Annotated in this window: 40 protein-coding genes (1 of these 40 cut by a window edge); 23 read left to right on the top strand and 17 right to left on the bottom strand. The window is 36.5% G+C overall.

All coding sequences use genetic code 11. The features are described from left to right. Positions 1-42, bottom strand: the 5' portion of a protein-coding gene (locus tag F6K27_RS07330) for a hypothetical protein (RefSeq protein WP_124146993.1). 249 nt of this gene lie to the left of the window's left edge; 42 of the gene's 291 nt are visible here — the first part of the coding sequence; it begins with the start codon at positions 40-42; the stop codon falls past the left edge of the window. Positions 43-461: 419 nt separating this feature from the next. Continuing rightward, positions 462-1,808, bottom strand: a complete 1,347-nt coding sequence (locus F6K27_RS07325) for a hypothetical protein (RefSeq protein ID WP_287273021.1) — start codon at positions 1,806-1,808, stop codon at positions 462-464. Between the two features lie 808 nt (positions 1,809-2,616). Here F6K27_RS07325 and F6K27_RS07320 point away from each other — a divergent pair. Then, positions 2,617-3,216, top strand: a complete 600-nt coding sequence (locus F6K27_RS07320; protein ID WP_124146991.1) for an ACP phosphodiesterase — start codon at positions 2,617-2,619, stop codon at positions 3,214-3,216. Positions 3,217-4,054: 838 nt separating this feature from the next. Here F6K27_RS07320 and F6K27_RS07315 read toward each other — a convergent pair. Further along, positions 4,055-5,059, bottom strand: coding sequence for a LysR family transcriptional regulator (locus F6K27_RS07315; protein WP_124146990.1), 1,005 nt, complete (start codon positions 5,057-5,059; stop codon positions 4,055-4,057). Positions 5,060-5,663: 604 nt separating this feature from the next. On the opposite strand from F6K27_RS07315, the gene F6K27_RS07310 reads away from it, so the two are divergent. The 7 genes from F6K27_RS07310 (at position 5,664) to F6K27_RS07280 (ending at position 10,643) form a co-directional block, all read left to right on the top strand. Then, entirely contained in the window at positions 5,664-6,377 is a 714-nt protein-coding gene (locus F6K27_RS07310) for an NnrU family protein (protein WP_287273019.1), read from the top strand. 47 nt (positions 6,378-6,424) lie between these two features. Continuing rightward, positions 6,425-6,796: a co-chaperone YbbN gene (locus F6K27_RS07305; RefSeq protein ID WP_124146988.1), complete on the top strand. Its 372-nt coding sequence runs from the start codon at positions 6,425-6,427 to the stop codon at positions 6,794-6,796. A 154-nt stretch (positions 6,797-6,950) separates the two neighbouring features. After that, positions 6,951-7,304, top strand: a complete 354-nt coding sequence (locus F6K27_RS07300) for a macro domain-containing protein (protein WP_161564682.1) — start codon at positions 6,951-6,953, stop codon at positions 7,302-7,304. 51 nt (positions 7,305-7,355) lie between these two features. Continuing rightward, complete coding sequence (gene mddA, locus F6K27_RS07295) at positions 7,356-8,087, top strand: methanethiol S-methyltransferase (protein WP_287273016.1); 732 nt, start codon at positions 7,356-7,358, stop codon at positions 8,085-8,087. A 104-nt stretch (positions 8,088-8,191) separates the two neighbouring features. After that, on the top strand, positions 8,192-8,437 hold the full coding sequence (locus F6K27_RS07290) for a hypothetical protein (protein WP_287273014.1): 246 nt from the start codon (positions 8,192-8,194) through the stop codon (positions 8,435-8,437). 30 nt (positions 8,438-8,467) lie between these two features. Then, positions 8,468-9,484 (top strand): hypothetical protein, encoded by a 1,017-nt coding sequence (locus F6K27_RS07285; RefSeq protein ID WP_287273012.1) that lies wholly within the window; start codon positions 8,468-8,470, stop codon positions 9,482-9,484. After that, positions 9,450-10,643 carry a class I SAM-dependent methyltransferase gene (locus F6K27_RS07280; protein ID WP_287273011.1) on the top strand — a complete coding sequence of 398 codons (1,194 nt, stop codon included), beginning with the start codon at positions 9,450-9,452 and terminating at the stop codon, positions 10,641-10,643. Before F6K27_RS07285 ends, F6K27_RS07280 begins: the two co-directional genes overlap by 35 nt. Before the next feature lie 517 nt (positions 10,644-11,160). Here the strand turns inward: F6K27_RS07280 and F6K27_RS07275 are convergent. Beyond that, on the bottom strand, positions 11,161-12,231 hold the full coding sequence (locus F6K27_RS07275; protein ID WP_287273009.1) for a restriction endonuclease PLD domain-containing protein: 1,071 nt from the start codon (positions 12,229-12,231) through the stop codon (positions 11,161-11,163). A 17-nt stretch (positions 12,232-12,248) separates the two neighbouring features. Next, positions 12,249-13,388: a DNA cytosine methyltransferase gene (locus F6K27_RS07270; protein WP_287273006.1), complete on the bottom strand. Its 1,140-nt coding sequence runs from the start codon at positions 13,386-13,388 to the stop codon at positions 12,249-12,251. A gap of 235 nt (positions 13,389-13,623) precedes the next feature. Between F6K27_RS07270 and F6K27_RS07265 the strand changes: the two genes are divergently transcribed. The 7 genes from F6K27_RS07265 to F6K27_RS07235 all read left to right on the top strand — a co-directional run bounded on the left by F6K27_RS07265 (position 13,624) and on the right by F6K27_RS07235 (position 28,883). Next, positions 13,624-16,548, top strand: coding sequence for a calcium-translocating P-type ATPase, PMCA-type (locus F6K27_RS07265; RefSeq protein WP_287273004.1), 2,925 nt, complete (start codon positions 13,624-13,626; stop codon positions 16,546-16,548). Positions 16,549-17,130: 582 nt separating this feature from the next. Continuing rightward, positions 17,131-21,117: a magnesium chelatase subunit H gene (gene bchH / locus F6K27_RS07260; RefSeq protein ID WP_287273003.1), complete on the top strand. Its 3,987-nt coding sequence runs from the start codon at positions 17,131-17,133 to the stop codon at positions 21,115-21,117. A 91-nt stretch (positions 21,118-21,208) separates the two neighbouring features. Next, a complete protein-coding gene (locus F6K27_RS07255) occupies positions 21,209-21,847 on the top strand; it encodes a transposase (RefSeq protein ID WP_338043236.1) in 639 nt (212 codons plus the stop codon). Positions 21,848-22,334: 487 nt separating this feature from the next. Next, on the top strand, positions 22,335-22,571 hold the full coding sequence (locus F6K27_RS07250) for a hypothetical protein (protein ID WP_124146625.1): 237 nt from the start codon (positions 22,335-22,337) through the stop codon (positions 22,569-22,571). Between the two features lie 431 nt (positions 22,572-23,002). Further along, positions 23,003-25,213, top strand: a complete 2,211-nt coding sequence (locus F6K27_RS07245; RefSeq protein WP_287273002.1) for a peptidase domain-containing ABC transporter — start codon at positions 23,003-23,005, stop codon at positions 25,211-25,213. A gap of 286 nt (positions 25,214-25,499) precedes the next feature. Beyond that, positions 25,500-25,823 (top strand): tetratricopeptide repeat protein, encoded by a 324-nt coding sequence (locus tag F6K27_RS07240; protein WP_353735949.1) that lies wholly within the window; start codon positions 25,500-25,502, stop codon positions 25,821-25,823. Between the two features lie 582 nt (positions 25,824-26,405). After that, a complete protein-coding gene (locus tag F6K27_RS07235; protein WP_124146628.1) occupies positions 26,406-28,883 on the top strand; it encodes an ATP-dependent Clp protease ATP-binding subunit in 2,478 nt (825 codons plus the stop codon). A 139-nt stretch (positions 28,884-29,022) separates the two neighbouring features. Here the strand turns inward: F6K27_RS07235 and F6K27_RS07230 are convergent, their stop codons facing one another. Then, the gene (locus tag F6K27_RS07230) at positions 29,023-30,810 is read right to left on the bottom strand and encodes an EF-hand domain-containing protein (RefSeq protein WP_287300856.1); all 1,788 of its coding nucleotides are present in this window, start codon (positions 30,808-30,810) and stop codon (positions 29,023-29,025) included. Positions 30,811-32,193: 1,383 nt separating this feature from the next. Then, complete coding sequence (locus tag F6K27_RS07225; protein WP_124146630.1) at positions 32,194-33,018, bottom strand: squalene/phytoene synthase family protein; 825 nt, start codon at positions 33,016-33,018, stop codon at positions 32,194-32,196. Positions 33,019-33,207: 189 nt separating this feature from the next. On the opposite strand from F6K27_RS07225, the gene F6K27_RS07220 reads away from it, so the two are divergent. Then, positions 33,208-33,435 carry a hypothetical protein gene (locus tag F6K27_RS07220; protein WP_287300855.1) on the top strand — a complete coding sequence of 76 codons (228 nt, stop codon included), beginning with the start codon at positions 33,208-33,210 and terminating at the stop codon, positions 33,433-33,435. A gap of 334 nt (positions 33,436-33,769) precedes the next feature. On the opposite strand, the gene F6K27_RS07215 is transcribed toward F6K27_RS07220, so the two are convergent. Beyond that, positions 33,770-34,732 (bottom strand): hypothetical protein, encoded by a 963-nt coding sequence (locus tag F6K27_RS07215; RefSeq protein WP_205127490.1) that lies wholly within the window; start codon positions 34,730-34,732, stop codon positions 33,770-33,772. 462 nt (positions 34,733-35,194) lie between these two features. Between F6K27_RS07215 and pstS the strand changes: the two genes are divergently transcribed. Both pstS and F6K27_RS07205 read left to right on the top strand, forming a co-directional pair. Then, positions 35,195-36,232: a phosphate ABC transporter substrate-binding protein PstS gene (gene pstS / locus F6K27_RS07210; protein ID WP_287272999.1), complete on the top strand. Its 1,038-nt coding sequence runs from the start codon at positions 35,195-35,197 to the stop codon at positions 36,230-36,232. A gap of 635 nt (positions 36,233-36,867) precedes the next feature. Next, complete coding sequence (locus F6K27_RS07205) at positions 36,868-37,233, top strand: DUF2237 family protein (RefSeq protein WP_124146633.1); 366 nt, start codon at positions 36,868-36,870, stop codon at positions 37,231-37,233. Positions 37,234-37,365: 132 nt separating this feature from the next. Here the strand turns inward: F6K27_RS07205 and cimA are convergent, their stop codons facing one another. Then, positions 37,366-38,964 carry a citramalate synthase gene (cimA, locus tag F6K27_RS07200; RefSeq protein ID WP_287272997.1) on the bottom strand — a complete coding sequence of 533 codons (1,599 nt, stop codon included), beginning with the start codon at positions 38,962-38,964 and terminating at the stop codon, positions 37,366-37,368. Positions 38,965-39,118: 154 nt separating this feature from the next. On the opposite strand from cimA, the gene F6K27_RS07195 reads away from it, so the two are divergent. Further along, on the top strand, positions 39,119-39,457 hold the full coding sequence (locus tag F6K27_RS07195) for a 2Fe-2S iron-sulfur cluster-binding protein (RefSeq protein ID WP_124144870.1): 339 nt from the start codon (positions 39,119-39,121) through the stop codon (positions 39,455-39,457). Positions 39,458-40,116: 659 nt separating this feature from the next. Beyond that, positions 40,117-41,220: a glycine oxidase ThiO gene (gene thiO, locus F6K27_RS07190; protein WP_287272995.1), complete on the top strand. Its 1,104-nt coding sequence runs from the start codon at positions 40,117-40,119 to the stop codon at positions 41,218-41,220. An 866-nt stretch (positions 41,221-42,086) separates the two neighbouring features. Here the strand turns inward: thiO and F6K27_RS07185 are convergent. Both F6K27_RS07185 and F6K27_RS07180 read right to left on the bottom strand, forming a co-directional pair. After that, positions 42,087-42,311: a hypothetical protein gene (locus tag F6K27_RS07185; protein WP_287272993.1), complete on the bottom strand. Its 225-nt coding sequence runs from the start codon at positions 42,309-42,311 to the stop codon at positions 42,087-42,089. A gap of 25 nt (positions 42,312-42,336) precedes the next feature. Then, positions 42,337-42,507, bottom strand: coding sequence for a hypothetical protein (locus F6K27_RS07180; RefSeq protein ID WP_161564509.1), 171 nt, complete (start codon positions 42,505-42,507; stop codon positions 42,337-42,339). Between the two features lie 956 nt (positions 42,508-43,463). On the opposite strand from F6K27_RS07180, the gene F6K27_RS07175 reads away from it, so the two are divergent. Then, complete coding sequence (locus tag F6K27_RS07175; RefSeq protein WP_124144873.1) at positions 43,464-43,982, top strand: ferric reductase-like transmembrane domain-containing protein; 519 nt, start codon at positions 43,464-43,466, stop codon at positions 43,980-43,982. A 210-nt stretch (positions 43,983-44,192) separates the two neighbouring features. Then, positions 44,193-45,623: a WD40 repeat domain-containing protein gene (locus F6K27_RS07170; protein ID WP_287272991.1), complete on the top strand. Its 1,431-nt coding sequence runs from the start codon at positions 44,193-44,195 to the stop codon at positions 45,621-45,623. 379 nt (positions 45,624-46,002) lie between these two features. Here the strand turns inward: F6K27_RS07170 and yidD are convergent, their stop codons facing one another. From yidD to psaA, 6 genes are all read right to left on the bottom strand, one after another. Continuing rightward, entirely contained in the window at positions 46,003-46,239 is a 237-nt protein-coding gene (gene yidD / locus F6K27_RS07165; RefSeq protein ID WP_124144875.1) for a membrane protein insertion efficiency factor YidD, read from the bottom strand. A 57-nt stretch (positions 46,240-46,296) separates the two neighbouring features. After that, positions 46,297-47,178 carry an aspartoacylase gene (locus F6K27_RS07160; RefSeq protein WP_287272990.1) on the bottom strand — a complete coding sequence of 294 codons (882 nt, stop codon included), beginning with the start codon at positions 47,176-47,178 and terminating at the stop codon, positions 46,297-46,299. A gap of 255 nt (positions 47,179-47,433) precedes the next feature. Continuing rightward, positions 47,434-48,345 (bottom strand): D-alanyl-D-alanine carboxypeptidase family protein, encoded by a 912-nt coding sequence (locus F6K27_RS07155; protein ID WP_287272988.1) that lies wholly within the window; start codon positions 48,343-48,345, stop codon positions 47,434-47,436. Positions 48,346-48,764: 419 nt separating this feature from the next. After that, complete coding sequence (locus tag F6K27_RS07150) at positions 48,765-49,745, bottom strand: glutathione S-transferase family protein (protein ID WP_287272986.1); 981 nt, start codon at positions 49,743-49,745, stop codon at positions 48,765-48,767. A 342-nt stretch (positions 49,746-50,087) separates the two neighbouring features. Beyond that, a complete protein-coding gene (psaB, locus tag F6K27_RS07145; RefSeq protein ID WP_124144879.1) occupies positions 50,088-52,316 on the bottom strand; it encodes a photosystem I core protein PsaB in 2,229 nt (742 codons plus the stop codon). A 106-nt stretch (positions 52,317-52,422) separates the two neighbouring features. Continuing rightward, complete coding sequence (gene psaA, locus F6K27_RS07140; protein WP_287272984.1) at positions 52,423-54,678, bottom strand: photosystem I core protein PsaA; 2,256 nt, start codon at positions 54,676-54,678, stop codon at positions 52,423-52,425. 1,108 nt (positions 54,679-55,786) lie between these two features. On the opposite strand from psaA, the gene F6K27_RS07135 reads away from it, so the two are divergent. Then, positions 55,787-57,671, top strand: a 1,885-nt coding sequence (locus F6K27_RS07135) for a hypothetical protein (RefSeq protein WP_287300854.1), incomplete at its 3' end; no start/stop codon positions are given.

Raw genomic sequence — 57,671 nt, 5'->3', positions numbered from 1 at the left:
AAGAAAGTGATTTGGAGTAACAATAATTTGCATCTTGTTCATTAACTATAGAAGTTATACTTTAGTTATTCTAGAAAATTTCAAATAAATAAACAGGGGTAGAATTTGAGATTTTTTTACCGAATAATTAAGGTTGAAAACCTTTTCATATTAAATCCGGTTAAACAGTTATAGATTAGTTAAGTCTTTAGGAGTCAGAAGGAGAGAGAATCACAAAGATTTATTAGTTATGACGATTCGATAATTTTTTTATATCCAATCAAACGTATTTGATATCATTGAAAAAGAAATAAAGAAAAAAATACTTTTCACCAATGCTATTATTTTCAGGAGAAGTAATTATTAATTATTAATTGTTGAAGATTCACTTAAACTGGCTACATCTTCTATCAAGTTAGTTATTTTTTTGTCAACTCAATCTAACTAAATATCAATTTTTTTTTATTTAAAGTAGAACGAATTTATTGTATCAATTTTTCTTGATCTTTTTGATTATTCAATATTTGCATTTGCAATTCAGAAAGATCTGTATTTTTTTCCTCAAACTTTTCTTGATGGTTATTGACTATATTTTTATCTTGATACAGATTTTCTTGAGAAATATCAGTAATTTTGCTACCTTGTGTAACAGCAGAGGAATTTACTGCTGCTCGATCCAAGTTTGGTTGTTGAATTAATTTTTCTAACTCATCTAATGTTATCTCAGAACGTTGATTATTTTCTACTAGAGACTGAGCGGTTTGCTTACCAGTTTCAGCTAAATTGTTAAGTTCAGAAATTTTCCTCATTAAGTTATTAGCTACTAAATTCATTTGACGACCTGCTTGTGAAGTTTCATTCACCAATTTTCCAATCTCGTTAGTAATATGACTGAAACCACTAAGTTGAGAATTTGAATGACCAGCAACAATAGCAGCTTGTATTGCCAAATGTTTTGCTTGCTTACTAATTGTTTCAATTTGATGGGATGCAGAGTTAATTAGTTTAAGTTCATTGGTGAACAAGTGACCAATATTGACAATTTCATTCATATTTTTGTTAATTTTTTGTACTCCTTCAAATGTTGCATAAAATGCTTTTTTTCCTTCCTGAGAAATAAAACCAGTAATTTCTTTCAGTCTGCGGTTAAGGTTATGAATTTGTTGTGATTGACTAATTAAGTCATTTTGCTGTATTTCTAATAACTTGTGTCTAGCTAAAATTTCTTGTTTTTGCGTTTGTAATTCTGCCGTATGTTGTTGGAGTTTTTGCTGTTTATGTTTGAGCTGAATCAAATAATTTTTAGCAGAACTTTTCTGGCGAGATAACTCATTATTGACTTCTCTAAGTAGATGAGATTGAGCCAGGATTAAAGTTTGAAAATTAAGTAAAAAATAAATATAACAATTAGGATTTTTTTTGTTTACGAATTGAATTACTAGTGGTTCATATACAGTTTCTTCAGAACGGTTTAGTGCTATTTGTACAGCTAAATTAATTTTTTCTTCAGAAAGTAATACCAAACAGTTATCTAAATATTTAGTTGGAGTAGCTTTTAAAAAATATTGAATAGGACGTTTGATAAATAGTTCTCTTCCATAACGAGAACTCATTTGTTCATGAAAGTAGCGTCGAGAAATCATGCCAAAAAACTTTTCATCGGAAGCAACTATAACTCCAGATAAGTCAGGTTGTTGATTAAACTGATATTCAACTAATTCTAGGGAAGTCATCGGACTTACTTGAAAATCAGTCAGTGGTAATTCTCTGAGGGTAGATTCAGAATTTAGCTTCGGTAGATTAATAATAGATTCTAGAGTGTTTGCCATGCTACAAAATCCACTTAATTTATGAAAGAGCTTCGGAAAAATCTAGGGTAGTTTAATCATCATAATTTTGATTTATTGTATAAGCTGTTAGCTAATAACGTCAATCGTCATTTCTAACTTATTTCAATAGATATTGGTTTTTGTATAAATTATCCTGAGCAGTTTAACTTTGCTTTAACATAGATATGATTGGAAGTATTTCAAAATTTAATCATAAAATCTAGGCAATAGACTTCTCCAAAAATCAAAAATCAAAGCAATTCTTATTTATAAATTGTCAATTATTTATTCCTGTTATCTGTTTCCTCTTTCTTAGTTGATAGAGATTTCTAATATTAATTAATATTGATATTTATACACTCTTGATGTACAGGATTTGTCAAAAACAAAAAATAGAGAATAAAGTCTGAAACTCCTATTACTGTGATCTATTCTTGAATTCCAATAGAGATTTTATATAAAATCAAAATATATAGTAGTTGAAGGAAAGGTTATATGAAAGATAAAAAAGAATGCTACGAATAATTTAGCTAGTTAAAAAACTTTACCCAGAAATATTGATTTGACTAAAAACAGAGTTTGAGTCTAATAAATGATATGTAGGCTATTCCTACTTAGGACTGAGGACTGACTCCTTGAAACAGCCGTGCGTATTTGTAGCAAAAATTTTGGTATTTCATATTAGGACATATCAAAAGCTTAAAACTTAGACAACGCCAGATTTTTTCTTCTTCCTTATTACTTTTTCTTTCTTCCTTCTGCTATAACTGCTATGTACTTTACTTGAAAATGATATAACTATCTACTTATGAACTATCTAGCTCATTTATTTTTAGCGAAAAATACTCCCGAATCACAAATAGGAAATTTATTAGGTGATTTTGTCAAAGGGTATCTAGAACAATATGAAACTATTTATAGCCATGAAATTATTCAAGGAATCAAAACTCATCGTCAAGTTGATTGCTTTACTGATACTCATCCAATATATTTGAGAAGTAAAAATCGTATTAGTAATAGTCATAGACGTTTAGCAGGAATAATTATTGATATTTGTTATGACCATTTTTTAGCCAATCACTGGAACTTATTTGCATATGAAAACTTAGATGTATTTGTGCAAAAAATATATATTATTTTGCAAAAAAATCAGGAAATTTTACCTGATAGATTACAAAAAATATTACCTAAAATTATATCTGAAAATTGGCTTAGTTCCTACAAAAACTTATCAGGGATTAACTTAAGTTTTGTCCGTTTATCTAAACGTTTGAAGAGAGAAAATAATCTTGCTACTGCTGGAAATGAACTGATTAAAAATTATACTGAAATTGAGTCGGATTTTTTGACTTTTTTTCCAGAAGTTATTAATTATGTCAAAAATTTGTCTAATATCAAATCCGGTTGAACAGCTTCACTATCAATTTATAGAATCCATGTTTGTATCTTGACCTTGATTATCATTTTTATTTAGGCATTTTCTCGTCTCCGATCTTAGAGCTTATTTGTAAACTGAGCTGAATTCCATTTCTAGCATGGGTTTTTCAAAAGTTATGCCATTGGGGCTTAGATAGTGTCAAACCCTTACAATGTAAAGTATTTATCCTCTTAATATTTACTTTATAAATCAGCTCTAAGAATGTGAAAAAATTGTTATTCTAGCAAACATCAAATATACTCGAGCCAATTAATCTTTATTGCGAGCAAAATTTGCTGAATCTTCTTCTATATTTATTGAGTTTTTCAAATAATAAACTTGGTGAATTTATATTCATTATTAAATTATAAATCTATGAGTATAAACTGAACTTGTTATCTATATTTTTAACCCTGGGTTTAAGATGCCAATTATTCAATTATCAGTTAATTGTTTGTAACTCCAGTTGATAGGAAAATTTGAACTGGAACTCAACTAATACCCATTGAGATTCTATATTCCCTCAGACAGTTTTCTCATCTCTGGTGTTCCCTTAACCGCCCATTGAGAGATAAAGTTTAAATGCCGAAACACTTATACCAGTTTGATAAATATTTGTTACAAATTAGGTAGACTATTTCTTAGGAGTTATGAGGACTAAGTCAGAATAAATAGCTTCGATATCATTTTTTAGGTCGGAACTTATCTTTTGAGTCAAAGGGACATCTCCTGCACCTATCTTTTAATCACCCAAATTATTCATAATATTATTTTTGGAAAATTGTATTACTGATAATTGATTCAAAAATTCTCCATTAATAGTCGATATTCAAGTTTCACTAACATTATTTGTTACTATCTCTATAGGCTGTATTTCTTTAGATAAAGGTTTAATCTTATCTGGATTAAAATTGAGACTAGAAAACAAAGGTAAAATTTCCTTACTAAAAGCCTCGGCAGCTTTAGAGCGGTAACGATTAGGATTATAAATAACCGATAATATTCTATTGACAACTATCTGCTCTATTTTAGCCGTAGTCAAAACCCCAATTTGTAAGTCTTTCTCAATAGCTGAAACAGAAACAAAAGCTACCCCCAAACCAGATTGAACAGCATTCTTAATTGCCTCAATTGAATTTAATTCCATCTCCACTTTCAGACGGCGAGTATCAATACCACTACGGGATAATACCTGATCAATTACCTTACGAATAGTAGATTGAGAATCTAGAGTAATAAAATTTAAATGATACAAATCATCCTTTTGAATAGTCTCCTTTTCTGCCAAAGAATGAGAAACAGGCAAAATTAAAGCCAACTCATCTTCAGCATAAGGTATAACTTCCAAAGACTCTTGTAACTCTGGAGGAACTTCACCCCCAACAATAGCTAAATCTATTTGTCCATTAGCAACACTCCAAGCAGTACGACGAGTAGAATGAACGTGTAACTGCACAGCTACATCAGGATATTTTTGCCTAAACATCCCAATCATTCGGGGTAGTAAATAAGTACCAGTAGTTTGAGAAGCACCAACAATTAAAGTACCACCCTGAAGGTTTTGTAAATCCTCAATAGCTCGGCAAGTTTCTTGACACAAAGATAATATTTTCTCACCATAAGTAAGTAGCAAATGACCAGCTTCAGTTAATTGTGCCCGGCGGCCACCCCGGTCGAATAAAGGTACATTCAACTGTCGCTCTAAATTTTGTACCTGTAAACTAACCGCTGGTTGAGAAACAAACAAACTATCGGCAGCTCGTTTAAAACTACCTTCAGCAGCGATCGCCTTGAGAATGCGTAATTGGTCTAGGGTGAAAGGAAGCTCAGACATATTGTTAAAGGAAAAAGAAATTGAGGAAGTTAACGCCCAAAGAGTTAGCAAATGGGCAAATTGCTTAATGGTATTTGATTTGACTCGGTAGGTCTTTCCAGAGCAAGTAGAGAGTGGAAAAGTGTTAACAAGTTTGAATTTACAGTGTTTTTCTGTCTTAAATTGGTTTGCATTTAAGTTACTTATTTTATTAAATCAGGAAGAAATTAAAATTATCAAAATAATTGGGTCGCGTAAACCCGCCTTTTAAGGCGAAATATTTTTGGAGCGAAGCTCAAATCTCCGTTACAAAAATATACTTCTGACTTCTGACTTCGTTAACTCCATGCTCCATATCTTCAATCTTGTTAGTTAATCAAGCTCTGATTGTCCTGTTTAGATTAAACTGAATCAGGGACAAAAGTCCTTAAGACAGAGGTTAAGAGTTGAAGACCTTTGATTTCCAAATTCCTGAGCTAGGGAATCAATAATTTATTGGGAAAATCAAACTCTACACTCACCGCATTTCCTTCCCCACTCAAGGGGTTGGCATTACGTCCCTTCAGCATACTGCTGGAGGATTCCTCCAAAAGTTAACTTTTATTATCAATGTCCCATAATACCCATGTCTAATGATTGGTTAACCCCTAGCCATTTAATTATGTTGGGGTTACTGCTAAGTTTTGCCACCGCTCATAGTGGTTTGGCAGCCCTCCGACCGTGGGCCGAAACCAAAATTGGTCCTAGACCCTATCGCATCTTATTTGCTCTGGTCAGTCTACCACTAGCAGTAATTCTGATTATTTACTTTTTCAACCACCGTTACGATGGGTTGCAGTTATGGCAACTGCAAGGTGTCCCAATAGTTAAGCCTATAGTCTGGATACTATCAGCAATTTCATTTATCTTTCTCTATCCCTCTACATTCAATCTTTTAGAAATTGCTGCAATTCAAAAACCCCAAGTCCATCTCTATGAAACAGGTATTATTCGGATTACCCGCCATCCTCAAATGGTCGGCCAAGTAATTTGGTGTATTGCCCATACTCTTTGGTTAGGGACAAGTTTTACCTTAGTAACATCTTTTGGCCTCATACTCCATCATTTGTTTGGTGTATGGCATGGGGATCGACGACTTCAACAGCGTTTTGGTGAATCTTTTGAAAAGTTAAAGTTTCGCACATCGGTTATACCTTTTGTCGCTATTATCCAAGGACGTCAAACTCTACAGTTACAGGAGTTTTTCCGATGGGCCTATGTCGGAATAGCTGTTTTTATCTTATTACTTTGGCAAGCTCATCCACTACTAATCCGTGCAACTGGGAGCGTAGACTGGTAGCATGATCCCAGGATATAAAAAATTTAATTAACTCAGATCGAGAAGCCATGCTTTTGTCAATTAACGAAAAAACTTTTAAAAAAGAGGTGTTAGATGCCTCTAACCCGGTTTTAGTAAATTTTTGGGCACCGTGGTGTGGCCTATGTAAAATGATTGTCCCCCAATTAATTCAATTTCAGTCTGAATGGAATGGCCACTTAAAGCTGGTGGGGGTGAATGCTGACGAAAGTTTAAAGCTTGCTAGTAAATATCAACTCAGAACTTTGCCTACCCTGATTTTATTTGAAAATGGCCAAGTAGTGAATCGAGTGGATCATTTCCAGGTACGGGAAGATTTTTTACGGACATTAGATACTTTTATGACCAGTTACCAAAAAACTTGTCTAACTCGACTTTTGGAACCTCAGTTAATGGGATGAAGAAGGTGTTAGGTAATTAATAATTAATAATTAATAATTAATAATTAATAATTGCTTGCACCAGTTTCTTATACCTAGCATTTTTGGAGTTTAGGGAATATCAAACGCTAATTGTACTATTGCTGAGTCTTAAATAAAGAGGTTAAAACTAGAATTGAAGGGAATAATAATAATAATTTCCTTTGGAGCTAGTTTTAGCCTCTTTCAGTTTTTACAACCAGTTGCAGCTAGATGGCGAGCTGGAGTTTTCGGAGAGAAGAATACACTGATGAGATGTTATGAAAATAGTTTAGCTTTAGCAGAAAAATATGCTATAAAAACAATTGCTTTTCCTGCTATTGCTACTGGTGGTTTATTTTTTCCGGTGGAAGTAGCAGCAAGAATAGCTATAACTGAAGTTATGCAATTTTTATTGGAAAGTAAATCTATTGAAAAGGTTGTTCTTGTTTGTTTTAAGACTAAAGTATATGAAAAATACTTAGAAGTTTTTCGTGAAATACTAGAGTAAAAAATAATTTCATTTATTTCTATAAAGTAATGGATATTTTATCAGAGAAATATGAGTAGAATACTAGCATTTATCTATGGTGTAGTTTGTTATTTAATCTCAATGATAACTATTCTGTACAGCATTGGTTTTGTCGGCAACTTAATAGTACCAAAAACACTAGATTCCGATTTTGATGGTTCTCTGATTAACGGGATATTAATTGATATTTTATTACTCGGTTTGTTTGCTATTCAACATAGTCTTATGGCACGTCAAAGTTTCAAGAAATGGTGGACGAAAATTATTCCACATCCGATTGAACGTAGCACTTATGTTTTAATGGCAAGTCTGGCATTATTACTGTTATTTTGGCAATGGCATTCTCTTGGTGGAATTATTTGGAATATACAAAGTCCGATTGCTTCTAATATTATTTATGGCATTTTTGCTTTGGGGTGGTTAATTGTTTTCCTCAGCACTTTTATGATTAACCATTTTGATTTATTTGGGTTGCGACAAGTCTATTTATATTTGCGCAGTCAGGAATATGAATATTTAGGATTTAGAACTCCAGGGTTTTACAAATATATTCGCCACCCGATTATTTTGGGTTTTGTTATTGCTTTTTGGGCAGCTCCAACTATGACATTTTCTCATTTGATTTTTGCCCTGGGTACAACTATTTATATGTTAGTAGGTATTAAATTAGAAGAGATGGATATGATTTCTATTTATGGAAATTTATATCAGGAATATCGGCAGCAAGTTTCCATGTTAATTCCTGTACCAAGAATAAAATAGAATTCTGAATTTAGAATTCTGAATTTAGAATTGGTAAATTTACCTTTAATTATCAATTCTACATTTTTTTATTCTAAATTAAATGCAATATATTGATATTTACTATGAACAAAAAGAAGAATCAACCTTGGGATGAAAACTGGGAAATTATTAAACGAATTGGTAGTGGTGGGCAGGGTCAAACTTTTTCAGTAAAACGTAGAAAAGATGTGTTTCCATCCAATCAATATGTTCTGAAAAAACTTAATAATCAAAAAGACAATGAAAGACGTGGAAGGATGTACAGAGAAGTTGCTGCTTTAAAGACACTAAATCATTCAGGGATACCAAAAATATTTGATTCAAATTAGCATCTTTTTGATTCAGATACTCCTCTTTATATGGTAACTGAATTTGTGCCTGGTACAACTTTGTTTGAAGCCATAAAAGAGAAAACAATGAGCATACAAGACAATATTATGGTTAAAAATAATGATATAAACAATCCAGTGTTAATAGATTTTGGGATTTCATTCAATAAAGTTGATGATTATGACACTAGCTTAACACTCACAGGGCAACAACTAGGAAATAGATTTATCTCACTTCCAGAACTTTTAGAAAAAAGTAGTTGGCAACGAGACTTTAGGTCAGATATAACGCAAATTTGTGGAATTTTGTTTTTTATTATTACGGGAAAAAACCCTACTACCTTTTTAGACTCTGACGGAAAAAAACCACATCAAAGAGAAGAAATTAAACAGATTTTATCGGTTTTATCTGAATCTATACTAACCAAGAAAAATAGAATTTTTGATATAGCTTTTGATGTAATAATTGACTATCACTGGCAGTCTATTCCTGCACTTAAAGAAGCTTTGATAGATATTCTAGAATCAGAAAATCAGAAAGATAATAAAATTGAAACTATTTTAGAGAGCATCAGAAAAAAGCAATTAGCTGTGAACTCTCATTCTGAACAGAGAGAGTTATTTCACACATTAATAAAACAAACTGTAGAACAAATTTCTTATGTAGTGCAAGATGTAGTTAAAGAACTAGGTTCTGACTTTAAAATAAGATCGGGAGGAGGAGTAGGACCTTATGGTGACAATTATTATGAGCTAATAAATTGGGAAAATTTCAAATTCTCTGCACCACTTCTTATAAGTGTAGAATATAATAAGCTTGTAACGAAATGTTTTATGCCTAACTTTGAAGCTTATATAACAGGAAACGAGTTTATATTTGTGTCAAAATTCAAAGAAAAAGAAATTGAGTTACTAAGAACTTCTTTCAGTGATGAACCAGATTTTACTGGTTTTACCGCTGAACGCCTCAAAGAGTTTTATTATGAAGGTATAGAGAGTATAATTCCTTATTATGAATCAACCACAATTAACTATCAACAACAGTAACGAAAATTTGTGCAAAATTATCCATCAAAGCATTTATGAATCTCCAAAAAAACAGATTACTTTTGCTGAATATATGGATTTAGTTTTGTACCATCCCCAATATGGTTATTATGCAAGTCATCCTGTGAATATTGGCAAACAAGGAGACTTTTTAACATCTTCTCATTGGAGTGCAGATTTTGGAGAATTATTGGCAGAACAATTTGTGCAAATGTGGAATATTTTCCAAAGACCTAATAATTTGACTCTAGTAGAAATGGGTGCTGGTCAGGGAATTTTAGCAGAGCAAATTTTAGGATATTTAAAACAAAAATATTTAGATTTTTTCCAAACAATAGAATATCTGATTATCGAAAAGTCAGAAGTTTTAAAAGAAGAACAAAAACAAAGGTTACACTCGTATCAAGTGAGGTGGTGTGATTGGGATGAAATTTCTCAGAGTTCAATTATGGGGTGTTTATTTTCTAATGAATTAGTGGATGCTTTTCCAGTACATAAAATTATTATAGAAAATCGGGAAATTCGAGAAGTTTATGTAAGCTCTGACTCTGATGGAAAGTTTATAGAAATAAGTGGTGAAACTTCTACTCCTAGAATTGCTGAATATTTTAATTTAGTGGGTATAGATTTACTATCATTTCCAGATGTAGAAGGTTATCAAACTGAGGTGAATTTACAAGCTTTGGATTGGATAAATACTGTTGCCTCTAAACTACAAAAGGGATATTTGTTAACTATTGATTATGGTTATCAAGCACCACGTTATTATAACCCGACTCGCAGACAAGGAACTCTACAATGTTATTATCAACATCATCGAAATAATGACTTATATTGGAATATTGGGCAACAAGATATTACGGCTCATGTGGATTTTACTGCATTGGAAAAACAGGGAATTTTGTCAGGATTGGAAAATATTGGTTTTACTCAACAGGCTTTATTTTTAATGGCGTTAGGTTTAGGAGATAGATTAAATGAATTATCAAATAATCAAGGGTTTTCTATTCAGGAAGTTTTGCGACGTAGGGAAGTATTACATTCATTAATAGACCCAATGGGGTTGGGAAATTTTGGAGTTTTAGTGCAGGGTAAAGGTTTGAGTGAGGAAGAAAAAAAACAGACTTTGAAGGGTTTAAGTATGCCAGTGATAAAATAAGTTTAGGCCTAAAATGAATTGGGTTTTATTATTAGTGTGTCAAATAAATATTAAACCGTAGGGTGCAAATTTGTTACATAAGGCAGTATCCCATAACAGGTGGTGCGTGAGAGTAAAACCGACCATTATTCCAGAAGTGGTATAGCGCTGTGCGCAGGCAACAGCTCATCTGGCAACAGGCAACAGGGGGAATAAAAAACCTATAATATAAGACTTTTAGCTATTGGGCAGTTCTTGTAATTTGTAAATATGCCAGCGCACATTGCTATAATACCAATTACTATGCATTAATGCTTAATTTAGGTAGCACTTCAATTATTAAGTAATTAACACAAGTCCAATTACCTTTTTGATAATTAGCACCCTAGTTAGGATTAATTATTATTATACTTACTTCTCTCTATCGGACGTTGTATACTCCCCTGCTCCCCTGCTCTATAAAATATTATTTAAAACTCTAAGTAGTAATCATAATTAGATAATTTATCATTTTCTTTGTGGGTTTAATACCCCACCGTCAACTGGAGTGTTCAAAATTACTTGGGGGAGCGAATCCCCATGTAATTTTCCTCCTGTCTCCTGTCTCCTGTCTCCTGTCTCCTTCTTCAAACATCCGAATGTAGTTTTTTCCATACTCTTCTAATGTCTGACTTGTGACTGGTTCAAATAGCTCTAAAACTCCTTTTTGTTGTAGTTTACCTTTTATCCAATGACCTAAAACTTTTAAGTCATCTCTTGACCTCAGATTTTTATGATAATCACCTTGGGTACGACAAGGAAATACTAAACCATCATCAGTGTAAGCAATAAAATCACCTTTGGGATAAATAGGATTTTTAGTTGTAGCTATATCGACAATAATTTCTACTTCAAACCAGTCTCTAGGAATCACAATACCTGTTTTTCTATTCCATCTTCCTTTGCCAAAAAAAGCATTTAAGTTTGACCGTTGTTGCCGATCGACTCTAGCCAAAGATATATCCAAATAAGGAACTTTAGAATTAATAATTGGTTTAGTTTCTACTTTCTGAAAGTTAATCTTTTTTCGGTTAGCTTTGACAGACTCAACAATCGGAAATGATTCACACTTGTCAAAATTTACCGATATATTATCAGTAAGTAGCCAATTAATATAGGCTTCTGTTTGATTGATAGTAGGGAGGTCTGTAATTTTACAAGTAAATTCTAAATTCTCAAATAATCCTCTTTTAGAAAAATTTGAAGACCCTGCAAAGTAAAGCAATTCATTTTGATATTTTATTCTATAAATCTTGCCGTGAAATGGTGGTGGATTCCAGACAAATCTAACACCTCCACATTCAGGATTTGCAGATAATATAAAACTATTTAATTCACCTAATTTATTATAGGTATGCCGACTTAATCCTTCAAAAATTCCCATGCCAACTAACAATGTAAAATTACCACCATCGTTAACAATTTTAGCGATATATTCTTGATATTGCTGTAAGATAACTGCTGAGGTATAGCCAGATGCAATAGTAACAGAATTAGCTTCTTTTAAAAGAGTACTAAGTCTATCGCCAAAAGCACCTCCAAATTCTGAATTATTAGTATAAATAGCCATAAAATTAATCTCAAAAATTAGAGTAAACTTAACTGTATTGGTTGTTCATCTGATTCTAATTCTGCGAATTTTAATCTATCTTTGATTGACATACCTTGTAAATGTTTACTGAAACTATATAAATCGATTTTCTGATAATCATCTTTAAATAATGGAATCAAAGATTCAACAATAGAAACAATTCCATCTGGAGGTACAGCATTACCAATTTGTCGCCTAATTTCAGTAAAAGAACCTGCAAAAATAAAATCATCAGGAAATGTTTGCAACCTTGCTCTTTCTCTATTTGTTAAAGACCTTGGTTCGGGATAATGATAACCCCATGTTCCACCACCCCCACCCGCAATAATTGTGGCAGAAGGTTTATCTGGATGAATTCGTCGATAAACATGACTAATCATCCCTTTTACATAATAGGGACTATCTTTAGGAATATCTCTAAAATTACCTCCTGCTTTTATCCTTTTCAATATTTCAATTGTTCGAGGTTGAATTTTTTGATGTTCATTATTATGGGGAATGTTTTCTACATTTTTAAGTGCTTCACCAGCAGTTTTATAAGGATATTTACGACCAAGACCATATTCTGGTTGAGGATGAATAAAATTAAAACCTGTATCCATTCTAATCCCTACTAAAATTACTCTTTCCCGAAACTGAGGTACTCCGTAATCAGCAAATTTGTATAGTTTAGGCTTTACTAAATAACCTGGAGATATACTTTCAAAATCTGATATTATCCGTTGAATTGCTTGATATTTATTCGCACTTAATAAACCTTTGACATTTTCTGCTATAAATGCCTTTGGTTGTTTCTGTTTAACAAATTCTAAGAAGTAGGTATATAAATTGCCTCTTGTACCCTTTAAACCAGGACGTTTCCAAATCATTGAAAAATCTTGACAAGGAAACCCTCCCGTAATTAAATCTGCCTCTGGAACTGCATTAATATCTATATTTTCAATTTGATTATGCTCAACAACATCAGCAATATTTCTTTTAAAAGTTTGACAAGCATAAAAATTAGAATCAATTGCCCAAACAACCTCAAATCCTGCGTAATGAAATGGTAAATCCATTCCTCCACAACCTGAAAATAAAGAAATAAGTTTTGGTGGTGTTTTCCAATTTGTTTTATTGAGGCGTTCAATCAACATTTTATCAAACAAAATGAGCGGTATTTTTTACATATAAAATGTAGCATAATTTGACGATAAATTAAATATTTTGATGAAAAAAAACATAAAAAAAACAAGTAGTTTTCCTAATTATAAACACTTCTAGACAAAATTACGAATTTAAGATATATTAATAAAGTTAAGACATAAAACAATAAAATACTAAAATTATAACGAGACTCACCAAAGTAAACTTTGGCAAGGAGATTAATTAATGAAAACCACTCAAGAACCACGCCAAAAACAAAGTCGCTATAGAGGACTCACACAGGCTGAAGTAGAGACAAATAGGCAAAAATACGGGTCGAACTTATTAACGCCACCCAAGCGATCGCCTTGGTGGAAATTATGGTTAGAAAAGTTCGACGACCCAGTAATTAGGATTCTAATAATCGCTGCCGTTATTGCCATTACTGTTGGAATTTTTGAAGGTAATTATGTAGAAGGTTTAGGCATTATTGCTGCCATAATTCTGGCTACCTCTGTGGCTTTTTTAAATGAGTATAAAGCAAGTAAAGAATTCGATATTCTCAATCAAGTAAATGATGAAATTCCTATTGCAGTAATTAGAGATAATAAAGTTACAACCGTTCCAAAAAAAGACTTAGTAGTAGGCGATATTGTACTGATAGAAACAGGAGATGAAATAGCAGCAGATGGTCAAGTATTAGAAGCAGTTTCTCTACAAGTTAATGAAGCTAGTTTGACGGGAGAAGCGATACCTGTTGCCAAAGTAGCAGATGTAAACTTATCTTCTAACGGTAATAGTGGTTGCGCTTATCCGCCAAACAAAGTATTGCGAGATACTGTAGTCAATGATGGACATGGAGTAATCGAAATCATAGCGGTTGGCGATGAGACAGAAATTGGTAAAACTGCTAGATGCGTTCTAGATATTACGGATGTAGAAACGCCTCTAAATCTACAACTCGAACGTCTTAGTAATCTCATTGGGATTCTCGGTTTAGTCATAGCAGTGTTAATTGATATCGCCTTAGTAGCACGGGGTATCTTTACAGGAGAACTCAATCTCACCTCCGGACAATGGTACATTATCAGTATCCTGACCGTTAGCTTAACTGTTGCCCTGACTAGAGTCTGGTTGCCAATAATCGTAGATGGATTGGAATCAATAGGCAAAGAAATTGAACTACCAGAGTGGCTGGAAAATGATAGCGGGATAGCATGGGTAAAAAATATTTTGCTTGCCCTAGCAATATCTGGCATCGGTATCGGGGTCGGTTACTATTTAGAATGGGTTCCCACTTCTCCCACTGACTGGATATCTGCAGATGTCGCTGTTAAATTTCTCACCTACTTTATGATTGCAGTTGCAGTTATAGTTGTGGCAGTACCGGAAGGACTAGCACTAAGCGTTACTCTCAGTCTAGCTTACAGTATGCAGAAAATGACTCAACAAAATAATCTGGTCCGCAGGATGCACGCTTGTGAAACCATTGGCGCTACAACGGTCATTTGTTCTGATAAAACAGGTACTTTGACCGAAAACAAAATGCAGGTCAGTGATGTGAATTTTCCTAGCTTCGACGACAAGACTCTCAATGCTGACAACATTATAGTAGAAGCAATTTGTAGCAATAGTACGGCCAACTTAGAATACAAAAAAGGTGAAGAATCTATTCCTCTGGGAGACCATACAGAAGGTGCTTTGCTATTGTGGTTGGAGGAAAATAATATTGACTACATTGATAAACGAGATGATTTTGATATTGTTAGTCAGTTAACTTTTTCAGCAGACAGAAAGTACATGGCAACTATGGGAAATTCCTCCATAACAGGGGACAAAATACTCCATATTAAAGGTGCGCCAGAATTGCTGCTAGCGAGTTGTCATCAAATTATGACTGCGGAGGGAGTCAAACCTTTTGCAGATTCTACAAGAGTATCCATTGCAGCAGAATTAAATCAGTATGAAACTATTGGTAGACGTACTTTGGGATTTGCCTATATTCGAGACCCTCAAGACTATCAACAAGGAAAAGAACTCGAACAATATCACGATTTGATTTGGTTGGGTTTTGTGGCGATCGCCGATCCAGTGCGGGAAGAGGTGCCAAATGCAGTAAAAATCTGTCAAAAAGCTGGGGTAAAAGTCAAGATGATTACTGGGGATAGTCGTCTGACTGCTGTTGAAATAGCTCGCGAAATCGGCATTATAAGTCAGGACGATCCTAATGATTATTGTATTACTGGTGGTAAACTACGTTCTCTGGATGATGAAGCAGTTTTGGAAGTGCTGAAAAAAGTTAAAGTGATTGCTAGAGCGCGTCCCCAGGATAAGCAACGTATTGTCCAGTTATTACAAACTAGCGGGGAAGTTGTGGCAGTTACGGGTGATGGTACTAATGATGCACCTGCTTTGAATCAAGCGCAGGTAGGTTTGTCCATGGGTAGCGGTACTTCTGTTGCAAAAGAAGCAAGCGATATCATTATTTTGAACGACTCTTTTGCCAGTATCGAAAATGCCGTGATGTGGGGGCGGTCGCTTTACCAAAATATTCAAAAGTTTATCCTCTTCCAGTTAACAATAAATGTTGCTGCTTGTGGGATAGCTTTGTTGGGTCCGTTTATTGGGATTAATTTACCGTTTACGGTAATTCAACTATTGTGGGTGAATTTAATTATGGATACTTTTGCTGCTTTAGCTTTAGCAACGGAACCCCCCAATCCAAAAGTGATGGAAAATACACCTAGAAATTCCCAAGATTTTATTATTTCCAAACCAATGATGGTGAGTATTTTTTCGGTAGCTGCAGTATTCCTAGTATTTTTCGTCGCATTCTTACTTTATATCCAGAAAGATAGAGTAGTAACTCCTTATGAATTATCTCTATTTTTCACCACATTTGTGATGTTGCAGTTTTGGAATATGTTTAATGCCAAATGTTTTGGTTTAAAAGAATCTGCATTTTCTAATATTAGTAAAAATGGCAGTTTTATCGCGATCGCAGCATTTATTTTTTTGGGACAAATTTTGATGGTTCAATTTGGTGGAGCTGTATTTAGAACAGTTCCTTTATCTTTAAGAGATTGGTTGGTAATTATTGGAGGTACTTCTATTGTATTGTGGATTGGAGAAATTTGGAGGATGATTCAGATGCGGTTTAAGGTTTCTTAAAAAGTTGTAGGGTGGGTAAATATTTGCTCGCCCTAGAGACTTAGGTGGTAGGTTTCAACAATTAATAATTAATAATTAATAATTAATAATTACCTCTCCTTGAAAAGAAGAGGATTGACTAATTATGAAAATTTTTTCTTCTCTTGGTCGATTGGAGGCCAGCGAGGAGACCCGAAGAGTGACAGAGCCGCTCCGAAGTACGCCATCCCACCCTACGGGAAGCTGCGAAGAGAGAACTCCGTTCCGCTGTCGCGAACGACCGCTTGTTTCTCCTTTAAAGGAGAGGATTTTTACCTTAATTATTCGGTAAATTCAGGATCGCTTCAATAGAACATTTTTATTAGACTTGTCGCTTAATAGAGGAAAAAAGCCGTCAGGCCATATGGCCATTCGCCCCTACAATTCTTTAATACTGAATAACATCGATGCTACAGGATTTGATATTACTATTAGCTAGGATTTAGTTAATATTTTAGGGATCGCTTCTACTAACTCTATACTTTACCTTATAAAGTGACAAGTCTAATAATTAGTCTTTTTTCGTTACCTTAATAGTATAGTAACTTTTATTAAAATTAGGCCATGAAACGCATTGTCTTAATCGCTGGTTTTGAATCTTTTAACGCAGGTTTATACCGTCAAGCAGCTCAACTGGCAACTTCCCAATGTCCAGATTTAGATATCCAAGTATTTAGCGATCGCGCTCTTTCCTCGGAACCGGAAACTGTCGCGACTGCTCTCGAAAATGCTGATGTGTTTTTCGGCAGTCTCCTTTTTGACTACGACCAAGTTTTATGGTTGCGCGAAAGAGTAGAACATATTCCTATTCGTCTCGTTTTTGAGTCAGCACTAGAATTGATGGCATTAACAAAATTGGGAAAATTTGTTATCGGTGACCAACCGAAAGGAATGCCAAAACCAGTCAAATTTATTCTCAGCAAATTTTCCAGTGGGAGAGAGGAAGATAAACTTGCCGGTTATATCAGTTTCCTGAAAACAGGTCCGAAGTTACTCAAGTTTGTACCAGTCAAAAAAGTGCAAGACCTCCGGAACTGGTTGATAATTTATGGTTATTGGAATGCGGGGGGTACAGAAAACGTTGCTGCTATGTGTTGGGTGTTGGCAGAAAAATATTTAGATTTAAAAGTCGGAGAAATCCCCCCACCATTGGAAACTCCCAATATGGGTTTACTGCATCCAGACTACCAGGGTTATTTTGAGTCTCCGCGAAAATATCTGGAATGGTATCGCCAACAAAAACAAACTTCTCCGACTCCAGTTGTTGGAATTTTGCTCTACCGCAAGCACGTCATTACTAAACAACCATACATTCCCCAACTTATCCGCAAATTTGAAGAAGCAGGTTTAACACCTCTACCCGTATTTATCAACGGTGTCGAAGGTCATGTTGCTGTCAGAGATTGGATGACAAGCGCTTTTGAAAGTCAGAAGTTAGAAGTCAGAAGTCAGAAGTTTGATAAAATTCAAAAGTCAAAAGTCAAAAGTCAAAAGTATGATGAAATTCAAAAGTATGATTCTCCTGAAACAGGACTTACGCAAATTAACCTTGAAAACCACAGATGTAGGGGCGAATGCCATTCGCCCTCACTAGATTTAAAGTCAAAAGGCAAAAATCAAAAGTATGATTCGGTTAAACCAATACTTTCCCTGTCTCCCGAAGCAGTGAAAGTTGATGCAGTCGTTTCAACTATTGGGTTTCCTTTGGTGGGGGGACCTGCGGGTTCCATGGAAGCAGGACGACAGGTAGAAGTTTCCCAACGCATCCTCACCGCCAAAAATGTACCCTATTTTGTTGCAGCACCCTTACTCATTCAAGATATCTATTCTTGGACGCGCCAAGGTGTGGGCGGTTTGCAAAGTGTGGTTTTATATGCGCTGCCAGAATTAGATGGAGCGATCGATCCTGTTCCCCTCGGTGGTTTAGTGGGAGAAGATATTTATTTGATTCCCGAACGAGTCAAACGCCTCACGAGTAGAGTCAAAAATTGGATAAAACTGCGTCAGACACCACCCGCAGAAAGAAAAATTGCTGTTATTCTTTATGGTTTTCCTCCCGGTTATGGCGCCACAGGTACAGCAGCATTATTGAATGTGCCGCGATCGCTCCTCAAATTCCTCCACGCTCTGAAAGAGGAAGGTTACAACGTTGGAGAAATTCCCGAAGATGGGGAAGAACTTATTCGTCAAATTAAAGAAGCAGACGAAATTTATTCTTCCTCGTCTTCTTCCTCCCCCCTTTCAAAGGGGGAAACGAGGGGGGAACGCAACCAAGTTAATCTTAAAAGTCTCGAAAAATGGTTAGGTTATCTATCAATAACTCGCATGGAAAAACAATGGGGAAATCTCACCCGGACAGGCATAAAAACCGATGGTGAAAATTTTCATATTGGCGGAATTCAATTAGGAAATATTTGGCTCGGCGTACAACCACCTCTAGGAATTTCCGGCGACCCAATGCGCCTAATGTTTGAAAGAAATTTAACCCCTCATCCCCAATATGCTGCTTTTTATAAATGGCTGCAAAATGAATTTCAAGCTGATGCAATTGTTCACTTTGGAATGCACGGAACTGTAGAATGGTTGCCCGGTTCGCCCTTGGGAAACACCGGCTATTCTTGGTCAGATATTCTGTTAGGAAATATGCCACATCTATATATATATGCTGCTAATAATCCTTCAGAATCTATGTTGGCAAAACGCCGTGGTTATGGAGTTTTAATTTCTCATAATATTCCGCCTTATAGTCGGGCAGGTTTGTATAAAGAATTGGTGAGTTTGCGAGAGTTAATTTATGAATATCGGGAAGACCCCCAGAAAAATTCGGGGTTGCGGGAATCGATTTTTAAGAAAATTTTTGATACTGGTTTAAATTCAGATTGTCCGTTTGAGTATGGCAAAAAATTAGGCATTGAATTTACTGCGGAAAATGTACGGATGTTTAGTGCAGATGTGGTTAATCCCTATTTTATCGAAATTTACGAATATTTGCAGGTTTTAGAACAAAGGTTATTTTCTTCTGGTTTGCATACTTTGGGAGAAGTGCCGAATGAGGAGGAATTAAAATCTTATTTAGAGGCTTATTTTGGAGAGAAAGACACGGATTTTGGGCACGGATATACCGATGATGGTGTTAAGAAAGATGCTAAAAATATGCGAGATTTGTTAATGCGAAATGCTGATAAACTAGACACGGATTTTGGGCACGGATATACCGATGATGGTGTTAAGAAAGATGCTGCAAATATTCGGGATTTGTTGATGCAAAATACTGATGAACTGACTAATCTTTTGCGTGGATTAAACGGAGAATATATTCCCGCTGCTCCAGGAGGAGATTTATTACGAGATGGCGTCGGAGTTTTGCCAACCGGGCGGAATATTCATGCTTTAGATCCCTATCGAATGCCTTCTCCTGCTGCTTATGAAAGAGGGCGAGAAATTGCTCGGAAAATTATTACTCAACATCTGGAAGAAAATAATAATTATCCCGAAACTGTAGCAGTAATGTTATGGGGTTTAGATGCCATTAAAACTCGCGGCGAATCAATCGGATTTTTATTAGAATTAGTAGGTGCTGAACCAGTAAAAGAAGGTACGGGTCGTATCGTTCGTTATGAATTAAAAAATTTAGCTGAAGTCGGTCATCCCCGCATCGATATCTTAGGAAATTTATCAGGAATTTTCCGGGATAGTTTTGTCAATATCATTGAATTATTAGACGATCTATTCCAACGAGCAGCAACCGCAGACGAACCCGTAGAACAAAATTTTATCCGCAAACACGCTTTAGCATTGCAAGCGCAGGGAGTAGAAAATATTTCAGCGCGGTTATTTTCTAATCCTGCTGGTGATTTTGGTTCCTTGGTAAATGACCGAGTTGTGGATAGTAACTGGGAGTCAGCGGATGAGTTAGGCGATACTTGGCAAGGGCGAAATGTCTTCAGTTACGGACGCAAAGATAAAGGAGAGGCACGCCCAGAAATTTTGCAGGAATTGTTGAAAGGTTGCGATCGCATCGTACAAGAAATTGATTCGGTGGAGTATGGTTTGACAGATATTCAGGAATATTATGCTAATACTGGTGGATTAAAATTAGCAGCAGAAAAACAACGGGGTAAAAAAGTAAGTGCGAGTTTCGTCGAAAGTTTCTCCAAAGATACCACCCCCCGAAAATTAGAAGACTTGTTGCGGATGGAATATCGCACAAAATTATTGAATCCAAAGTGGGCAGAAGCAATGGCAAATCAAGGTAGTGGAGGAGCTTACGAGATTTCCCAACGGATGACCGCCTTGATAGGTTGGGGCGGTACAGCTAATTTTGCTGATAATTGGGTTTATGACGGTGCTGCCGAGACTTATGCTTTGGATGCAGAGATGGCGCGTAAATTACGGGAGGCAAACCCGGAAGCATTTCGGAATATTATTGGGCGGATGTTGGAAGCGAACGGACGCGGTTTTTGGCAAACAGATGAAGAGAAGTTGCAGAAATTGCGGGAATTGTATGAAGTAGCGGATGAGGAAATTGAAGGTGTGAGTAGTAACAAGTAGGTTGGGTAGAACGGAGTGTTAGCGGAGCTTATCCGCAGTATCAACCCAACATAATAGGTTATAAAATAAGAAGTAGGTTGGGTAGAATGAAATGTTAACGGAGCTTATCCGTAAGATAAACCCAACACAAACCAAGATAATGTTGGGTTTCGTGACCTCAACCCAACCTACAAAACTACAAAACTTTATGGAATATCGTCGGGCAAAAACACCAGGGGCAACTTATTTTTTCACAGTAGTGACATACAACCGCCAGAAAATTTTGTGCGAACCTGAAAATATAGATTTACTACGAAAAGCTTTTCGATATGTTATGCAAAAACATCCATTTAAAATAGATGCTATTGTCATCTTGCCAGACCATATTCATTCTCTTTGGACATTACCTAAAAATGATGCAAATTTTTCGATTCGTTGGCGGTTAATTAAAAGTTATTTTAGTCGTCAATACCATTCTCAATATCAGGGAAAAATTTCAACATCTCGACAATATAAAGGAGAAAAAGCTGTTTGGCAACGCAGGTTTTGGGAGCATCAAATTCAAGGATATTTAGATTTTGCTAATCATATAGAATATATTCATTATAATCCAGTACATCATGGATTAGTAACTGCTCCGAAAAATTGGGAATATTCTAGTTTTCATCGTTATGTAAAAGCGGGAATTTATGACAAAATGTGGGGTTCTTCAGAAAGACTTACTTTTGACAGCAATATTGGTAGAGAATAAATTGTAGGTTGGGTTAAGCGGCAGCGCAACCCAACAAAAACCAAGATAATAAGATAACAAGCAAGTAGGTTAGGTAGAACGGAGTGAAATCCTACAAAAATCAAGATAATAAGATAACAAGTAGGTTGAGTACAAAAAAGTGAAATCCTACAAAAACACATTATGTTGGGTTTATCCTAACGGATAAGCTCCGCTAACGTTCCTCAACCCAACCTACTTCTATGGCTTAGTAATTGAATTTATTGATTCCAACATTGTTATCCAGAAAATTTACAAAATTTTATTTATTTTAATTTTAGGATTATTTTCTCACCTACAATAGCAAACAAACTGTAGTCCAACAAAAACTAATATACAGAAATTAAAAAAGTATCCTGAAGCTGCATTTCACTTCAAGAAGAATAGACTATACATCACAAGATAGTTAAATAAATGAACATAAATTTATACTAGCTTGTCGATCTAATTAACTCTGAGAAAAAAAATCATGCAAGACACTCAAAACAACGAACTATTTTCCGATATTTCCACTGAAGAATCTGCTACTATTAATGGTGGTTGTGGTTGTGATGGTTACGGTCGCGGTCGCTCTGTATATTATGGCTACGGTCGCCCTCGCTACTACAATGATGGATATGGATACAGTCGCTCTGTAAGCTATGGTTACCGTCGTAGTAGCTATGGCTATGGTTATGGTGGATATCGTGGTCGTGGCTGCTACTAAAAGCTATTTCATTAATTGATAATGGATAATTGATAATTGATAATTACCAACCAGAATTATTTAATTATTAATTATTCAGTAATGGTGAAATTATAACTTTAGATTGATATTTAATTAAATGAGGCATCCATAATTTTATGGGTGTTTTTTTCTGATTTACTCCCTAGTCAACAGAAGTAGTTATTTGGGGTGAAATAAATCATCAGTATAGTTATTTTGTAAGCATTTCCTGCGGAATGCTACGCAAACAGCTTTTTAATGAACTATGTGGTTTGATAGACTATTAAGGTTGACTAATGGACTTTTACCCATACTTTTAATTATTTGAAGTCTCTCAATTACTTTTTGCTCCCTTAAAACTAATAAAGCTGATAGCTAATAGCTGACCGCTGAATGCTTACGTTATTTTTAATTTAAAAATTCAAATTATTATGTTAGATATAGTACCAGTACCAATATTACCAAAAGCATCTAGCGATCGCGAAATAAATAATGTTAATAAATATCCGTTAATTCTACAGCAAAGTGAAGAAGATTGTGGGGCAGCTTGTTTGGCTTCTATTGCTAAATATCATGGTCGTAATTTAACAATAAATCGTATTAGAGAAACTATCGGTACTAATCAACAAGGAACTACATTATTAGGTTTAAAACAAGGTGCAGATAGTATTGGTTTTAATGCTAGGTCTGTCAAAGCAAATCCAGGAATTTTAGACCAAATTGAAAGTGCCCCTTTACCCGCAATTATTCATTGGCAAGGCTATCATTGGGTGGTTTTGTATGGCAAACAAGGAGATAAATATATTATTGCTGACCCCGCTCTTGGAGTTCGTTTTTTATCAAAAAAAGAATTAGCTGAAGCCTGGGGAGATTGGGTTTGTTTATTAGTAGAACCAGATGCAAAACGCTTCTTTTCTGAAGCTGATGAAAAAGTCAGTAATATTAGCAGATTGCTCAGACGAGTTTGGTATTATCGGCAAATTATTATTCAAGTTTTTCTGCTGAATATTGTCTTGGGTTTGCTTTCTATTGCTTCTCCTTTTTTGGTACAAATTCTGACTGATGATGTGCTAGTTAGGGGAGATTTTCAGTTACTTACCAGTGTGGTAATTGCTGTGATTGTGATGAATGTTTTTAGCAGTTGTTTGGAATTAGTTCAATCTAATATGATTGCTCATTTTGCCCAACGTTTGGAATTGGGGTTGGTGATGGAATTTGGGCGAAAAATTTTGAGTTTACCATTGAAGTATTATGAGACGAGACGCAGTGGTGAAATTGTTAGTAGGTTGACGGATATTAAAGAAATTAATCAGTTGGTTTCTCAAGTAATTGTCAGTTTGCCCAGTCAATTTTTTATTGCTTTGGTTTCTTTGACTGTGATGTGTATTTACAGTTTTTCCCTGAGTATAGTTGCTGTTTTTATGGCGGTAATTATGACTTTATCAACTATTGCTTTATTGCCGATATTGCAGCAAAAAACTAGAAGTTTATTTGCTTTGGAGGCAGAAAATCAGGGTGTCTTAGTAGAGACTTTCAAGGGAGCAATGACTCTGAAAACTACCTCCAGCTCTCCTCAATTTTGGGAGGAATTTCAAGGCAGGTTTGGTAAGTTGGCTAACTTGAGTTTTAGAACTACTCAAATTGGGATTGTGAATGATACTTTTTCAGGTTTAGTTAGTAATATTGCTAATATTTTTATATTATGGTTTGGCAGTAATTTAGTCATCGCCGAACAATTAAGTATTGGTCAATTATTGGCTTTTATTACTATGAATCAATATGTGTCAACTTTGGTTACTACTTTGGTAGGATTGATGGATGAATTGACCAGAGTTCAGACTGCTACGAAACGACTTTCTGAAGTAATTGATTATCCACCAGAAGTAGATAAAAATTATCAAAAACCCGATGCAAAAATTAGTCCGAAAGCCGATATTATTTGTTCCAATATTAGTTTTCACTACGCTGGTAGAATTGATTTATTAGAAAATTTTTCCGTGAAATTCCCTGGTGGTAAATCTATCGCTTTAATTGGTGAATCTGGTTGTGGTAAAAGTACCTTGGCAAAATTAATTGCTGGTTTGTATCCGGTGCAGTCTGGTAATATTCAGGTTGGGATTTATAATCTGCAAGATTTAGATATAGATTCTTTTAGAAAACAGGTAGTATTAGTTCCTCAAGATGCTCATTTTTGGAGTCGTTCGATTATTGAAAATTTTCAACTAGCAGTGCCTGGAGTAACTTTTGAACAAATCGTTAAAGCGTGTCAAATTTCTGGAGCAAATGAATTTATTAGTCGTTTACCTGATAAGTATCAAACAGTTTTAGGAGAATTTGGAGCAAATATTTCTGGCGGACAAAGGCAACGTTTGGCAATAGCAAGAGCTATGGTTAATGACCCTGCTGTATTAATTTTGGATGAATCAACTTCTGGTTTAGACCCTGTGAGTGAGGCGGAAGTTTTGGAGAATTTATTGTTGCATCGACGGGGTAAAACAACAATTTTTATTAGTCATAGACCAAAGGTAATTAGTCGGGCTGAATGGATTGTTTTATTGAATAATGGTAAGTTAGAGTTGCAAGGTTCTACCGCTTCTTTACGGGCAAAACATGGGAATCATTTAGATTTTTTTAATCCTTAAATTATCGAGTGGGAATAAGTTTGCTAATTCTATTTATTTGTTAAGTTTCAGTTGAGTATCTCGAATTTTATTGACAATTGCGTAAGGAGAAATAGTAATTTGATTTATTAACTATTAACCCCCAACAACCGATGCCTATTTATCGTACTTGTGGCAATAATTTAATTACTTTAAGTAAATTTGAGGAAGCATAAAGGGTATTTCAACAACTAAAAAAAATTATCCATAGTTACCAAAAGGTTATGAGGATTATGCCAGAGTTGCTCATAGTTGGGGAAATTGGAATTTGGCTTTGGTGCGTGGGCAAAATGCTATAGAAAAGTTTCCTGAAAATATCGTTTTCCAAGTTCAAAAAGGTAATATGTTGATAAATTTATCTCGGTTTGATGAGGCTGAGGCAGTTTTTAAAAGGTTAATAGAAAAGTTTCCAAATCAACCTCAAGGTTATGAGGGTTATGCGAGATTAACTCATAGTTTGGCAGATTGGAATTTGGCTTTGGTGCGTTGGCAAAATGCTATAGAAAAGTTTCCTGAAAATATTGGTTTTCAAGTTAAGCAAGGTAATGTGTTGATAGGAAATGCTGTCTGTTTTCAGGGATTTTTTGGTTAGTCTAATTATAAATTAACATAACTTTAAATTGCTAAAAATTTTCAGTATTTGTGCAAATTAAATATTTTAATTTTTCCAGTAAATAATCAATGATTATTATGTAGTTAAATTAATATTAAAAAATCAAAAATTCGTCTTTTGCGTAAGTCCTGTAGATAAAAATTTAGGGATGTTCCATGGAATGTCCCTATAACGGCTTGAGAAAAGGATAATATTATACGAGACTTCAAAGGATACAATTTTTCTGTGAACCAAGAATCCTAGTTTCAGGAGAATCTCTATACCTGCATACCTGAACGCCAGATATTATGTCAATGTGTGTCAACTTTTTTCCCAAGTGGTACTATTAAGAAAATATTTCAAAAAAAGACTAGCTACTTTTGGCCTCTTGATCCTCAGTTAATTTTCGGTTACGGCTCTCCTCACTAGGCACCCCTACTTTTACGACGCTAAATTAGTTACAGTAAACAAAAATTTACATTAGTTTCTATTTATGGCCTAATTGTGGTTTAAAACTAGGTAACAATTAAACTACAGGAGGGACATATCCCCTGTAACTATAATATGTAAGGAAAAGTAACCATGTTTGAACGCTTTACAGAACAATCAATCAAAGTGATCATGTTGGCCCAGGAAGAAGCCCGTCGCCTTGGACATAACTTTGTGGGCACAGAACAAATCCTCCTGGGTTTGATTAGTGAAGGTACAGGTATTGCGGCTAAAGTTCTCAAAGAATATGATGTAAATCTCAAAGATGCTCGGAACGAAGTCGAACAAATAATTGGCCGTGGGTCTGGGTTTACTCCGGCAGAAATTCCTTTTACTCCCAGGGTAAAACGGATGTTGGAAGTATCCTTAGAAGAAGCAAGAAAACTAGACCATAACTATATCGGTACAGAACATTTGCTACTGGCATTGCTCCAAGATTCTGAAGGAGTCGCGGCTAAAGTATTGGACAATTTGGGAGTTGATAGAAGCAAAATTCGGACTCAGATAATTCGCTCCCTTGGAGAAGTTGCTGCAGTTTCTCCTGGAAGCTCTAATTCTGGAAATAAGAAAGCTGTAACTCTAGAAGAATTTGGTACAGACCTGACGAAATTAGCAGCAGAGGGTAAAATCGACCCAGTCGTGGGCCGGGAAAAAGAAATTGAACGGATGATTCAAATTTTGGGCCGGAGGACAAAAAATAATCCTGTCCTTCTTGGCGAACCAGGGGTCGGAAAAACAGCGATCGCTGAGGGATTAGCTCAACGTATCGTTAACCAAGATGTTCCGGATCTTCTACAAAATAAACAGGTGGTGAGTCTAAATATCGGTTCCTTAATTGCTGGTACCAGGTTCCGAGGAGAATTTGAGGAACGACTGAAAAAGATTATGGATGAAGTCCGCTCTAATGGCAATATTATCCTAGTAATTGATGAAATTCATACTGTTGTGGGTGCTGGTGCCATAGAAGGTAGTATGGATGCTGCTAATATTCTCAAACCTGCTTTGGCCAGAGGCGAGGTACAATGTATTGGGGCAACTACTCTGGATGAATATCGCAAGCATATTGAACGGGATGCTGCTCTCGAACGTCGTTTCCAACCTGTGAAAGTGGGCGAACCTACTGTGGAGGAAACAATTGAAATTCTTTATGGGGTACGTTCTGCTTACGAACAACACCACAAGTTGATAATTTCTGATGAAGCTTTGACCGCAGCAGCTAAACTATCAGACCAATATATTAGCGATCGCTTCTTACCAGACAAAGCAATTGATTTGATAGACGAAGCAGGGTCTCGTGTTAGGGTCAAAAACTCTATGCTTTCACCAGAGTTGAAAGATATGAGGCGAGAAATCTCAAAAGTGACAAAAGATAAAGAAGAAGCTATTCGCGCACAAGACTTTGAGCAAGCTAGTCAATTGCGCGATCGCGAACTAGAAATTCAAGCACAAATTGAACAGAGCGATACCGATAAACAAGAAGAAACAGCCAAAGTTACTCCTGTGGTGACAGAAGACGATATTGCTCATATTGTGGCATCTTGGACTGGAGTACCTGTGAGTAAGTTGACAGAATCTGAATCTGAGAAACTACTACACATGGAAGACACTCTGCACCAACGTCTCATTGGTCAAGAAGATGCTGTTAAAGCAGTATCTCGTGCTTTGCGTCGTGCTCGTGTTGGTCTGAAGAACCCCAACCGACCCATTGCTAGTTTCATCTTCTCCGGTCCAACTGGTGTTGGTAAGACAGAACTAACAAAAGCCTTAGCTGCTTATTTCTTTGGTTCTGAGGAAGCCATGATTCGACTAGATATGTCAGAATACATGGAACGTCATACAGTTTCTAAATTAATTGGTTCACCTCCAGGATTTGTTGGTTATGACGAAGGTGGCCAACTTACAGAAGCAGTTCGTCGTCGCCCTTATACCGTGGTACTATTTGATGAGATTGAAAAAGCTCATCCAGATGTATTTAATCTCTTGTTGCAAGTCTTGGAGGATGGTCGTCTCACTGATGCTAAAGGACGGGTAGTCAGCTTTAAAAATACCTTAATCATTATGACTTCTAATATTGGTTCTAAGGTCATCGAGAAAGGTGGCGGTGGTTTAGGTTTTGAGTTTGCTGAGGATAAAGAAGAAGCTCAATATAACCGTATCCGCAATTTAGTCAATGAGGAACTCAAGCAGTATTTCCGCCCAGAATTTCTCAACCGACTGGATGAAATTATTGTCTTCCGTCAGTTGAATAAGGATGAGGTGAAAGAAATTGCAGAAATTATGCTGCGAGAAGTATTCAGTCGTTTGGGCGAACGAAATATGACTCTGACACTCAGTGACAGCTTTAAGGAGCGCTTGATTAAGGATGGATTTGATCCTAGTTATGGTGCCAGACCGCTGCGTCGCGCAATTATGCATTTGTTAGAGGATGCTTTGGCAGAAGCATTATTAGCTGGTCAAATTCAGAATGGTGAAAATGTTTATGTAGATTTAGATGAAAATGGAGAGGTAAAAGTTACATCTGCTGGAGCTGCTAAAGAGCAACTTCCAGAATTTGCTTACAGCAATAATTAATCTCAAGATAAGGTTCCGATCAACGTATAATTTCTGAGAACAAGGAGTTGGGTTATGCTAATGCTTAACCCAACATTTTTATTGACATAATTTTACAGCAGTTTCGGAAATTGATTTACACAATTAGATACTATTTGTCTCAGATTGTCTGAGATCTCAAGGATTTAAAGACTGCTTGAAACTCCTCGTAACTGATTAGATCATCACCACTTGTGTCTGCAGTTTTCATCATATTCTCAATTTGAACATCATTAATATGGGTATCGATACTACGAATATAAGTTTGTAACTCATCTAAACTTATATATCCTGACCTATCTGTATCAATATATTGGAAAACTCTGTAGAGTTGCTCTTCTTCTACAGAAATAATGTGTTCTACGAAACCAAGACTTTCAGCGATCGTCTTCCACAACTGATAGGAGTCAGTGTGTTTAAGAGCATCTGCTTCGTCATCTTTAGTAATGCTATATTCTTGGCGAAGTTCTTGAACTAGCTTGCGATCTTCTGGGGATAAACTTTTCAAAAGGTCTTCTAACACTTCATTGGATGTTTGCTCAGAGAATGCTTTCATCAAATCAGAAACCCAGTTTCGATCTGGGTGAGTTTTCCCAGAATGTAAGATAATTTCCAGAAGAGTTTCTCGATAGCTCTCCAACCGCAGAGAGTTTTCTCTATTGTGTGGCTTACGAGGATCGAATAGCTCGGGATATTCTTGGCCTATTTCCACTAAGATGGTATCGTGATCTTTATCAGAAATACCCAGTTCTTGCCGCATTTGCTTGAAGTTTTCCAGAGTATTAGCAGGGTCTACATAACCCTCATCAATGGCATCTCGCAGCATCGCTTTATAAGTTTGCAGACGTTTTTCTTGGGAAAAATCAGGCAGAACTTTAGCAAGAACATAGACTTCATCCGCATTAAGATCGTCAATAGATCGTCCATCCAAAAACTTCGCAGTATCTAAATTCAGCTTTTTGAGCTGCTTTTGCAATCGAGTGGCAAGACTTTCCCGTTGATAACGACTTGGAGTGCGCCGCCAAGTTCTATAAAGCCACAAACTACTAGATACCATTATAAAAACCGGGAAAAGACTAGGCAGAGGTGATGGTAACATCTTAACATAACCGCGCGCTGAAAAAATAAAGAAAAAATTAAAAATGAAAAACGTACACAACGTAAACATTTGATGTCGAATGACTCGGGAGTCAGTATGTTTGTGATGGCGCTTATGATAGGCTTTATAAAGATCTTCCAAGGCACAACCAATACCTATAGCACCAAAGATAAATAGACCAATAGTGACGGGTACTGCTAGTAATTTAGGAAAGTCTATAGGCTCACCTAATAAATAATACCCAGGTTTGAGTATATCTGCCAGTTGACTTTCTTCATGAGACCAGACTCCCGATATAAGATAATCCCAGTTCCCAGCATAAAGATAGTAATAAACAAAATACCCAACTGTAAGGCCAATATAGCCATAGTAGAGCCATTGCTGCTTATAGCTCTCGATCTCATCCCAATAGGCAGATTCAGCATCTATATCAATACACTTGGTTGTACAGGCAACACAAGCACTCAATTCTTTACCCTCTTGAGTTACTGTACGACACATAGATTGGGTAACGGGTTTGCGGTCGCCTTTGTGAGCCGTACTGTTGAATATTCCTCTTGGTTGTCCATAAATCTTTTGTACGGGAGCCATTGGGCAAATATACTGACACCAACTCTTACCTCCATAGAGAAAACCAACCGTTAGTGCTGCGATAATGGTAAAGGTTAGAAACAAGCCTAATGCCAAACGATTAGAGTTGACAAACACAATACGGGCACAGACTCCTACATATAAAAGACCAAATTGTAGGCAAAGATGATTCTGAGCTAGCCATGAATTTCTGGCAACTTTGACCAATTCCTTACGCACTTTCCCTGTTCCACTGACGCGCTTGCGTTTACGTTCCAATCCTAATGCACGAGGAATTTGCGAAATAAAGGAGAGAGGACAAATTCGGCGCCAAAATTCGTGTCCGAACACAAATAAAATCAGGACACCACAGGGCACGATCAGACCCCAAAAAAGAGGAGCTCCCATCGCATAGGGTATCTCTTCAATACATTTTCCTTGTAGCAGGACGCAGTTTTCTGGATTGATTTTGAACGGACTTAATGCATTGGAAGGTTCTGTTAGCTTACTGGATATTGGATCGTAGAATAGTGAAAAAATTAGTACACACCAACCCAAGGCAACTGCCATTCGTACTCGATGAATTTTGATTTCAGAAATGTTACTTAGCATCGCTAATTTTTTTTTCTCGAGATATTTTTTTGAGTTTTAGCAGTTAACTGAAGAGTACAAAGTTCTTCTAAAAATAGGTAGTCCTGTAGATGTAGTGATATTTATAAGTAAAATCCTTTCACAGTAAGGAGTAAAAATGCACAAATCACTACTTCTACACAACTACCTAAAAATATTACTTACAGCAGTTTCGGAGTTAGTAGAGATACAAAGTTTTATTACCTTAGTAAATAGAGAAGAGAGATTAGTCTTCAAGTATACCTCACCATCCGCGCAAAGTACTGTAATCTCAAGGCTGAAAGTGTTACTGAAAAAGGCTTGCAGCAAATAAACTTTCTATAATATGGTTTGTCACCTTGAGAGCGCCGAAAGCTTTAGCTAGTAATGATTTTTCCCAGAAGTTTGTACTCTCTAGCACTTAACTATTTTTTATAGATACTACTAAACTCCCATGGAAGTTGTATCCAAATTATCTAAGATCAATATTTAATTGGTTGGAATTGAGCAATCCTACCTTACAGACTAAAGACTACAAAGTTATTCTAAAAATATTACTTACAGGAGTTTCAGAGTTAGTTAGATACAAAGTTTTATTGCCTTAGAAATGAGAATTAAATAAGATCCACAGTTTTTGGCTAGGAGTATGGTACTCAAATGCTTCTGTGCAGGAAATTTGGAAGTTAATAAATCCTCATTCCTTAGTAAATAGGGAAGAGAGATTAGTCTTCAAGTATACCTCACCATCCGCGCAAAGTACTGTAATCTCAAAGCTGAAAGTGTTACTGAAAAGGGCTTGCAGCAAATAAACTTTCTATAATATATAATATGGTTTGTCACCTTGAGAGCGCCGAAAGCTTTAGCTAGTAATAATTTTTCCCAGAAGTTTGTACTGTCTAGCACTTAACTATATTTTTATAGATACTACTAAACTCTCATGGAATTTGTATCCAAATTATCTAATATCGATATTTAATTGGCTGGAATTGAGCAATCATAAGACACTCAAGAATATTAAGCAGAATTATTGCAACGATAAATTAATTCCATCACTTCCGAACGACTCAGCTTTTCTTGCCCCATAGTTAAAATATCCAGAGTAGCATGAGCAAGAGTCAGAGGAATTTGGCAAAAATTTCGAGCAGGTCCTGAAGGAAGAGAGTTAGTATAAGAATCAGCTAATAATAGATTACGTTGAGCATAAGCTTGCATATCCTTGGCAACCCAACCGTTAGGAAAAAAATCTACGCCCCTAACTAAATCTTCTGAATGGTTACGAAGAATATTTACTGCCTGTAGACCACGGCCAAATCCAATTGCCTGAGTACGATTAGTATTAGTATTATCATACCAACTCCATAAATCGGAAAGTAATAAACCTACTGCACCTGCCACACTAAAAGTGTAACGATCCAAATCTGATTCAGTGTGAATTGCCCAATTATTTTCAGCCCAATAAGCCATCCGGTCTGCCATTGCTGCTGTTACATCCCAGATCCTGGGTGCTATTGTATCTGAAGCCAGTATTGCCCATTCTCCTACTCTTTTTGTTACTTCTGGTAGGTTAGTCATATTCAAGTCTAACTTTGCGGAAAAGTTCGGGAAACTTGAATGGTTAACTCCTTCTTGTAAAAGTAAACTAATCTTTCGCAACAATTTTGCCTTCGTGAAGCTATCTAAATCTGGATGATCCTCAATTTCATCAATGGCACGCATACAAAGATAGGCCGATGTAACTGCCTCTTTTAGCCCAGATGGTAATTGACTAATAGGAATATAGAAAGTACGACTTGTTTCTTTTAATATATATAAGGCATCTTTATCTTCAGGTCTGTTCATCTATTTCACTCCTCACGGCTATTTTTGGTTTATAACAGAAGAAGGAAGTAACAAGCAAGAAGCAAGAAGGAAAAATCTTGCGTTATCTGAGTTTTAAGCTTTTAATATGTCCTAATCTTTGCTTAGAATGCTATACAGCGCTTTTCAGGTTGATGACCTCACGTCATAAACAAAAACCTGTAGGGGCGAATGGCCATTTATGACGCAAATCTCCGCTTTAGCAGAACAATCTTGGGACAATTTTTCCGAATACCTCCTAATTATTCTTATGTTTGCTTCTCCCCCACTCCCCTATTTCCCCTCCTGGGAGGGGTTAGGGGTGGGTCCCCTACTCAACAAAATGTAGAAAAGTTTTTGAGAAATGGTATTATTTCTGAGGAGTCAGTAAGTCCAGTAGGGTGCGTTAATGAAATGTAACGCACCATCTAGATTTTAATTTTCGGTGTGTGACGCTGATGATTTCACATTTGGATAGTTTATCATTTTCTTTGTGGGTTTAATACCCAACCGTCTACAGGGTGTTCACGCATTACTTGGGGGAGCGAATCCCCATGTAATTTTCCTCCTGTCTCCTGTCTCCTGTCTCCTGTCTCCTTCTTCAACAAAGTTTTGGCAGGAAATTTGAGATTATTTTGCTAGCAAAACTTCCGACTCAGGCGCAACCTGGTGGCACTTCGTTCCGACTTCTTGCCACAACCTGGGGGGTCGAACCGCTATTCCCTATTCCTTATTCCCTGTTCCCTGCCATAACTTAATTGCTAATCATTTTTTCTAGAAAAGGAAGTCCAAAGGCAATAACAATACTAACCGCTAAACCAGCAAAAGCTTTTAAAGCGTCACTAAAAATAATCTTACCTACATCCTTCATTTCGCGGTTTTGGAAATTGTGAGCTATTGCTATTTCTCTTCCAGCTAAAAGACCGATAAATACCCAAGTTGTACTCATCGGCATTTTGCTCCATTCTTTAAATAATAATAAGATTAATCCATAAATCAAATCTACAATTGTTGCCGAACGAATATCTTGAGTATTAGTTTTACTGGTAACTATATGTTGAATTGCACCACCATTTCTGTAAAAGATAATTGCGTGTAAAATTAACATCACAAACATGGAAAAAAATAGCATTGAAGCATCAAGATTTCGTGGCAAGTATGCAAAGATATTTGCCAAGTCTTGAATTAACCATTGACTCCACAAAAATGCTGTTGATACCCACTGCAAAATCACCCAATAAATTGGTGCTTCTTTGTCTGCTGTACTTAGAAATTTCTCTTCTAAAGCTTTAGTGATGAATTTATAAATAAGTATAGCTGTGACAAAAGCTAACCCATAGCCAAAAAATGATTTAGTCAGCATACTGATGAGATTGCTAGGAGCAAAAACTGTGATAATTAGAAAAGTGGTACTAACAGGAATTCCCCAATTTGTTAAAAATAGAAGTACGAAAGGAGGAACTATATAAATCCAACTAAAATTTTCAGGAAAAGGAAATTCTGCCAAACGCCCATAAGCTACATCTCCATCATTAGTAATCCAGCCATAGAAAAAAACTACTAACAAAACGGAGCAAATAAACAGCCATAATACCCACCAAGGGCGCTGAGAATTAGAACTTAAAAATGTGCCAAGGGTTTGTATAGCATCGTTAGCTACAATCGAATATGATGCTAATAAAAATCCAACCAACATAAATATATATTGACTGTTCATATTTTGTCGATATATCCTCAGATCTTGAACTATAATAATAACTACAGTTTAGATGATGAAGATGTTGATTTGGAGAACTATTAGACTTCTGGCAGAAGTCAGGGAATAGGAAATAGGGAGAAATAATTGATAATTTATGGATAATAATTGATTTTATTTTTGATTTTTACCAGATATCTATTAGTTTCAGGCTAAAATATTTTTTAGTCAGGTAATAGAGAGTACATAATAAAAGTTTTTGACTAAGGTTAACAAGAGATTAAATTTTGGCAAAATCTTGACAATATTATCTAATTAAATTATCTTCTATGGTGTCTATGTAAAAATCTTAATATATAGTAAGATAAAGATTTAGTAAGATAAATAAAGTCTATTGTATTCAAACTTCTATCCTCGTTATTATCTAGAGATATTAATAAACTAGAGACTTATAAATAATTAGATTTTTCTGGAGGCTCATATATGGTTTTATTAAAAACTATTTGGCACAATGCTCTAACAGTTACAGTTGCAGCAGTTACTCTTTCACTTGGCACTGTTGGTGAAGTCATCGCCCAAACTATTGAAGGTGCAGGAGCATCATTCCCCGCTCCTTTGTATGAGCGTTACTTTCAAAAATTAAAAGAAGATACAGGAATTACAGTAAATTACAATTCTGTGGGTAGTGGCAAAGGTATTGAGAGTTTTATTTCAGATACCGTTGACTTTGCAGGTACAGATGCGCCACCAGTTGCAGCAGAAATAGAACAAATGCCAAAAGGAGTAGTTATGGTACCTACCGCAGGAGGTGCTGTAGCAGTAGTTTATAATTTGCCAGGAGTTACTGAACTAAAACTATCTCAGTTGGTATTGCCAGATATCTTTGCAGGTAAAATTACTAAATGGAACGATCGCCGAATTGCTCAAGACAACCCAGGAGTTGACCTACCTGACTTACCTATTAAAACTGTAGTACGAGCTGATGGTAGTGGTACAACCTTCATTTTCTCCAGGCATCTGAGTGCTGCAAGTCCAACATTTAGTCGAGAAGTGGGTGCATCCAGAAAACCTGATTGGCCAAAAGAACCCCTGAAAGGTGACAAAAATGATGGAGTAGCTGCTTTAGTGAAAGAAACTGAAGGTGCGATCGGTTATGTACAGGACAGTTTTGCTCGTCAAAACAACCTGTCAACAGCAATGCTGGAGAACCTACAGGGTCGGTTTGTCGAACCTACTCTCGAAGAGGCGAATATTGCATTATCCGGACTGAGATTTTATCAAGACTTTACCCCTGCTAACGAAGCTAACCCTGATGATGGATACCCCATAGTTGGAGTGACCTGGTTATTAGTTAAGGAAAATTATGAGACTTCAGGTCAAGCAACTGCAGTTAAGAAAATGGTCAATTGGGTTTTACAGGAAGGTCAAAACTTGAACAATACTCTTGAGTATACTCGTGTTCCAGAAGCTATAGGTGCAAAAATACTTGAGAAAGTTGAAACTCAAGTAGCAAATCAATAATCAGACTTGAGCTATAGCAATTCCCAAAAAGAGTGAGGTAGAAAATTCGTTTTTTTTAGGGAACAGGGAATAGGGAATAGAATAGAAATCAAAGATAGGTGTGCCTCATTAGGAATCTCCGATAATAAAAAATTAGCGTTGGTAAAGCGCGTGTATGATATTAATCTTAATTACTTAGGAGTCAACCCACCCCTCGCCCCTCCCCCTCCCAGGAGGGGAACAGGAGTCAGGAGTCAGGAGAGAAGAAAGAGGAATAGAAGGAGAAAGTTTTTTGGTCGCGTAAAGGTCATGGACTTCTATCGCGCTCTTATCCGGACATGATATCATGCCTCAAATTACCAACGCCAAAAATCAAATCAACTATCGCACAGAAATTATCAATTCTTTCCCCCTACTCCCTCTTTTCCGGAGATATCTATTGAACAGGACAAAAAAGTAGCGATCGCCCATCAAAACACCCTATTTAATAGACATCTGGTGATCATAAAAAATCAAATTAATTATCGCACAGAAATTATCAATTCTTTCCCCTTACTCCCTAATCCCTACTCCCTACTCCCTCTCTTCCAAAGTACTAAAGTGAATCTCTCTGGTAAACTAAAAAACTGAACTAAATTAAGGGGAACTATTTTAAAATGATAGAATCACTAAATGTATTAGGTGAAAAGCTAGAAGTTTGCTGTACTTCTCCCATGACTGGATTTTATCGGGATGGGTTTTGTCAGACTGGACCATCAGATTTTGGTTCCCACGTTATTTGTGCAGCAGTGACAGCAGAATTTTTGGAATTTACTAAGCGTCGTGGTAATGATTTGAGTACACCTAGACCAGAATATTCTTTTCCTGGTTTAAAACCTGGCGATCGCTGGTGTTTGTGTGCGTCTCGTTGGAAAGAAGCTCTAGATTCTGGAGTTGCACCACCAGTAGTTTTGTCAGGAACTCATCAAAAAGCATTAGAAGTAGTACCTTTGGAGGTTTTGCAGGAACACGCACTTATTTAGGTGGTAGGTCTGAGTTATAGCAGTCGAAGGAAAGGTTAGGACAGGTCAAAAGCTTAAAACTCAGACAAAGTAAGATTTTTCCTTATTCCCTCTTTCCTCTTCCTTCTTCCCTCTTCCCTCTTCCTTCTGCTACTACAAAACCACACCTAATGCAGTTTCTTGAGATTGACTTTCCAACATCAAACCATACTCTAAACTTTCAACAACCGCCTGATAAGAAGCATCCAAAATATTAAAAGAAACCCCAAGAGTCGTCCACCGTTGCTGACCATTACTAGACTCAATTAACACCCTAGTTTTAGCAGAAGTACCTGCACCACCATCCAAAATTCTCACCTTATAGTCAGTCAAATAAAAATTAGCGATCGCCGGATAAAAATTTTCTAAAGCTTTCCGCAAAGCAGCATCCAAAGCTGAAACTGGACCATTTCCTTCAGCAGCTTCCAAAATATCCTGACCATTAACAGTAACTTTCACTGTCGCCAGAGAATTACTAAATTTTTCACCATCCTTATCCAAGTGTACTTGAAAACCCTTAATTTCAAAGAAATGCTGTCTTTGCTTCAAAGCTTTTCGCATCAATAACTCAAAACTAGCTTCTGCTCCCTCAAACTGATATCCCTCATTTTCTAACTCTTTTAACTTATCCAGAATTTGCCGACAAGCAGGGTTTTGACGGTCTAGCTCGATACCAAAACTTTTTGCCTTTGCCAACACATTACTCAAACCTGCTTGGTCAGAAATCACAATGCGACGACTATTCCCTATCTGTTGCGGTTGAATATGTTCATAAGTTAGTGGGTTGCGTTCCACTGCCGACACATGAATACCACCCTTATGAGCAAAAGCAGACAAACCCACAAACGGCGCGTGGTCATCAGGAGCAAGATTCACAACTTCACTAATAAAGCGACTGGTCTGAGTCAGTTTTTCCAGTTGTTGCGCCTGAATGCAATCATAACCCAACTTGATTTGTAAATTAGGAATCAAAGTACAAAGGTTAGCATTACCGCAACGTTCCCCATAACCATTGATAGTTCCTTGTATCATCTTCGCTCCTTCTCTGACAGCAGATAAAGCATTAGCAACAGCAGTACCTGAATCATTATGAGTGTGAATGCCTAATTTTGCAGTGGGCAAAGCATGGGAAACATCTGCTACTATCTGAGTAATTTCGTGGGGAAGAGTACCACCATTGGTATCACAGAGAACTAACCATTCCGCACCAGCATTAGTTGCAGCAGCTAAGGTTTGCAAAGCATAGTCAGGATTATTTTTGTAACCATCAAACCAATGTTCCGCATCATAGATGACCTGACGACCTTGACTACGGAGATAATAAATCGTATCTGCAATCATTGCCAAATTCTCTTCCAGAGTAGTTTTTAGCCCCTCAACAACGTGCAAATCCCAAGATTTGCCAAAAATTGTCACCCACCGCGTACCAGCAGATAAAATGGGTTGTAGAGTGGTATCAGAAGCTGCTTGTTTTCCGGGACGACGAGTGGAACAAAATGCGACTACTTCTGCTTGAGTAAGAGGTTGTTCTTTTAGTTGCCAGAAAAATTGTACGTCTTTAGGATTCGCACCTGGCCAACCTCCTTCAATAAAAGGAATCCCCAAGCTGTCCAGTTGGTAGGCAATGCGTAGTTTGTCTTCTAGGGATAAGGATAGTCCTTCTCGTTGGGCACCGTCGCGTAGAGTTGTATCGTAGATCCAGAGTTTTTTCATTATTACTAGGGGTCTTAGAAATTCAGATAATTTTTCAACTTAATTTAAACTTTATAATTAATCCTACTTTTTCACTAATTTTTTACTTTATCTTTTAACTTTTAACTGCTAACATAGATAACTAATATAGGTCAAGATTATGAAATAATTTGTTATGGTTAAGATTCAGGCTCAAGGTAAAACTATAACTTGCGATCGTGGTGCAAATTTGCGTCAGGTTTTACTAAAAAATGGTATTGATGTCTATAATGGCAATGCTTCAATTATTAACTGTCGTAGTATTGGTACTTGTGGCACTTGTGCAGTGGTAATAGAAGGAGAAGTTTCTCCATCTCAATGGCGAGAAAAAGCCAGACTTTCTATGCCTCCTCATTCTCCTAATTCTTGTAAACGTTTGTCTTGTCAAGTACAAGTTTTAGGAGATATAAAAGTAACTAAATATAATGGTTTTTGGGGGCAAGGTTCAGAAATTGTTTGGACTCCTGAAGGATAGAATATACCTTGAAAAAATTACTGAAAACATCTGCCAAAAACGGACATATTAGGAATAAAAGTTTTAGACTTTTGAGCTATTTTTTGGTTTTTTACAAATGATTTGGGATTATTCTCTGATAATAAAAACATAGAAAAAATATTATTTATAGCAACCGCTAGGTTAATGTTTGATAATTAGTGCGAGCATCTTGCTCGCGTAATAAATCATCATAATTATCCGATGTTCTAACTATAGTGGCGACTGTTATATCTTTGAATATAATCAAAGTACAGAATTAAAAAAATGTTGCCAATAATTATCCATACATTCATGTCATTTCAGTTATCAGTAAAAAAATCTTATCGCATCCTTCTTCACTACTCCTTATTTATCCTTATTGAGAAAATGGCATTGGTTATTTGAAGTATGATATCATGTCCGGATAATTAGGGATAAAACTACGTTCCGCTGACGCGTTTTATGTCGCCTAGCTTTAACGTTTGGCGTAGCATTACGTTAGTGTAGCTTCTCCGCAGGAGATAGGAAAGTTGTGCGCCAGCAAACAAAAAACTTTCTCCTTCCATTCCTCTTTCTTCTTCTTTCTTCCCTCCTGACTCCTGACTCCTGACTCCTGATTCCTAAGTAATTAAATACACTAATTCAGCAACACCTAGAAAATGAATCAATCAAGTAATATCCTAATAATTGGTGGCGGTATTATTGGTCTATCAATAGCAATAGAACTAACATTACGAGGGGCAAAAGTAACAGTTATTAGCCGTGATTTTCAGCAAACAGCGACAAATGCTGCTGCTGGAATGTTAGCTCCTCAAGCAGAAGCTATTCCCCCTGGTAAAATGTTAGATTTATGTTTAAAAAGTCGGGCATTATATCCAGAATGGGTAAAAAAAATAGAATCAATTAGTGGTATAAAAACTGGCTATTGGCCTTGTGGAATTTTAGCCCCAGTTTATGCAGAAAAAGATAGAGAAAATTATACTTTTCAAAACCTAAATTATCAATGGTTAAATCAAGCTGAAATCCATCAATATCAACCAGGATTAGGCCTAGAGGTAATTGGGGGTTGGTCTTACCCTGAAGATGGGCAAGTAGATAATCGTTATTTGTACGAGTCAACTATTGCAGCAGCTAAAGAGTTAAAAATTGATATTCTTGAAGGAATTGTTATAGAAATAATTCGTCAAAAAGGTAAAATTCAAAGCATCAAAACATCAATAGGTGAATTACAAGCGGAACATTATGTATTAGCTACAGGTGCATGGTCTCAGGAGTTATTACCAATTCCTGTATTTCCTAGAAAGGGGCAAATGTTGTCGTTAAAAATTCCCTCAGATATAGCTAGAGAAAATCTACCTTTACAGCAAGTTTTATTTGGCACAGAAAGTTATATTGTGCCGCGCCAAGATGGAAGAATAGTTATAGGTGCAACAAATGAAAATGTCGGATTTTCAGAGGGAAATACAGCAGCAGGAATTCAAGAATTATTAGGAAATGCTATTCGGTTATATCCGAGTTTAAAAAATTACAAAATATTAGAATTGTGGTGGGGTTTTCGTCCTAATACTCCTGATGAAATGCCAATATTAGGAACAAGTAATTATGATAATTTGACCATTGCTACTGGGCATTATCGGAATGGAATTTTATTAACACCTGTAACAGCGCTATTAATAGCTGATTTGATTTGGAATAATAAATCCGATCGATTATTAGATGCTTTTAATTGTTCTAGGTTTGCTGAAGTTAGTAGTAAATTTTGAATTGATAGTAATGGTTGAATCAGAATATTGGTCTTGTATTGAAGAAAAAATAAGTTGGAAAAAGTGGGCGTTCCTACTAAAAGAAGTAGCTCTGTGTCTACAAACACTAACCAATTGTAGACAGTACGAATGACGGTGAGTTATTCAGCACTTGAAGAAGGAAGAAGGAAGGAAGAAAAGGTCGATGGGGATAGTCTTCGACCTGCCACTTAGTGTTTTATAACCCTAACCAATTGCCAAAACCTTGTAGACGGCGGGGTATTAAACCCAAAATCAAAAGATAAAGAAAAAGATAATATACAAAATTTTTATTGGTTTTCCTGAATATACGATCTAAAAATTACCAATAATTAAATTTTAAAGCCTCTATTTCACTAGGCTAAGGACTGTTGTAATACCAGTTTGATAAATATTTGCTACAAATAGCTAGGCTATTTTTTTAGGAGTCAGGAGTCAGGAGTCAGAATGAATGACTTCGATATCATTTTTTAGGTCAAAACTTATCTTTTTAGTCACAAATACATCTCCAAAAAAGTATTTTAATTAGGGTTTGCTGAAAAAGTATTTTAGTAGGGGTAGGAGACAGGAGACAGGAGACAGGAGACAGGAGAAATTGGAATGAGCGAGGAAGCAGGAGTAAGAATTGTAAGAATGATTTTTCTGCCCAACTATGCGCCTAAAATACTAACTTTTTGAGCGTTTTAGACTGAAACAGGCGCACTTTTTTCGTTCCCAAAAAGGCACTTGTCTTTATATGTCAATGCTTTTATATTTAATCAGCAAGCCCTAATTACTCAAATTATGCGTAATATTCTTTTTTGAAAATAGTATAATACAAGGATAAAAAAATATTTTAGTCAATCTTCTTATTTTAAATAGAGGTAATTTTTAATTGTTGAAATGCTGCTGTCAAAATTCTCCACTTTTTCTTCTAGGATAGTTTCTAACTGAGCAATTACATTTTTGTGATTTTCGCGAAACTTTTCGTAACCGGGTATTAAGTAATATTCCTTCACTAAATATTTTTGCATTGAAGTGATAGGAATATGTCTGACTTTATCTGGTTTAGAGTTGATAATTATATTTTTCATAGATTAGTTTTTTTGTATTCAAATTTTATATATAAAATAATGCGACTAGGGGATTTACATTAACAACACTGACACCATGACTATCTCCCCAATCACCATGACGGCCGTTAATCCACTCATATCTAAGACCATTATCCCAAACTCGACCTTTACCACGTAAATCAACATAGTTGCTTGATATTGATGGCCATGACAAAGCCCAGATTATTTTTCCGGATGAATCAGCAATGGTGTGTAAATATAGCTTTCGTTAAAATTATTTGTTGCCAGTTTCACAACTTGCATAACCCTTGAAAACTCAGAAATATATTGTCTTAGACAACAAGAAAAACTCTAAGCTAAAAATTATTAGGAGCTAGAAAATGGCACAAATTAATAGTACACCCCAAAGCGGTCTGATAGTAGTACACAAGTAGCAATGTTTGCAGTTTCTCACCAGACTATGAAAAGTATGTACTGACAAATATTACTACTTCTACATAATTACTCTTCAATTCAAAGATTAACTCACAAAAATCATGAAAATACCGATGATTTTAGGTAAATAATTTATGAAAGATTCTTCTGAATACATAACTATAATTTCAGATCCTATATTTCATAATTACCAATAAAAATAATGAGGCTTGATCACATTAATCAGTGAAAAAATAAACTTAACGCCTGAGTATTATGACTCATATTTTAAAGAGATTTAGAACTCTAATTTGATCGTAATTAATTATCCGGAATAGATGTTTTATATTTTGAATATATTATCGTGGGTAATCAATTTCAAAATATTCAAAATGTTAGTAGTTGCTTTTTATGCTTGAATTGAGCAATTAATAACTAGAATTAAAAAAAATCTAATTTTCAATATTTTTCTCAGGAATATCTCTTAGATTGGGTGTAATCATTTAGCCTGGTAATTCTGCGAAGATCATTTCTAAAAAATGATATAAAAATTATCTTTACTAGAGAAAAATAACTGCTGTAAATATTTCTATAACTGAGCAAAAAAATCTCACTTACAGCAGATTCCACTAAGCGTGAGGTACACCCATCGCGGGCAAGATGGTCGCACTTGCATTCATTTAATTGTTAATCTCTGTACTTCATATACTTGGAATTTACTGTAAATAAAATTTAGTAACTAAAGGAGAAACTATTATGGATACAGCACCAGTAGCTAACTATTTAGGTTTATTAGCATTAGTATGTTATGTAATTACCTTACTACCAAGCATTTTGAGAATTGTGTTTCCGAGCACAAAAAAAACTGAATTTCCTAAAATATTGCTGAAGTATCGTCGTCAAATAGGTGTAATTGCTTTTCTATTTGCTTTTGGTCATGGAATGTTGCTAGTGAGCAAGAGAAACTTTGATTTTTTTGACATCCAAACTTATTGGATATATATACAAGGAGTCGTAACTTTCATTATTTTCACACTACTAACAATTACTTCCAATGATTGGAGTATCAAAAGAATGAAAAAAAATTGGAAGAAATTACATGAACTAACATATCTAGCAATGTTCCTCTTAGTCTGGCACGTCATAGACAAAATGTGGGGTCATTGGAGCTACCTCACCCCATTAGGAATGATTGGCATAACAACTATAACAGTTTTATTTATTGTTAGAAGATGTATAGAGCGTAGAAAAAAACTGACAAAAACTAAGAGCTGATTTATCAAGTAAATATTAAGAGGATAAATACTTTACAGTGTAAGGGTTTGACACTATCTAAGCTCCCAGGAAGAATTTTTGGCAAACCCATGCTAGAAAGGAGTTTCAACTCAGTTTACAAATCAGATATAAGGGTGTAAATTAAGTCAAAAATAAACATTAATTTGAAATTTTTTCAACAAGTAATCATCAATGGTAGGATTAAAATTTATGCTAGCTCAACCCAAGTATCGAAAATATTCTACAGTGATAGCAGCAACTACTTTAGCAACTATTGGTGGACTGTGGTCCTGGCGATCGCTATCCATATCAACCACAAACTTTGTCCGACCATCTGAACAAAGAACTTTACCCTCTCTAACCCTTTCAGGACATAAAGGATGGGTGTATGCAGTTGCTATAAGTTCTGATGGAAAAACTCTTGCCAGTAGTAGTTATGATGGCACGATCAAAATTTGGAATTTAAGCAATGGTAAATTGCTACATACTATCAATGCTCACGCAGATGCGATCGAATCTCTTGCGATGAGTCCAGATGGTAAAATTCTTGCCAGTGGTAGTTGGGATAACCGCATTAAACTTTGGAATATTGCAAATGGAACTCTTATCCAGACTCTCAAAGGTCATACCGATGATGTGAAAGCTATAGCTATAAGTTCTGATGGAACAACTCTTGCTAGTGGTAGTTATGATGGCACGATCAAAATTTGGAATCTTAACACTGGTTCTGTTGAGGGTCGTTTTCAACATTCAGCTCCTGTCACATCTCTAGTTTTGAGCAAGGATGGAGAGATGCTTGCTAGTGGAGGTAAAAATGGTCAAATCAAAACCTGGCAATTGAATACAGGTAAACAACTCCACTCCTTGGCAGCACATACAAACACAATTTGGGCGATCGCTTTTAGTCCCGATGGTAAAATTCTTGCTAGCGGTAGTCAAGACCGAAAAGTTAAGTTATGGCAGATGGACACTGGTCAACTACAATGCACTCTAGAAGGACACGACAAAGCAGTTTTGTCTGTTGCTTTTAGTCCCGATAGCAAAACTCTTGCTAGCAGCAGTTATGACAAAAATATTCATTTGTGGGAGGTAGATACAGAAAAATTATTAGAAACATTTACAGATCATTCTAAAGCTGTTTGGTCGGTAAAGTTTAATCCTGATGGACAAACTCTTGCCAGTGGGAGTGCTGATAGAACTATCAAACTGTGGTCTGTATCTGACTTTAGTAGTAACGATTTACAGAATACAACTCCCCCATCTATTGTGAAAGAGGAAGCAGATATAATTTCTGTTTCAGAGATTACTGATATAGCTGAGTTAGAAGAGTTAAACCAAAAGTTATATGACCAAATTGACCAAAGTTGGCAACAGACTCCAGTATGGTATGAAGATTTAGTGTTTGAGGTAAAAGTTAATGGGGATGGAGCGATCGCTAGCTTAGAACCGATGAATGAACCTGCACAATATTATAGTAAACACACACCTTTACCCAAGTTGTTAAATAGTGCTAATTCTGAAGTTACGAGTCAGAAACAGTCTTTTGCAATATTCCGGGTGGTGATGACACCGACAGGGGTACTTGAAGTTAGTCCTTGGGGTGGTTGGTTAAAGAAGCAGTCTGCAGTCAGCGATCGGTAGATTTTTTTTGAGACTCCCTCGTTTGCAGAGCATTCCAGAACTAAAAGGAGATTTCAACTCCTCCCTCTTTTGCAGGAGATGTCTAATACCAATTTGATAAATGTTTGCTACAAATAGCTAGGCTATTTATTAGGAGTCAGGAGTCAGGAGTCAGGAGTCATAATGAATGGCTTTAATACGATTTTTAGGGTGTAAATTATCTTTTTTGTCAAAGGAACATTTACTGTAAAATCTTTTTATCGCACTTATTATTCGTAACATTCTTTTTTCAAATTGGTATAAGAGGCTGTTTATTCTATAATTACTTCAGTATCTAATCTCCCCCACTCCCCTACTCCCCTACTCCCTCACTTCCCCACTCCCCCACTCCCCTACTCCCCTACTCTCCACAGTCCTCACACTCCCTTGGAGGAACTGGGTCATAACCACCAGGATGAAAAGGATGACAACGTAAAATTCGCATAATTGCCATTCTACCGCCTTTAAAAATCCCAAATCTTTCTATCGCTTCCATCGCATATTCTGAGCAAGTAGGTTGAAAACGACAGGATGGAGGTAACATTGGTGAAATGAAAATTTTGTAGCCTTTAATTAATTTAATTAGTAATACTTTCATATCTGAGCCACTTACTTATAACTGATAACTGATTCAAATGCGTGTTTGATGATGAAATTAAAATGTAATTCTCTCTTTTTTTGTCAAACACATAGCAATTCCCTTTTCATAGTAAGCCGCCTCATTAATAAAAACTGGCCATGTAGGAATTTCTTCTTCATAATAAATTGTTTCGCCATCAAAGGTTAAAAAAATTGGCTCACCTGGAGTTAATTGTTCATAATCTCTCCCTTGTAACTCAGGATGAATCATTGCTGTTATTTCTCCATCTTCAGTCTTAGGATAATCTACAACTTTTAGATGTTTATAGACTATAATATCCTGATTAATTAGATTCAATTTACCTTCATTGAAATTTTCTATAAAATCTAAACTTGCCTGAACTAATTTTTCTGTTTTCCGAAATAAATCTGCTTTGAGAGTACCTTGAGCTATGGGACCTACTTCAATACCAAAACTTAATTCACAAATAGAATTTACAAAAGCATTTTCTTCTCCTGGATTAATCCAGCTATAAACTCTAACATCTGGTTCAACTGAACTTAAATAAGCAGCAGTTTTGAGGTTAAAGGGATGATTATTCGCTAAAACTATTGTTAATCCCATATTAGCAGTGGTGGTATGCAAATCCAAGATAAAATCAAACTTAGGGTTCCCTTTTGGTCCTAGCATTTGATTAATAAATTTTGCTCTAGTTTCTTCATAGTTAGTCTTGTTTTGATTTTCTAAATCCTGGAGTTTAAAGCAACGATTTAAGTCAGTATCAACGTATCTTCTCACCAGTTCAAATGCTTGAGGATTAGCAAATAATGTTTGAGTTTCAAAATTAGTTCTACTAATTAAGTCAGGAAATTTTTCAAACTTTTTAACAAGATATATACCTGTAAACTCATTACCGTGAGTTCCACCCACAATTGCCACTTTATTAATTTTTTCCATTTCGATAAATCCCCTGCAAAAATACAATCCATTGATGATTACTCAATTAAATTATCAATATTTGATAAGCAACTGATATTTTCAATTTTTCTCAATCATTTTAGCTCCTGTACATCCCCTATTCAACTACTACCCTGACTCCTATTCACAATTAACTTTAGCAAAGCAGTTTACCAAGTATTTAACAACCAAAACAATAATAATTATTCGTTATCTTTTTCTTTTGGGTTTAATACCCCGCCGTATAAACGGTTTTTACAATTGATTCATATTTGAGTCTCCATCTATTTCTTCTTCCTTCTTGCTTCTTCCTTCTTCAATCAATTCAGTATCTTCTAAAATTAATTCTGACTCTTCAGAAACTATATTAGGTTGATTTTTATAAAAAGTCTCTAGACTATGGCGATCGCCTACATAACGCCAATGCCAAGGTTCATAACCAATATCTTTTTCATCATCAGCAGGTATCATTTCAAAGCTAAAATAAGCAGCATAATTTTGTAGCCATTGAAAAGCTGCTGTCTTTTCAAATTCAACATTTTGGTTAGTTGCTGGTGCATTACCATCTCCAATATCAACAGCATAACCTGTTACATATTCCCCATAACTTAAAGGTGAAATTTGATTGGCATTATTTGTATAATTATCTTCAATATTATTAGTATTGCTCGCCCAATCTTTTAATTCATACTTAGACTGAAACCCTCTCAAAGCCACTAAATTAATACCATCATTTCTAGCAGCATAAAGCATTTTTTGAAATTTTTTCACTGCATTTATTTGCAATCTAATCTCACTATCAGAAGTTATATACTCTAATTCCATTTCTGATACTTGCGAGTAAGGAAAATCTAATAAAGTATCTTTTTTTAGTTCATTTATCGGAGTTTCATTCACAGAAGATGTAGCTACAGTATTTGCATTATCAACTTCAGTTTGAGTTGATGAAGCATTAACTTGATTGAGATTAGATTGAAGTTGTAATCCCAGACTAACTGCTCCCACAACTACAACTATTCCTATCCAACCCCACATCCATTTTTTGCTTTGAGACTGAGCTGGAATAATTTCTTCATCCTTTTGAGGGTCTCGTACTGCTTCAGGAATGTCATCCGCAACAGTTTCTTGGACTAATGATAAATTTTCTGACAGACTTTCGTTGTGCAAAGTTCGACTCCTGCTAGTGAATTTCAAAGTCGTTTCTTACTTTACTAAAAAACTTAAAAGTAAACACGATTAGACCTTAGCATAAGGAAATAATCTTCTCTGAGCAAAGGCCACAGTCTCCCTATGGACTAATATCATGTCTGCTTATCATGTCCGCTGGTATCCTTTGTCTAAACTCAAGGGTGAATATCTAGAGGAAATTAAAGTTTTTTCAGGCTTTTAAGCCTTCTTCATTCTTCCTTCTTCCTTACCCTTACCTTACAATAATTATGCTACTGGACATGATATAATTAACTATAAAAAACTTTCTTCTCCTCTTCCTTCCTTTTTCCTCCTGTACGTCGCCCTACTGACAGTCCCTACCTTGCTTTTGACTTCTGACTTCTGACTTCTGACTTCTATCTTGTCCTGCCTAAGAATTATTTCTGCAAAATACTTACTATATCTGGACCTAAAGGAATAATTCCCCCAGGGTTAAGAGGAAAAAGATTGCCATAATAATCTTGCTTAACTGCTTCTAAATTACAAGTATTTGCTATGCCAGGAAGTTGATATAAATTTCGTAGATAAGCACTTAAATATTGATAGTCCTGAATTCGCCGCAAGTTACACTTAAATAGACCATAATAAACAACATCAAACCGGAATAATGTAGTAAACAAACGTACATCTGTTAATGTTACTGTCTCACCACAAAGATACTTACTGGCAGAAAGTGTATTGTCAATTTCATCTAAAGTAGTAAATAGTTCCTTACAAGCTTTTTCATAAGCTTCCTGAGTTTGGGCAAACCCACAACGATAAACTCCATTATTAACTGTGTGGTAAATTTTGTCATTCCACTCGTCCATTTTGGTTTTTAATTGTTCTGGATAAAGGTCAAGATGAGGATTTTTGGCAAACTGATTAAATTCAGCATTGAGCATCACAATAATATCTGCACTCTCATTATTCACAATAGTTTTTGTTTCCTCATCCCATAGCACAGGTACAGTGGCGCGTCCATTATAACCAGGCTTTGCTAAATTATATAATTCCGGTAGAGTAAAACATCCTTCTTGTTCCTCTTCCAATACCCATATACCTCGATCGCCTGCTGGAGAAACAACAGTTACTGGAATAGCATCTTCCAAACCTTTGAGCGATCGAACAACTAGAGTTCGATGTGCCCAGGGACAACCTAGTCCGACAAATAAACGATAGCGTTTAGTAGCTGGTTGATATTTGTTTTCTGCTTGTGTCCCTACTGTTTCCCTAAATAGACTAGCAGGACGAATGTATTCTCCTGAATTATTGCGTGGGGCCAGTTTTGACATCATTATTTGCCACAAGCTTGTCCAAACCCATTTTCCTAGCTTTATTGTGAGAGAAGGTGGAAGTGATTTGCGTTTGTTAACCATTTATTTTTTTTGAATTTAATTAAGTCAACAGCGATCGCAAGGAACGAGTATAAAAATTTTACACTTAATTAACCGCCTTAGTTTCGGACCTACTCCCGGACAAATTGAACAGATTCAAAATATTGGCAAGGCGATCGCAAGATTGATAGCTGTCCCTGGCTTAAACTGTAAAACCTAAGACTATCAACTCATCCCATCAGTTAATCTTTACATCCGTGGCCAAATCCCTGTGTGCCCTATTCTCCCAGTCCTAATATTTTCCACAAAAAAAACCCCCTACCAAAGGCAGGAGGTTGAATTTAATTAACCTACTAAACTAGGTTTGCTGCTAATCTCAAGAAATTAACCAAACTTACCAGCAGTAGAGGCTATCACAAAGGCAGCGTAGGTGAGGACAAAGCCTACTGTGAAGTGAGCTAAACCTACCACACGAGCTTGAACGATAGAAAGAGCAACAGGCTTATCTTTCCAGCGAACTAGGTTAGCTAGAGGAGTACGCTCATGTGCCCAAACAATAGTTTCAATTAGCTCTTGCCAGTAACCACGCCAAGAGATGAGGAACATGAAACCAGTTGCCCAAACTAGGTGTCCGAAGAGGAACATCCAAGCCCAAACAGACAGGTTATTAGTTTCATAAGGATTATAACCGTTAATTAACTGGGAAGAGTTCAACCACAGATAATCACGGAACCAACCCATTAAGTATGTAGAAGATTCGTTGAATTGAGCAACGTTACCTTGCCAAACAGCTAGGTGTTTCCAGTGCCAGTAGAACGTTAGCCACGCAATGGTGTTTAACATCCAGAACATAGAGAGGTAGAAGGAGTCCCAAGCAGAGATATCGCAAGTACCACCACGACCAGGGCCATCGCAAGGGAATGCGTAACCGAAGTCTTTCTTGTCTGGCATTAATTTAGAACCACGAGCATCCAAAGCACCTTTGACTAAAATCAAAGTGGTGGTATGCAAACCTAGAGCGATCGCATGGTGTACCAAGAAATCGCCAGGACCGATGGTTAAGAATAGAGAGTTAGTACCACTGTTAATAGCATCTAACCAGCCTGGTAGCCAAACGTTACCGTAGTTAGGCCAAGCTGTAGCTGCGATGCTGTCTGAATTAGACAACAGCACATCCATGCCGTATAAAGCTTTCCCTGAAGCAGCTTGAACGAACTGAGCGAATACAGGCTCGATCAAGATTTGCTTTTCAGGAGTACCAAAAGCAACCACTACATCATTGTGGACATAAAGACCGAGAGTGTGGAAGCCCAAGAATAGAGAGACCCAGCTCAAGTGAGAGATGATTGCCTCTTTGTGCTGCAATACACGATCCAGCACGTTGCCTTTGTTCTGCTCGGCATCGTAATCTCGTACTAGGAAAATTGCACCGTGAGCAAATGCACCTACCATAATGAAACCAGCAATATACTGGTGGTGGGTGTAAAGTGCTGCCATTGTGGTATAATCCCTGGCAATAAAAGCATAAGGAGGCAAAGCATACATATGCTGTGCTACCAAGGAAGTAATTACACCCAGAGAAGCTAATGCTAAAGCTAACTGGAAGTGTAGAGAGTTGTTGAGAGTTTCATACAACCCTTGGTGAGGCAGGTTGAATTGACCTTCACTCTTACCACCTACCAAACCAGCTTTGGAGTCAAGCATTTCTTTGATGCTGTGACCAATACCAAAGTTAGTCCGGTACATATGACCAGCAACGATGAATAATACTGCGATCGCTAAGTGGTGATGAGCCATGTCAGTCAACCACAGGGACTCAGTTTGAGGATGGAAACCACCCAAGAAAGTCAAAATTGCAGTTCCTGCACCTTCTGAAGTACCAAACACATGGCTAGCAGTATCAGGATTCTGAGCATAAACGCCCCAGTTTCCTGTGAAGAAGGGAGCTAAACCTGCTGGGTGAGGCATAGTTGTCAGGAAGTTATCCCAACCAACGTGCTGTCCGCGAGATTCTGGAATTGCAACGTGAACCAAGTGACCAGTCCAAGCCAAGGAACTAACACCGAACAGACCAGCTAAATGGTGATTTAAGCGGGACTCAGCATTTTTGAACCAAGCGAGACTAGGACGGAACTTGGGCTGGAGGTGTAACCAACCAGCGAACAGCATGATGGATGCCAAGATCAGGAGGAAGATAGAACCCTGATATAGGTCTCCATTTGTTCTCATGCCGATGGTGTACCACCAGTGGTAAACACCAGAGTATGCTATGTTTACTGGGTTAGAAGCACCTGCTTGAGTGAAAGCATCTACTGCAGGTTGACCAAATTGAGGGTCCCAAATCGCATGGGCGATTGGACGTATATTTAGAGGATCTTTAATCCACTGTTCAAAGTTTCCTTGCCAGGCAACGTGGAATAAGCTACCGGATGTCCAGAGGAAAATGATTGCTAGATGGCCGAAGTGGGAGGCAAAAATCTTTTGGTAAAGATTTTCCTCAGTCATACCATCATGGGTCTCAAAGTCATGAGCTGTAGCTATCCCGTACCATATCCTACGGGTGGTTGGATCTTGTGCCAGGTCTTGGCTAAATTTTGGGAATTTTGTGGCCATAAATATTTTATCTAAATGTCTCGCGTGAATCTGAGAATCTTAGATTGAATTGGGGATTGAGGATCGTTCAATCCCCAAGCAAGAATCTTAAAACGCTATTGCATTCTTATCCTACTGAAATTATTCGAGCCAGGAAGAATGCCCAGGTTGTGACAATTCCGCCCAGGAGATAGTGAGCTACCCCCACTGCCCGACCTTGAATGATGCTTAGAGCGCGTGGCTGAATTGCTGGAGCAACCTTTAACTTATTATGAGCCCAAACGATAGACTCGATCAACTCTTGCCAGTAGCCACGACCACTGAACAAGAACATTAAGCTAAATGCCCAAACAAAGTGTGCCCCTAAGAACAACAAACCGTAGGCAGACAGAGCTGAACCGTAGGATGTGAGTACCTGAGAAGCTTGCGCCCACAGGAAGTCACGCAACCAACCGTTAATAGTAATTGCACTTTGTGCAAAGTTGCCATAAGTAATATGGTCTACTGTACCGTCTGGGTATACTGTTCCCCAAACATCTGACTGCATCTTCCAGCTAAAGTGGAAAATCACAATTGATAGGGAGTTGTACATCCAGAACAGACCTAAGAACACATGGTCCCAACCAGAAACTTGGCAAGTACCACCACGACCCGGACCATCACAAGGGAACCGGAAACCTAGTTCACTCTTATCCGGAATTAGACGAGAGTTACGGGCATAAAGTACGCCTTTGAGAAGAATTAAAGCTGTAACGTGGATGGTGAAAGCATGGATATGGTGAACCATAAAGTCTGCCGTACCCAAAGCTATTGGCATCATTGCTACTTTGCCACCTACTGCTACAACATCACCACCGAAAGCTGGGCTAACAGATGCTAAAGCATTAGGGGCGGTATTGCCAGGAGCCAAAGTATGGAGATTTTGTACCCACTGAGCAAAGATTGGCTGTAGTTGAATCCCAGTGTCAGAGAACATATCCTGGGGACGGCCAAAGGCACGCATAGTATCGTTGTGAACGTACAAGCCGAAACTGTGGAAGCCTAAGAATATACATACCCAGTTTAAGTGGGAGATAATCGCATCCCGGTGACGAATTACGCGGTCCAAGAGGTTATTAACGTTCTTGGCTGGATCGTAATCCCGAACCATAAAGATAGCAGCATGAGCTCCTGCTCCCACAATCAGGAATCCACCAATCCACATATGGTGTGTGAACAGAGATAACTGAGTTGGGTAGTCAGTAGCAATATAGGGATATGGTGGCATTGCATACATATGATGCGCCACGATGATGCTTAGGGAGCCCATCATTGCCAAATTAATTGCCAATTGAGCGTGCCAAGAGGTTGTCAGAATTTCATAGAGACCTTTGTGACCTTCTCCGGTTAAGGGGCCTTTGTGAGTCTCAAGAATTTCCTTCATGCTGTGACCAATGCCCCAGTTTGTCCGGTACATATGGCCAGCAACAATGAATAATACTGCTAATGCCAAGTGATGGTGAGCTGTGTCAGATAACCACAAGCCACCTGTCACAGGGTTTAAACCACCTTTGAAGGTCAAGAAGTCAGCGTATTCGCCCCAATTTAATGTAAAGAATGGAGTGAGACCTTTAGCAAAACTAGGGTATAACTCTGCCATCAAGCTTCTGTCTAAGATGAACTCGTGAGGTAGAGGAATATCCTGTGGTGCTACCCCAGAATCTAACAGCTTGTTAATTGGCAGGGAAACGTGAATCTGGTGACCTGCCCAAGACAAGCAACCTAGACCCAGTAAGCCTGCTAAGTGGTGGTTCATCATTGATTCCACATTCTGGAACCATTCCAACTTAGGAGCGCGCTTATGATAATGGAACCAACCAGCAAACAGCATCAAGGCAGCCATTACTAAGGCTCCGATCGCTGTGCAATATAGCTGGAACTCATTCGTTATGCCAGAAGCACGCCATAGTTGGAATAATCCAGAGGTGATCTGAATTCCATGAAAACCACCACCAACGTCACCATTTAAAATTTCTTGGCCAAATATTGGCCAAACTACTTGAGCACTTGGTTTAATTCCTGTGGGGTCTGTTAACCAAGCCTCATAGTTGGAAAATTTAGCGCCATGAAAATATGCGCCACTCAACCAAATAAAGATTATGGCCAGATGGCCAAAGTGTGCGCTAAAAATTTTGCGCGATACATCTTCTAAATTGCTGGTATGACTATCAAAGTCATGAGCGTCAGCGTGTAGATTCCAAATCCAAGTAGTTGTTTTTGGTCCTTTGGCTAGACTCCGGTCAAAGTGACCTGGTTTGCCCCACTTTTCAAATGAGGTTGGTACAGGGTCCTTATCTACGGTTACTTTTACCTTTGCCTCGCGCTCCGGAGGACTTATGGTCATGAAGACTCTCCCCTCTGAAAGAAACTTAACTGAACTATTGATGTTGTCAACATTGATAACATTTGTAACGAATCATCTACGTCTTTTGCAAATTTACAGACTTTAGCTGTCTTTTGCAGGAATGCAACACCACACTCTTTGGTTATGCCAAAAGTCTATCAGACTTCGGCTGAACTCTCTCAAATACATAAGATTCGATTTTATCGTTCTTAGTGTATTTGGAAGTTCTTTAAGAGATTATAAACTTGCTCAACGAGCATTAAGTTGTATGTTTACAATTATTAAAATTTTCTTAAAGCAAGCTAATCAACTACTGTTAAGCGTGTCACGGTCAGGAAGGAAAGTCAAGAATTATTACGACATAATTTACAATTATTAACAATCAACTTATTCTTAATGTAACTTAATTACCTAATCACCTAATTATGCTCTAATTTCAAGGTATGAAAATCAGGTCTTAGTAATTTGTGATACTAAATTCGGCGATCTTAAAGAAGGGTTAGAGAGTAAGAGCGAACAACAGACTTTTGACAACCGGATTTAGTATAAAATAATTTCCTGCTAATAGTAATACCCATAACTTACTTTGGTAAAATATTAAGAGGTATAAGAATACAGATTACTCTTACAGTTTTGTATCTGGATTTACCAACGCTAATCAATACTTATGATGAGAAAGTTGACAATTCTCAAATTTAACTACAACTACTCTGTGAAAACTTTAAATTTGACTAGATAATTAGACTTCATGGACTTTTCTACATTTTAATAAGCTCTACAAATGTTCGCCTAATTATCGAAAAACGAAAAAATATAGTTAATTCCCATCAATAGCAAAAATATTGATTTTAATGAGAAAATCATCATAAACAACAGAAAAACTGAGAAAAGAAATATCAATGTCAACTCTCAATTTATAGGAGTGTAGTGCGTGTTTAATATAAACTTGCCAAAAATATACGGCAGTCTTATTTTGGTTTTACAGAAAATATCCTCAAGAAGGTACATCAGTAGGATGCATCACCGACAAATGTACCTATTAGGACATCAAGATAGGAAAAAGGAAACAAAGATCAGAATTTTAGACTCTTTCTCTATTTTTGGATTTTTGACAAATCATCTAGACTTGCTATATCTAAGAAAATTATTAACACTTCTAATAGTAGTAGTTTTAACTTTCGGTTTGGTCAGTTGTAGCGATCGCTTCTCTGAGCAACCTCAACTTAGCGAGGAAAAACCTGTAACGACTTCTACCTCTAAAATATTGGAAGTTTCGCCACCAGAAATAATTCAACAACTGCGTCAAGCGATCGACATCTACAAACCACAAGTTACAATACAAAGTCCTCAACCAGAGCAGATCTTTGAAGATAATACTGTTACAGTAAAACTCCAGGTGAAAGATCTACCGATATTCAAATCAGAATTAGACTTAGGACCTTATGTAGAAGTAATTTTAGACAACAAACCTTATAAAAAAATCTATGACCTAAATCAATCTCTTATTTTATCAGACTTAGAACCAGGTACTCATACTCTCAGGGTTTTTGCTTGTCGTCCGTGGGATGAAAGTTTTAAGAATGAAGGTGCTTATGCTCAAACAACTTTTCATATTTTCACTAAAACCACGAATAATAATCCTGCTCCAAATTTACCACTATTAACTTACAATAGTCCCTTGGGTGACTATGGTGCGGAACCCATCTTGCTTGACTATTATCTTACTAATGCACCATCGCACTCAGCAGCACAAGAATATCCTGAAGACGAAATAGTTGATTGGCGTATTCGTGTTACGGTTAATGGAACCAGTTTTATTACCGATCAATGGCAGTCAATATATTTAGAAGGGTTTCATCCAGGAAAAAATTGGATCGAGTTAGAATATATTGATGATGAGGGTAATGCTCTCAATGAGATTTATAATAGCACTATTGCTTTGATTACCTACGAACCAGGTGGACAAGATACTCTCAGTAAGATCATTCAAGGAGAAATTTCACTTAAGGAAGCATATAGTATAGTTGACCCAGAATACATTTATGAGGAAACTCAAGCAGAAGTAACTCCAGAATTAGAAATAGAGGATATTCCTACTGCTGAAGCAGAAGAAATTGAAGTAGAGGAAACTTTAATTGCACCAGAAATAGAGGATATTCCTACTACTGAATTAGAAGAAATTGAAGTAGAGGAAATATTAATTGCACCGGAAATTGAGGATATTCCTACTACTGAACCAGAAGAAATTGAAGTAGAGGAAATATTAATTGCACCGGAAATTGAGGATATTCCTACTACTGAACCAGAAGAAATTGAAGTAGAGGAAACTTTTACTGAAGAACCAACCTCAAAAATCGAAACTACCGACGAAGCAAAGGAACTACCAACAACAAAAGAAAAAATAGGTGAATTTGTGAATCGTGTTAGAGATATATTTAAAGGTATTAGGAATAAAGTTACCGAAAAACAGAAATCAGCAACTCTAGACACAATAGAAAAACCAAATGTAGAAGAAAATTTCAATCCATCAGAAAAATCTGAAGTTGAAGATTCACTTCAGGAAAATGAGTTTCCTAGTCTGCCAGAAATAGTAGAGGAAGTACCAACACCAGAATCAGTAGAAAAACTGCCTCCGCAAGAAACTTCTGCTTTGACCCCAAATGTAGAAGAAAGTAATGAATCAGTAGAAAATCCTTCTACTTCTATACCGGAAGTTGTAGAAGATTTTCCATTTGAAGATACTATTCCAGAATCATCACAAATTACCGAGGCAAAATCTGAAGAAGTTGTAGAATCTCTCCCACCCGAAAGTGATAATTCTATTACTTCTATACCTGAAGTTGTAGAAGATTTTCAGCAAGATACTATTCCAGAATCATCACAAATTAACGAGGAAAAATCTGAAGAGAAAAAATCTGAAGTAGTTATAGAAACTATGCCCACTGAAAATTATGATTCTACTATTTCTATACCTGAAGTTGTAGAAGATTTTC

Source organism: Okeania sp. SIO2F5, from assembly GCF_010692685.1.
GTDB lineage: Bacteria > Cyanobacteriota > Cyanobacteriia > Cyanobacteriales > Microcoleaceae > Okeania > Okeania hirsuta.
The sequence above is the reverse complement of the archived record's forward strand: the minus strand, read 5'-3'. Positions and strand labels throughout refer to the sequence as shown.

Bases quoted from the DNA above. Each gene is read 5' to 3' on its own strand.
- F6K27_RS07325 (WP_287273021.1), bottom strand. From the start codon at position 1,808: ATGGCAAACACTCTAGAATCTATTATTAATCTACCGAAGCTAAATTCT.
- F6K27_RS07320 (WP_124146991.1), top strand. From the start codon at position 2,617: ATGAACTATCTAGCTCATTTATTTTTAGCGAAAAATACTCCCGAATCA.
- F6K27_RS07315 (WP_124146990.1), bottom strand. From the start codon at position 5,059: ATGTCTGAGCTTCCTTTCACCCTAGACCAATTACGCATTCTCAAGGCG.
- F6K27_RS07310 (WP_287273019.1), top strand. From the start codon at position 5,664: ATGTCTAATGATTGGTTAACCCCTAGCCATTTAATTATGTTGGGGTTA.
- F6K27_RS07305 (WP_124146988.1), top strand. From the start codon at position 6,425: ATGCTTTTGTCAATTAACGAAAAAACTTTTAAAAAAGAGGTGTTAGAT.
- mddA (WP_287273016.1), top strand. From the start codon at position 7,356: ATGAGTAGAATACTAGCATTTATCTATGGTGTAGTTTGTTATTTAATC.
- F6K27_RS07290 (WP_287273014.1), top strand. From the start codon at position 8,192: ATGAACAAAAAGAAGAATCAACCTTGGGATGAAAACTGGGAAATTATT.
- F6K27_RS07285 (WP_287273012.1), top strand. From the start codon at position 8,468: ATGGTAACTGAATTTGTGCCTGGTACAACTTTGTTTGAAGCCATAAAA.
- F6K27_RS07280 (WP_287273011.1), top strand. From the start codon at position 9,450: ATGAATCAACCACAATTAACTATCAACAACAGTAACGAAAATTTGTGC.
- F6K27_RS07275 (WP_287273009.1), bottom strand. From the start codon at position 12,231: ATGGCTATTTATACTAATAATTCAGAATTTGGAGGTGCTTTTGGCGAT.
- F6K27_RS07270 (WP_287273006.1), bottom strand. From the start codon at position 13,388: ATGTTGATTGAACGCCTCAATAAAACAAATTGGAAAACACCACCAAAA.
- F6K27_RS07265 (WP_287273004.1), top strand. From the start codon at position 13,624: ATGAAAACCACTCAAGAACCACGCCAAAAACAAAGTCGCTATAGAGGA.
- bchH (WP_287273003.1), top strand. From the start codon at position 17,131: ATGAAACGCATTGTCTTAATCGCTGGTTTTGAATCTTTTAACGCAGGT.
- F6K27_RS07255 (WP_338043236.1), top strand. From the start codon at position 21,209: ATGTTAACGGAGCTTATCCGTAAGATAAACCCAACACAAACCAAGATA.
- F6K27_RS07250 (WP_124146625.1), top strand. From the start codon at position 22,335: ATGCAAGACACTCAAAACAACGAACTATTTTCCGATATTTCCACTGAA.
- F6K27_RS07245 (WP_287273002.1), top strand. From the start codon at position 23,003: ATGTTAGATATAGTACCAGTACCAATATTACCAAAAGCATCTAGCGAT.
- F6K27_RS07235 (WP_124146628.1), top strand. From the start codon at position 26,406: ATGTTTGAACGCTTTACAGAACAATCAATCAAAGTGATCATGTTGGCC.
- F6K27_RS07225 (WP_124146630.1), bottom strand. From the start codon at position 33,018: ATGAACAGACCTGAAGATAAAGATGCCTTATATATATTAAAAGAAACA.
- F6K27_RS07220 (WP_287300855.1), top strand. From the start codon at position 33,208: ATGGCCATTTATGACGCAAATCTCCGCTTTAGCAGAACAATCTTGGGA.
- F6K27_RS07215 (WP_205127490.1), bottom strand. From the start codon at position 34,732: ATGAACAGTCAATATATATTTATGTTGGTTGGATTTTTATTAGCATCA.
- pstS (WP_287272999.1), top strand. From the start codon at position 35,195: ATGGTTTTATTAAAAACTATTTGGCACAATGCTCTAACAGTTACAGTT.
- F6K27_RS07205 (WP_124146633.1), top strand. From the start codon at position 36,868: ATGATAGAATCACTAAATGTATTAGGTGAAAAGCTAGAAGTTTGCTGT.
- cimA (WP_287272997.1), bottom strand. From the start codon at position 38,964: ATGAAAAAACTCTGGATCTACGATACAACTCTACGCGACGGTGCCCAA.
- F6K27_RS07195 (WP_124144870.1), top strand. From the start codon at position 39,119: ATGGTTAAGATTCAGGCTCAAGGTAAAACTATAACTTGCGATCGTGGT.
- thiO (WP_287272995.1), top strand. From the start codon at position 40,117: ATGAATCAATCAAGTAATATCCTAATAATTGGTGGCGGTATTATTGGT.
- F6K27_RS07185 (WP_287272993.1), bottom strand. From the start codon at position 42,311: ATGAAAAATATAATTATCAACTCTAAACCAGATAAAGTCAGACATATT.
- F6K27_RS07175 (WP_124144873.1), top strand. From the start codon at position 43,464: ATGGATACAGCACCAGTAGCTAACTATTTAGGTTTATTAGCATTAGTA.
- F6K27_RS07170 (WP_287272991.1), top strand. From the start codon at position 44,193: ATGCTAGCTCAACCCAAGTATCGAAAATATTCTACAGTGATAGCAGCA.
- yidD (WP_124144875.1), bottom strand. From the start codon at position 46,239: ATGAAAGTATTACTAATTAAATTAATTAAAGGCTACAAAATTTTCATT.
- F6K27_RS07160 (WP_287272990.1), bottom strand. From the start codon at position 47,178: ATGGAAAAAATTAATAAAGTGGCAATTGTGGGTGGAACTCACGGTAAT.
- F6K27_RS07150 (WP_287272986.1), bottom strand. From the start codon at position 49,745: ATGGTTAACAAACGCAAATCACTTCCACCTTCTCTCACAATAAAGCTA.
- psaB (WP_124144879.1), bottom strand. From the start codon at position 52,316: ATGGCCACAAAATTCCCAAAATTTAGCCAAGACCTGGCACAAGATCCA.
- psaA (WP_287272984.1), bottom strand. From the start codon at position 54,678: ATGACCATAAGTCCTCCGGAGCGCGAGGCAAAGGTAAAAGTAACCGTA.